Here is a 57,671-nt window from a genome sequence, read left to right as displayed (position 1 = left end):
TTCTTCCTCTGATAAGAAAATAAAGGAATCCGGTTTTGTAGAAAACAATATGGTCATGTACTGGAATGAGAAAACAGCAACCGTTCTTGGTGCGCCCATGACCCAACCTAGCCGCACCCGTTATTTTGCCATTATTCAAATAGCGGTTCATGATGCACTCAATAACATCAAACCAAAGTACGAACGCTTTGCCTTGAATGAAAGAGAAAAATTTGCATCGCCCGACGCTGCCGTTGCCAGTGCAGCCTACTGGACCATTAAGGGGCTGAACCGGCAGGGAATTTTCCCGGTAGACACCTGGTACGCCGAAAGTTTGGCAACTATTCCTGATGGAGAAAGCAAAGAACTAGGCAAGATTCTTGGTAAAAAATCAGCCGATGCTATTATTGCCAATCGAGCCAACGATGGATTTACCCAAGTAATACAAGTATCTCTCACTCCACTTGATGGCGATGAGCCAGGCGAATTTCGTTCTCCTATCATGTACTTGGGCGGGGTTCTTAATTATTTACAACCACCCGTGAAAAGAATTGCAAACTGGGGTATTGTGATGAGAACTTATGTAATTAAAAGCAACCAACAGTTTCGCCCTGCAGGGCCTTATGCCGTTAGCTCAACAGATTACGGCAACGATTACAACGAAGTTAAAGCGAAAGGTGCACGAGTGAATTCTACACGAACTGAAACTGAAACTTCAATGGCGAGATTCTGGTCAGAAAACAGGCCTTCTATTACTTGGAATAATTTTACGCGGGAAGCCATCAAAACTAAAAAAATGGACGCTTGGAAAACAGCGAGACTGTTTGCACTGATGCATGTTTCTTTGGCTGAAAGCGTCAACTCTGGATTGAATGCCATGTATCATTATTACTATTGGAGGCCAGAAACAGCCATTCGCCTAGCTGCAACTGATGGCAATAATAGCACAGATGCCGATTCTGTTTGGCTACCTTTTCTTAACGAAGTGCCGAATACATTTCCCACTCCACCTCAACCAGGATATCCAAGCTCAATTACAGCATACGGTGGTACTGCTGCTGAAGTATTGCGATTATTCTTTGCATCCAATGAAACCGATATTTATCTGACCAGTGCCACACTGCCCGGCAATACGATGCATTTTACCACTTTTGCACAGGTGGCAAGAGATAATTCATTGAGTATGATTTATACCGGTTGGGAATTCAGGAAGTCAGCAATTGATGGAGAAGAGATGGGCAGAAACGTTGGTAACTATGTATTTAATAATCATTTTCGGGAAAATAGTGAGTGAAGCGTTTTAATAACACCAATAGCTACTATATTTTTATCCAATATTTTTTTGTCATATCAAGCGCAGTCGAGAACGATTAATGGTTCCCGACTTCGCTCGATATGATAATTGGACTAAGTTATAAACAAAACTATTATTGTTGCCATTCATAAAATCGCATTCTCAATTTCCTTTCAATAAATTAATGCTAACCGTCGCCAAATCTGAATCGGGAAATCTTTTAAAATAATTGGGATCCGGAAATAGTCCTGCTTCAGCAGCTATTTTATGCAGAACAGGAATTTCGACTATGTATTGATCTGAAAAACCATGGGTCGCATCATAAGCAGTAGCGGCAGTTTTCCCGAGATTAGCAGCTGTCAAATTAGGAGCTATGGTATGCAATTCGATCATCAACAAACCAAATTTTCGAACATATGGAGACCATTTATTGAGGTGTTCCAATAGATTATCTTCTACTAAATTATTATTAACGCGGATTCCTCTATGTGCAAAAGCTCCTGTTGAATGACTCACTCTGTCTTTGGTTATCTGTTTTGGCATTTCCCAAATTCGGTTATGATCTAGAAAGGTTCTCACATTCAGTAAATCTTTCAAATCGATAGCATAATTTTCCATCAAATCATTAGACAATACATCCGGACGACCAATATCCCCCCAAATTACTTTGGCCCAAATATCCGCTTTGATTAAATTCGCACGAGTTACCTTGAGAGCCGCCTCATTATAATCAGCGCCAACGAGAAATAACGGATAATCATCAAGCATTTTTCCACGCAAAGTTTGCCTGTCGATAACCTCAAAAATATGTTGCAGGAAAGCGCCATTTCCACAACCCATGTCCAGAATTCCTTTGGGTTGTTCCTCTATTGGCAAATTGAATAATTTAATGATAATTTCATCCACTACTTTAAAATACGTGTCGTGCGCACCGCCACTTCCCCACACATTCATTTCTCTGTCCACATGAATTTCGTCCTCTCCTTCGGCAACATTTCGCAATACATTTGGATTACCAAAAAGTAACTCGTCCATTTTACTAAAAGTAGGTAAATACGAAACAGTAACTCCATAAGCTGTGGCTCTTTTGGCAAAAAACAGACCTGTTTCCGTAAACTGATAATTTCCATTCTTTTGGGTAAACCAACCTAAATGGGCAAAGAAATCGAGTATGATTTTGAAATTTTCGGGGGATTTATGAAATTCCTCGGGACGGAAGGAAATCTCCATAAAATATTTATGAAACATTCCACTCATGCCTAGACGGACTAACGTTGGTCCCACTAAAGAGCCTTCAATATGCGTTAAAATCTGATGTTGAATGGTATTTGTCTGAGGATCATTCGAGAATGAAATCCCATAATTATTTTTATATTTTTCGAAAATAACTCGCAAACGTTCAAAAGGCGCCTCTTCGAATAATCGAGGATGAAATCGCATCGAGAAATGCAATAAATCAACCACATCTTCGTACAAATGAAACATAGAAAAAGCAGTTTCACTTTTATCGTTAATAGAAAATCTAATCTCGTCTGTAGCGTTATTGGCATGATAATTCAGGAATCCTTGGGAACATAAAACACGCAAACCTACATTTAGATAGCCTTCATTTGCGTTGAACTGAGCAGTGAGATCGGCAAGAGTGGCTTCTTTTTTATCAAAAATATAAGATAGCACTCCACTTTTATGTAAAGCAAAGGCAACTGGCGCCGTAACCAAGCCATCTAAATGTTTAAAAATGGTATTTCTAAGAATAACTTTATCAATCATAAAAGTAAATTTAAAGGTAGAAAAAACACTGCCAAATCAGGGAATGTCTTACTCAAATATATAAAATTTACTTCAAAAAAATCTTCCTACTTGCAATTTAAAATATACAACTTACAGTTTACAAGCTACTTGCCTTCTTGCTTCGCCAATGACAAACGCGACGGAATTAGCGATGTTAAAACTTCTAATGAGTGGTGACATGGGAATGGTTAAATGATTCGGAAACTGATTTAAAACTTCCTCACTCAAACCCTTACTTTCTTTCCCAAAAACCAACCAATCTCCATCTTCAAAATCATTCTCCAAATAGGATTTTGAAGCGTGGGAACTCATTAGAAAAACTCGAGATAAAGCAGGAATCTGTGCTTTCCAATCGGCTACATTTTGATATTCCGTTACATCGAGGTGTACCCAATAATCCAACCCGGAACGCTTCAAATTTTTATCATTGATAACAAATCCAAAAGGATGAATCAAGTGCAAACGACTTTCAGTACCTACACATAATCGACCTATGTTTCCAGTGTTATTTGGTATTTCGGGTTCTACTAAAACGATGTTTAACATTTTTAAAAGATTTTTGATTGCTGATTTACGATTGCTGATTTTTGATTGACGCCGTTGATTAAATAGTTGATTTTGCCATTGAAATTGAAATTGATTTTTTACTGAAAATCTTCCACTTCAATTACTTCTCCGGCCTGCAAATCATTGAGATGGACATTCCCTATCCGGACGCGAACCAATCTCAAAGTAGGAAAACCTACAGCAGCCGACATTTTTCGTACTTGTCGAAACTTGCCTTCATTGACCGTAATCGAAGCCCAGGAAGTTGGACCATGACGTTCATCCCTGATTTTTTTTCCTCTGGCTCCAAAGGCAGGAATTTCATGTATTAAAGATGCTTTGCAGGGTTTGGTAATATACTTGGTTCCATTAAAACCAATTTCCACGCCTTTTTGCATTTCGTCAATAGCTTGTTGATTGATAATCCCATCGACTTGCACATAATATTCTTTGTCAACTTTTTTGCTTCTAATGATTTCACTCATCATACCATCCGTCGTCAACAACAACAATCCCTCTGAATCTTCGTCGAGACGACCTATTGCCATCGTTCCTTTTGGAAAATCATACAATTCACCCAACAGTTTTTTTTTGCGTTTCAGCTCATAAATAAACTGACTTAAATAACCGTAAGGCTTATGAATAATGAAATGATGCTGTTTCATATTGTCATTCTAAAAATAATAATTGGTTACAAATTTACCATTTCCTTTTTGTATTCGTATAAAAAATTACCCCACTACAATACAGAACTTCAACTAAACAAAAAAATTATTCCTTACGTAGCATCTGATTTACTTCTTTAAAATCACCATCCACTTTTTCGATCTGCAGACCTAAAATATGAGCAATCAAAGGATATACACTCACGTTTTGGAAGGTACCGATCTTTTTTCCAATTCTAAAGTTAGGTCCTTTTGCAAAAAAAATAGCGTGCATATCTTTGTTGTTATTATCATATCCATGGGTTCCTCCTTTTATTATTTGGCTCATATTGGTGACCAAACTATAGTTCTTTTTAGCTTCCACAACGAAATCTAAAACCCTTGGATTACTTCCATAATGCAACCTTCTAGGTAAATCCTTAGCTGCCCAAAATTTGATATGAGGTACTTTTGTCAATGCTTGAGCAATAGAATCTTTATATCCCGCTTTGGCTTCAAGACTCATAATTGGATTAATCACCTGCTGATAGCCAACCCAATTAGGTTTTAAATAATTTAAAATAGCCACTTTTTTAGTATCATTTATGTCAGCCATCCCATGATCTGAAACGACGATTAAATTAATTTTATTACCAATAGGCAATGCATCCAACTTATTAGTCAAAACCCCAATAACAGAATCCATCTTGGTTACCATCTTTTTATTTTCTAAAGACAAGGGACCAAAATTATGTCCGGTATGATCTGGCTCATCAAAATAAAGCATAATCAAGTGAGGTCTCTCCTTCTCTGGAAGATTTAGCCAGTCTATCACCGTGTCAATTCGCACAGCATAAGGAACTTTGTCGTCATATTTTTTATAGATACTGGGGCTTTTCTTCCCTGTATCAGAACCTGGCCAGTAAAAAGAAGCCGTTTTTACTCCTTGCTGTTCAGCAACATTCCAGATGGGATTGCCGCCGTAAAACTGAGGATCGGTTTTGGCATCACTGGACAAAGAAAATATTTTTTCCAGCTGTGGATCATAAAAACTATTATTTATTATACCATGATGATCCGGATATAAACCCGTCACTATAGCGTAATGATTGGGAAAAGTTTTAGTGGGGTACGAAGGCTTCATCGATTTGGCTTGTACACCAGCCTGAGCAATATTCGTTAAATTGGGCAGATTAAAATGTTTAACGAAATCCCATCTAAAACCATCTAGGGAAACCATAACCACGTATGGTTTTGTAGAACTTTGTCCTGTAGCCATTCCAAAATAACCCAACATAAAACATAAACAAATGTTTTTGATAAATGATTTATTAGCCTTAATGTGTAGTTTCTTTTTCATTTCATAAATTTAAATCGCAACAAATATATCGTTAACTTTCAACTTTGGGGTTAATATACTGTCAATGATTTAGACCCTAATCTTATCTTTAGTCTTTATATAGTCCAAATTCATTCTTAAAGAATCTAAGATTATAATTTTAAGCGACTCAAAAAAAATCTTCTCCCGAAAAAAAAGCTCTGAATTGTTCCTTGTATTGTTTCTTTATTTTGATTTGATATAAAGTACAGCAACATGACATTGATGTACACAAACCAAAAGCTATGTTAAATGATTGCATTAGCCCATTTAAAAGGCGTAATATTATAAACAATTACTAAGGTAATAACTAAAATTAAATATCATGGAAAGCAAAGATTTAGGTTCAAAAAAGACCAATAATAAGCAAAATATAAATGAAGGATTTAGCAGCGAAAACTTGCCTGAAGACTATAATCCATCCACATCAAATCTTAAAGAAGAAGTAGAAATAGATGCCAATGGCAACGAAAAAATTGTTCAAAGAGCGCGTAATGTTGATGGGACTATTGCTTCTATCCCTGAACCCGAAGAACGAACATGGAATGAAAACGAAAGTTTGAGTCGGGGTGTTTCCACAGAAAAAGAAGTAATGCGAACTGTTGAAAATGAAGACCACAACTCCGATATTACAGCAAATAGATATCCCAACGAACATCCTGACAATAAAGAGGATAGAGGAAATATAAAGCTGGATGAATAACCGTTTATTTTGTTTTTTGAAAAGCCAATAGGAATCTAATTTCTTATTGGCTTTTTTTTGTAAAGTTGATAATTAAGACTGATTTTGGCAAATAAAAAAATATTTAAAACATATCTTTTAAATCCTAAAATTGATATTATTCCTTACTTTTACTTTTTTAACAAAAATATTTTTATGTCTAATATGCTTCCTTTTTTATTGATTTTTATCGTTGCTCTTGCCATTGGCGTTTTCATAGGGAAACTCATTTTCTCTGCCCGATTCCAGTCGGAAAAAATTAGTCTGGAAGAGAAATTAATCGCTTTAAATTCTCAATTCGCTAACTTGAAAGAACAAATTACTGCTGATAAAATAAGTTTTGAAAAGCAATTAGAAACAGCCAATTCTGATAAAGAATTTATTCGTAACGAGAAAGACAGTCTGGCGATTCAGCTTTCGAAAAAAGAAGTTGATTTTGAGAATCTTTGGGAACGCAACAAAGAGCAAAAAGAAGAAGTAGAAAAACTACAGGAAAAGTTTACTAAGGAATTTGAGAATTTAGCCAATAAAATATTAGAGGAAAAATCAAATAAATTTACCGAACAGAACAAAGAAAATATGAAAAATATCTTGACTCCCTTGCAAGATAAAATTCATTTATTCGAAAAGAAAGTCGAAGACACGCACAAAGAAAGTATTGATTATCATGCGGCTTTACGCCAACAAATCCTTGGTTTGAGAGAAATGAATATCCAAATGAGCAAGGAAACCATCAACCTGACCAAAGCTTTGAAAGGCGACAGCAAAATGCAGGGGAATTGGGGCGAATTAGTTTTGGAACGTGTTTTAGAAAAATCAGGTTTGGAGAAAGGACGCGAATACGAAGTGCAAGTCAGTCATACTGCGGAAGATGGAAACCGTGTTTTCCCCGATGTCGTAATTAATTTGCCTGACGGTAAAAAAATGATTGTCGATTCGAAAGTATCGCTTACCGCTTATGAAAAATACATCAACGAAGAAGATGACAATTTAAAAATTAGTTTCTTAAAAGAACACGTAAACTCCATCAAACGCCACGTGGACCAATTAGGTAACAAAAACTATCACGATTTATATCAAATAGAAAGTCCTGATTTCGTGCTGCTGTTTATCCCAATCGAACCGGCATTTGCGATGGCGCTAAACGAAGACACTAGTTTATACAACAAAGCATTCGAGAAAAATATCGTAATTGTCACACCTGCTACTTTGCTGGCCACTTTACGCACAATTGACAGTATGTGGACCAACCAAAAACAACAGGAAAACGCATTGGAAATTGCAAGACAAGCAGGAGCTTTGTATGATAAATTCGAAGGTTTTGTGGCTGATTTAATCAAAATTGGTAAAAAAATTGACGAAAGTAAAATAGAATACAGTGGCGCCATGAATAAATTAGTGGAAGGAAAAGGTAACCTGATTGTAAGCGTGGAGAAATTGAAAAAAATGGGAGCCAAAGCCAAAAAAGCACTTCCCGAGAGCATATTAATTAGAGCTGAAAAAGACGAAAACCAATTATTAAATTAAACAAAAATGAGAAAAATACTTACCATTATTTTAGCGGTTGCTGCTGTAGGCCTTATCAGTTATTTTGCTTTTATCTATTATGTTCCCTTTAGCGAAGGAATCCGTTCCGGGCAACTTACAAAATTAAGCCATAAAGGTGTAGTTTTAAAAACATGGGAAGGAGAATTGAGCCAAGGAATTTCTGGTACCCAAATATTTTCATTTTCGGTTTTAGACAGTGAAAAAAAAGTAATTGAAGACCTAAAAGTATTACAGGGTAATTATGTTAAAGTGACTTATGTGGAACGGTATAAAACGTTTTCATGGTGGGGAGATACGCGCTATTTTATCACCTCAGTAGAAAAGGAAGTTTCACCTTTCAATCAAAAATAAACACCGATGAATACTACTTTTAAAACGGTGGCCTCCTCTAATATTAGCATTTCAGAATTGATGTTGCCATCTCATACTAATTTTAGTGGCAAGATTCATGGTGGTTATATCTTATCATTATTAGATCAAATTGCTTTTGCCTGCGCCTCAAAGTTTTCAGGAAATTATTGCGTAACGGCATCGGTAGATACGGTAAATTTTCTAAAACCGATTGAAGTGGGGGAACTGGTAACTATGAAAGCCAGTGTGAATTATGTGGGTAACAGTTCTATGATTATTGGCATTCGAGTAGAAGCCGAAAATATTCAAACCGGAAAAATAAAACATTGTAATTCCTCGTACTTTACAATGGTATCCAAAGATAAAGAAGGCAAAAGTATGCCTGTCCCAGGTTTAATTATTTCTAATCTAAACGAAGTAAGGCGATTTCATAATTGCTTAAAATTGATAGCATTAAAAAAAGAAAGCGATTATCATGAAGAAGTATTTGATTACAGCTCTAAAGAAAGCTTGGAAAGTTTAGAAAAATACAATGTTTTGCTAGAATTAAAAAAGGCATAATAATTTTTTTTGATCTAAATAGTAAAATTAAAAAGAAAGGAATAAACCAATATACTTTTTTCAAAAATGGGAATAAAATATAGATTTAAATCAAATAATTTCTTCCAATTTAATGAACTTTTTCGCCGTTTTTTTCGTAACTTTAAGATAACTATAACTCATCTAAATCATGAAAAAATCTACCCTCCTTTTCTTGATTTTTGTATCTATTACAACCTTGGCCCAAGAAAAATTAATTTCGGACAAGGGCACTATTAATTTTGAAGCTTCGATACCATTATTTGAAGAAGTAAAAGCCATAAATGATAATACATCTTGCGTTTTGATTACGAAAACGGGCGAGATAACTTGTTTGGCCTACATCAAAAAATTTCAATTTGAAAGAAGTTTGATGCAGGAACACTTCAATAATAATTATATGGAAAGTGCCCGTTATCCAAAAGCTATTTTCAAAGGCCTAATTCAAAGATTTGACTTGAAGAATATCGACTCAAATTCGAAAGAGTACGAGATAAAAGGTAAAATTACTATTCATGGAAAATCAAAAGCAATTGTAGTTTCGGCAACCATTAAAAAAGTAGCCGAAGGAATTGAACTTATTTCTAATTTCCCATTAAATACCGATGATTTCAAAATTGAAATTCCTTATATAGTGCGAAGCAAAATAGCTAAAAATGTTAATACACAAATCCGTTGTGTTTTACAATAATCCTATTTTGCTAAACAATCCTTAATTGCTTCTTCCAGATTTTTAAATTTAAAATGAAAACCGGTTTTTTCAATTTTATCAGATGAAACTCTTCGTCCTGTTAAAACAATTTTTGACATTTCACCCATTGCTGTTTTTAATATAAAAGCAGGTACATTAGGTAACCAAATCTTGTAACCAAAAACTTTCGCTACCGTTTTAGAGAAAATACTATTATTTGTATTGTCATTAATCGCTGCATTAAAAGGACCATTCATAGTTGGATCAATAATAGCTTGAAAATAAATATTGCATAAATCATCAACATGTATCCATGGCATATATTGCTTTCCTGAACCTAATGCTGCGCCAAGTCGCCACTTAAAAATAGGAATTAGTTTTTTTAAAAAACCATCATCTCTGCCCAACACTAAACCGGTACGAATTTTCACAGTTCGAATGTTTAAGTATTCAATAAAATCAAGCCCTTCCTCCCATTTTTGACAGGTGGAACCCAGAAAATCATTGGCCAAAGGTGAGTCCTCAGTACAAATTTCTTCCCCATTTACAGCTCCATAAATTCCTATTGCCGAAGCGGAAATAAAAGCATCCAGTTTTTTATTATGTTTTTTAAGAACCGAATAAATTAGTTGAGTCGATTGTTGCCGACTATTTATTATAGCCTCTTTTCGTTTTTGAGACCATCTTTTCTCTGCGATATTCTCCCCTGCCAGATGTATCACATAATCTGCGTTAAGAACAGCGTCTTCGTCAATGAATTGAGTTGAGACATCCCATTTGAAATAAGAAATTTCCGAAGTATTTTGTCTTTTACTTCTGCTTAAAATTGAAACACTATATCCTCTTTCAATTAGTAATTGTGTCAAATTTTTCCCTATAAATCCAGAACCACCGCTTATTAATACATTTTTTTTCATCATACGGTAAAGCTACTCATTTATATTGATGTAAAAAATATATTAAATTTTGTTTAACATTAACACAATATGATTAAACATTTTGTACTTTTATACTCTAATTAGAAATTTAATAAAAATGGCTACTAAAAAATCAACAATAACAAAGGACAAAATAGTTTCATTGTACATGAATTATGTGCTTGATAATAGTGAAAAACCTAAATCAGTCTATCATTTTGCCAAAACAAATGGTTTTACTGAAACAGAGTTTTATTCATTTTTTGGAACTATTGAAAGTATAGAAAAAGAAATATTCAAAATGTTTTTGGACAAAACAGTAGAATTACTGAACAAAAATAGTGATTACGAGACGTATGATATGAAAAGTAAAATGCTTAGTTTTTACTTTACTTTTTTCGAATTACTAACTGCTAACAGAAGTTATGTAGTAATGATTTTGAAAGACCAAACTAATCAATTGAAAAAACTGATGCAGCTCTCCGGTCTTAGAACTGGCTTCAAAAAATATGTTTCGGAAATTATAACGGATGAAGACCGAACACAAATTGAACGTTTTCAAAATTTTCAGGAAAAAGCGATACAGGAGTCTTTGTGGATTCAACTTTTACTGACGATGAAATTTTGGATAGATGATTCATCTCCGGCTTTTGAAAAAACAGATATTTACATTGAAAAATCTGTTAAAGCATCCTTTGAATTGATGAATATTGCACCTATTGATAGCTTAATTGACTTTGGAAAATTTATTTTCAAAGAAAAAATATACAACAAATAAATGAAAACGATAGATTATATCCCAACGACAAAAATTGAAAGGGCCACTAAACTTATGCAAACTGGTGCAAAAGTAGGCGTAAACTATTTGAAATATTATGGTGAAAAAATGGTGAATTCTGATTTGACTCGCGACAAGTTAAATGAAGATAACGCCGAAGATATTTATGACGGTTTAAAAAGCCTGAAAGGAAGTGCCTTGAAAGTTGCCCAAATGCTAAGCATGGACAAAAGTTTTTTACCACAGGCTTATGTAGAGAAATTTTCATTGTCACAATTTTCAGTTCCGCCACTTTCAGCTCCTTTAGTTTTAAAAACATTCAAAACTAATTTCGGTAAAACACCTTATGAAATCTTTGATGAATTCAATTCTAATTCTGTCAATGCGGCTAGTATTGGACAAGTTCACTTAGCCGTAAAGAACGGAAAAAAATTAGCTGTAAAGATTCAGTATCCAGGTGTTGCCAATAGCATTTCTTCTGATTTAGCCTTGGTAAAACCAATAGCCATTAGGATGTTTAATCTTCAGGGTAAAGACTCGGATAAATATTTTAAAGAAGTAGAAGATAAATTAATTGAGGAAACTAATTATTTATTGGAACTAGAACAAAGTCAAGAAGTCGTTAAAGCCTGCAAGAAAATTAAAAATTTAGTGTTTCCAGAGTATTATCCGGAGTATTCTTCGGATAAGATTATCACCATGGATTGGATGGCAGGCAGACATTTATCTGAATTCACCAAAATAAACACAGATCAAGCAACTGGCGAAAAAATTGGTCAGGCATTATGGGATTTTTATATGTATCAGATTCATGTTTTGAAAAAAGTTCATGCTGATCCACATCCGGGCAATTTTTTGATCAATGAAAAAAATCAGTTAGTCGCGTTAGATTTTGGATGCATGAAAAAAATTCCAAATGATTTTTACATTCCCTATTTTGAATTAATCAGTAAAAAAGTGATAGATAACAAAAAGTTATTCAATCAAAAACTATTCGAATTAGAAATCCTCAGAACTGATGATTCAAAAGAAGAAATAATCTACTTCACTGAGATGTTTTATGATTTGTTATCGCTATTCACCAAACCTTTTCAAGAAGAAACTTTTGATTTTTCAGACGAAGCCTTTTTTGAAAACATAGCCAAATTAGGAGAACGATTTGCAAAAGATACCAATTTGCGAAAAATGAATGGCAATCGTGGATCGAAACATTTCATTTATATGAATAGAACTTTCTTTGGCTTGTATAATTTGATGTTTGACTTGAAAGCCACAATTGTGGTGAATCAATATAAAAAGTACGAATAGCAAAACAATATAAAAAAGGGAATTTGCCTGAAAAAGAATGTATAGTTTGCAACCGCTATATTACTAAGCGGGAAAAGGGAGAGCGATTGTTACGAAAATAAATAGTGTAGCAAAAAATGCCGAAGAAAAATAAGGTGGAAATCAACAATGAGTACAAATAGAAAACATATCAATATAGTTTGGTTTAAAAGAGACCTCCGTTTGCAAGACAACGAAGCATTGCACAATGCCATACAAACTGGTCAACCTACATTATTGATATATGTATTTGAAAAATCTTTGAAAAAAGATACCCATTATAGTGAAAGACATTGGAATTTTATTAAGCAGTCGATTGTTGCACTCAATACCCAGTTGGAAAATTCGAATACTAAAATCCTAAGCATCTCATCAGAAGTAGTTGAAACATTTAATATTATTCAAGAAATTTACAAAATCGAAACTGTTTTTTCACATCAGGAAACCGGTTTAAAAATCACGTACGAAAGAGATAAAAGTTTTAAACGTTTTTGCAAAAACAATCAAATCAACTGGATTGAAAATACTAACAACGGTATTTTTAGAAAGTTAAAAGACCGAAGCAACTGGATTTCAAAATGGGAAAATTACATGAATGAACCTCAATTTATTTTTGATTCGGGTGAGAAGAATTTCTTAGACCTTGAAGCCATAAATACATTGGAAAATATATTGAAAAAGCAGAATCTTGATACCATTCCTGATACCATTTTTCAAAAAGGAGGTTCAACTATGGCCCATAAATATTTACAGTCATTCTTTGATGATCGATATTTCAATTACAGCCAAAATATTTCAAAGCCTTTATTAGCGCGAAAAAGTTGCAGTAGATTATCTCCTTACATTGCTTGGGGGAATATTTCAAGCAGACAAGTATTGCAAAAAGCGGCTACATTCCGATTGACTTGTTCTAATAAAAAACAAATCGATTCCTTTATTTCGAGACTTACCTGGCAAGCTCATTTCATTCAAAAATTTGAAATGGAAGAAACCATGGAATTTGGCAGTGTGAATAAAGGGTTTCATTCTTTGAAAAAGAAAATAAACGAAAACTATATCATTGCATGGAAAACAGGACAAACGGGATTTCCGTTAATTGATGCATCTATGCGCTGTTTGAATGAAACGGGATATTTGAACTTTAGAATGAGAGCCATGCTGGTTTCTTTCTTTACTCATAATTTGTGGCAACCTTGGCAAGAGGCCTCCCAGCATTTATCAAAAATGTTTTTAGATTTCGAGCCTGGAATTCATTTTCCTCAATTGCAAATGCAAGCAGGTGAAACTGGAGTCAATATGTTACGAATTTACAACCCAATTAAAAACAGTTTGGAGCACGATCCAGAATGCGAGTTTATAAAAAAATGGGTTCCCGAATTAAAAAATTTACCAATACAATTCATTCACGACCCATCAAAAATGACTTTTTTAGATCAAAAATTCCACAATTTTGATATTGGAATTGATTATCCAAAACAAATTGTAAATATAGAACGAACGCGCAAATTTGCTAGTGATTATTTATGGGGAATTAAAAAAAATCCCTTAGCAAAAGAAGAAAGTTTTAGAATTTTAAGTTTACATACCATGGCGGATATTGGCGATAGCGATTAATATAAAATGATAAAAAAAGTTAGTTAACTCCTTTAGATATAGTGCGAATAATAGAAATGGTTTCGGGGAGCGCGTACAAGAAAGAAAAACGAAACATCAAAAATAAAGAACTTCTAGCTAAGGAAGATTTAAATGTTCGAAGCAAAGACAGAGTAACAATAATAAAATTTCTACGATAAAATAGACTAAACAAATAAACATGAAAAACATTGTAATCATTGGCGGAAGCAAAGGAATTGGAAATGCCATTTTGCTGCAGCAATTAGAAACTAATTTGGTTCATAATATAAGTAGAAATTCGCCTGAGGTTTCACATCCTAATTTGATTCATCATTCATTAAATGTTTTACAGGATGAGCTTCCTGAAATTGAAAACATTGATACTTTAATTTATTGTCCTGGCTCCATTAATTTGAAACCGATAGCAAGTTTGAGTATCGATGATTTTAGAAATGATTTTGAAATCAATGTTATTGGAGCCGTAAAAACCATCCAGAAATATTTACCAGTTTTAAAAAAAGGGACTAATCCATCTATTATTTTATTCAGCACCGTTGCAGCAAAACTAGGAATGCCATTTCATGCTAGTATTGCTACTGCAAAAGCTGGAGTTGAAGGATTAGTAAAATCGTTGGGAGCAGAATTGGCGTCGGTAGTACGCATCAATGCCATTGCTCCCACGATTACCGAAACGTCACTTTCGGCAAATATTTTAAGGAATGACCGAATGAAAGAAAACATGGTCGAACGTCACCCTATGAAAGGATATTTAAAACCCGAAGAAGTGGCTGAAATGGCAAATTTCCTGATTTCGGAAAAAGCTAAATCAATTTCAGGACAGGTCTTTGAAATGGATTATGGAATTGTAACCTTCAAAATTTAGAAAAAAAACTGATTATTTAAAATTAATAAAAACACAAAATGATATTATCCAAAACAAAAAGCTACGAGAAAATCGAACAATATGATACTGAAGTAACAGCCATATTGGCTGATAATTACAAAACTATCATTGAAAATTTAGGAGAAGATGTCAACCGCGAAGGACTCGAAAAAACACCCGAAAGAGTGGCTAAAGCCATGCAGTATTTGACTCACGGTTATGAACTGGACCCATTGCAAATTTTGAAATCTGCTCTATTTACTGAGGATCATAAACAAATGATTATAGTAAAAGATATAGAAGTATATTCAATGTGTGAACACCATATGTTACCGTTTTTTGGAAAAGCACATGTTGCCTATATTCCAAATGGAAAAATTGTGGGATTAAGCAAAATACCAAGAATTGTGGATGCATTTGCCAGAAGAATGCAAGTACAAGAACGTTTGACAGACCAAATAAAAGATTGTATTCAAGAAGCCTTAAATCCACTTGGAGTCGCAGTTGTGATTGAAGCACAACACATGTGTATGCAAATGCGTGGGATTCAGAAACAAAACTCGGTTACTACCACTTCGTCTTTTACAGGAGCATTCGAAAAAGACAAAACAAGAAAAGAGTTTATTAGCCTTGTTTCCAATAAATTAAGCTAACTTTAATAATTCTAATAACAACATACAATCTACCTATGAAAATTCTCTTAACTGGTGCGACAGGATACATTGGAAAACGACTCTTACCCATTTTAATTGGGCAGGGACATCATGTAATTTGTTGCGTGAGAGATAAAAATAGGTTTTATGTTCCAAAAGAATTTGAAAAGAATGTTGAAGTTATTGAAATTGATTTTCTAAAAAAAGAAACTTTATCAATAATCCCAATCGAAATAGATGCAGCCTATTATCTGATGCACTCTATGTCAAGTTCCTCAAATAATTTTGACGAATTAGAAGGTATTTCAGCTAGAAATTTTGTTGAAAGAATCAATCAGACTAATGCAAAACAAGTACTTTATCTTAGCGGTATCGTCAATGATGATTCTTTGTCCAAACATTTGGCTTCCAGAAAAAATGTCGAAAAAATTTTAAACACCGGTACAGTTCCAACAACCACACTTAGAGCCGGAATTATTGTAGGCTCCGGAAGTGCTTCGTTTGAAATAATTAGGGATTTGGTGAATAAACTTCCTATAATGATTGCGCCCAAATGGCTCAATACCAGATGTCAGCCCATTGCAATTCCTGATGTGCTTGAATTTTTGTCTAAATCGTTGCTGAATCCTGTCACTTACAATCAAAGTTTTGACATTGGTGGACCTGATATTCTCACCTATAGAGAAATGTTGTTGGGTTTTGCCAAAGCAAAAAAATTAAAAAGATGGATTTGGACCGTTCCTGTAATGACTCCTAAATTATCTTCCTATTGGTTGTATTTCATCACCTCCACTTCTTTTAAACTCGCCTCCGCTTTAGTAAGCAGCATGAAAGTCGAGGTTATTTGCAAAGATACTCGAATAAATGACTTATTACATGTAAAACCCATGACGTACGAACAAGCGTTGTCAAGAGCTATAATAAAAGTAGATGAAGATAAAGTAGCTTCAAGCTGGAAAGACTCTCTCGTCAGCGGCAGGTTTAGCAGTAATATTTCCGAATATTTAAAAGTGCCAAAAAAAGACTGTTTTATTGATAGACGTAAAAAAGAAATTGAAAATCGAGAATACACGATTGATAAAATCTGGTCTATTGGTGGAGAATCCGGTTGGTATTATGGAGATTGGCTTTGGGGAATTCGGGGGTTTATTGACAAACTCTTTGGCGGTGTGGGTTCTCGAAGAGGAAGAACAAACCGACATGATATTCATAGCGGTGATGTTTTGGATTTTTGGCGCGTTTTATATGCAAACAAAGAAGAGGGAAAGTTAGTCTTATATGCCGAGATGAAACTCCCCGGACAAGCCTGGCTCGAATTCAAAATTATAAATAATACATTGTATCAAGCCGCCACTTTTAAACCTAAAGGAATTTGGGGAAATTTATATTGGTACTCCGTTTTGCCTTTCCACGGATTTATTTTTAATGGAATGCTGAATAAATTGATAAAGTGATGCTCTCGGTACGCAAATGTCTAAACCATATACGTGTAAGTTCATTTGAGTTAGATTCTTATTCGTATAATTTGTCATTCCGAGGAACGAGGAAACTCACTCGTAACTAATCAAACTTAAGAAAACCCATCCCCGTTGTAGCAATAAAAAAAATTGGTGAAATATTTTGAACCATATAAGAAATGAAAGTTCATTTAAGTTGCGCTTTTTTAGGACTAGACGAATTTGTGATTTTAAGGAATGAGTAATCTCACTTGTAGTTTATTATGCTTAATGAGATTCCTCGTTCCTCGGAATGACAAAACTGAAGCAAAATATTTTCAACCAAATATGAAAATGAAAGTTCATTCACGTTAAACTGGCTAGCATTATATTGTTTATAGTTGTTTTCGAATCAATTAACATTAATAGAGAATTGCAATCTAATTTCGAACTTAAATGAACTTATATCCCTTATATGGTTAATCTATTTTTTTAAATCACTTCAATATTCCAGATTTATAGGTAGCAATGGCTCTGTCTCTTGCGAACGCATGATCTACCATAGGTTCACCATAACCTAAATCAAATTCTTTTATCCACTTCCGAATGTAAATCCCTTTTTCGTCGAATTTTTTAAGTTGGATTTCAGGGTTAAAAACTCTAAAATAAGGCGCTGCGTCACAACCAGTTCCGGCTGCCCACTGCCAGTTTCCAACATTAGAAGACAATTCGTAATCCAATAATTTTTGGGCAAAATAAGCTTCTCCCCATTGCCATTGGACCAGTAAGTGCTTAATTAGAAAACTCGCCACAACCATACGCACTCTATTGTGCATATATCCGGTTTCATTTAATTCTCGCATACCGGCATCCACCATGGGATAACCTGTATTACCAGAACACCAGCGCTTGAAATCTTCTTCGTTGTTGCGCCATTGAATGCCATCATAAGCCGATTTGAAGTTGTGCGTAACCACTTTTGGAAAACTAAAAAGTATTTGCATAAAAAACTCTCTCCAAATCAATTCACTCAAGAAAACGTCATTTTTGTGCACTGCCCAATTAACTAATTTTCGAATGCTAACGGTACCAAAACGCAGATGTGGAGATAGATAAGTTGTTTTATCCAAAGCTGGAAAATCACGTATATCCTGATAATTACCAACGTATTTTAAATTATGAGGTCGCACTTTTATAGTACTTTCTTCAAACCCTATTTCTTCTAAACTAGGGAAAGCAAAATTACTTTTATAGAAATTAGAAAATTTATCTGAAGTTTCATATTCCTGAACCGGAGCAAGTGATTTGTATTTTTCCAGCCATTTATTTTTAAAAGGAGTGTAAACCGTATAAGGCAATCCATCCGCTTTTGTGATTTCTTTTTCTTCGAAAATCACTTGATCTTTGAACAAAAATGAAGCACTGTTATTTGAATTTAATACTTCGCAAATAGCTAAATCTCTTTTGATGGCGTAAGGTTCATAATCTTTATTGAAGAAAACTTCTTTTACATCAAACTCTTGGAGAAGCGATTGCCAAACATCCATTGTTTTTCCTTTTTTTACCAAAAGGGAACTTCCAATTTTTTGTAATTCAGCATTTATATTCGAAAGAGACTCATATATGAAATTCACTCTCGCGTCGTTTTTTGGTAAACTGTCTAAAATGGCCTCATCAAAAATGAATATAGGAACTACGGGATATTTAGAGGTCAAAGCATGGTATAAACCCACATTATCATCCAGTCGCAAATCTCGTCTGAACCAAAATAGCGCTACTTCTTGCTTAATCATTTTTTCGAATTAAACATTTCATCCACTTTAGTTACACGATAAGCAAAAATGGATTTTAATTTATTTTTAACTAGCAGTGTATTCATGATTCGACCCAAGAAGCCAAGTGGTAATCCGTAATGTACCACATCGGTCATTTTGGTTCCGTTTGGTGTTGCTTCAAAGAAATGTTTGTGGTGCCAAAAACTGTAGGGGCCAAATTTTTGCTCGTCAATAAAATAGCTATTTTCTTTAACGCAAGTAATTAGCGTCATCCACGATAATGTAATCCCAAAAAGTGGCGTTACTTTATATTGAATGATTTGACCTGGATACATGGACTTCTGGTCAAAATCAGTGATTTCAAAACCCATTCCTTCCGGTGTGATTTTCTGAAGATTTTTCGGATTGGAAAAGAAAGCCCAACATTCTTCTACAGTTGCATTTACGTGTTGGACAGTTTCTTGTTTGTATATTTTCATGGTTGGTATTTTAGAGATAAATAGTGTCGTATGGATGGGCTCGCGTGAGGGACAGCAGTGGAGCTCTTTTTTGTATCGCCTTTTTTGGCGGTACAAAAAAAGCGGGAACGGATTGCCCGACCCCGCTGTAACGCTAGTGAAAGCGGGGACACGCCCAAACGGAATTACTAGATTTTGTAGTATTTGAATGGTACAAATAGCATTCCGAAACACTCACCGTGTTCCTTGCCTAAATGTTTGTGATGCACTTTGTGCGCTTTACGTAAGCCAATTAAGTACTTGTTATTAGTGTTCTTGAACCACTTGAAACGCTGGTGAATCAATACATCATGAATAGTAAAATAGCAGAAACCATAAAACGTAATTCCTAAACCGATGAAAAATAAATAATTCACGCCACCTTCTACACCAAAGTAAAAAAGGACAATACTTGGCAAGGCAAAAATCACGAAGAAGATGTCATTTCGTTCAAATATATTGGCATACTTAGGCTGATGATGTTCCGCATGAAAATACCACATCAAACCATGCATTAAGTATTTATGGGTTAGCCAAGTAACACATTCCATTATCAGGAAAACTCCAAGAAAAATTAAAAAAGAAATCATTATTATTTTTATTTAAATGTAAAAAAATTTAAACCAATTTAAGTTTGTAGGACACGAATGACTTAGCTAGAAGTCCCGCTTTTGTATAATTAGAAACTCGAATTCTTTCGTTACCAATTTCATGACACGGCGTGTTTTCCAACTTTTTCAATAGCTTTTTATAATAAACAAATGCAGTATACACCCCGAATTTAGCTTCGATAGGCAGTTTCAGAATTCCTTGATAAGCCACATCAAAATCTTCCTGAATTTCCTTTATAATCATTTTTTTAGCCTTTTCATCAAATGAATTTAAATCCACTCCAGGAAAATAATTCCTGTTTAAAATCAAATTATCATCCTTCAAATCGCGCAAAAAATTAACTTTCTGAAAAGCGGAACCTAAACGCATTGCTTCCATTTTTAATTCTTCATATCGATGGTCTTTTCCGGCCACAAAAACTTTAAGACACATTAGTCCTACAACATCAGCCGAGCCATAAATATAATCTTCATATTCTGATTTACTGTTATAATCGGATTTGATTAAATCCAATTTCATACTTTTTAAGAAAGCTTGAATCATATCATCCGTAATATTATATTGCTTAACGGTATGCTGAAACGAGTTCAAAATAGGATTTAAACTTATCCCCAAATTAAAGGACTTATAATATTCTTTTTCGAAATCATTAATTAAGCTCTCTTTGTCGTAACCGTGAAATGAATCTACAATTTCGTCTGCAAAACGCACAAAACCATAGATACTGTAAATCGCATCTCGAATACTTGGCGAAAGCATATAAACTGCCAATGAAAATGAAGTACTATAGTTTTTAGTAACTAACTTACTGCATTTGAAAGATACATCATCAAATAATTTTTTCATATTTATTGATCTAAAAATTGCTTGTTTATCAAATCTGAAACTAATTTTCCTGAGATTAATGCTGGAGGCACTCCAGGACCAGGAACGGTCAATTGACCGGTGAAATATAAATTTTTAACCTTTTTACTTTTAAGCTTTGGTCTCAAGAAAGCAGTTTGTAGTAAAGTATTTGCCATTCCGTAGGCATTTCCTTTGTACGAATTGTATTCTGAAACAAAATCATTTTTACAAAAAGATTCTTTAAATATAATGTTATTTTTTATACTTTGTTGCGTTAGAGCCTCAAAACGATCAATTATTTTATCAAAATATTCCTCCCGTAATGCCTCAGTATCTTCGATTCCAGGAGCAAGCGGAATTAGAAAAAATCCAGATTCCATTCCTTCTGGCGCGGCTGTTTTATCAGTCAGCGAAGGGAAATTAGCATAAAACAGAGGCTCTTTTGGCCATTGTGGTTCATCATAAATATCCTTGGCATGCTGATAAAAATCAACATCAAAAAATAAGGCATGATGTGAAACGTTTTCAATTTTTTTATTAAAGCCAACATAAAATAGTAATGAGGAAGGCGCGAAAACCCTGCTTTCCCAATACTTTTCTGAATAGGCTCGGTGTTGCTCATCTAGTAATGTTTCGGTATGATGATAATCCGCTCCACTCAAAATCAGGTCAGAAGTAATCATTTTACCATCTACTACAATCGCCTTTGCCGTTTTATTTTGGACGATTATTTTTTCGATATTTGAATTTGTGTGAAAAGTCACCCCTAATTCTCTGGCTAAACTTTCCATGGCTCGAACTACGTCAAACATTCCTGTTTTTGGATGCCAAGTTCCCAAACCAAAATCGGCGTAATTCATAAAACTATAAAATGATGGTGTGTCTGATGGTTTGGCTCCCAGAAACAATACCGGAAACTCCAAAATTTGAATTAACCGTTCATTTTTAAATTTCTTTCGAACATCTCTACTGATGTTACTAAAAAACTGTCCTACTTTCATAGTAGTTTCTACCGTTACTAATTCTAAAGGCGAAACTCCCGGACGATAAACCAACTCTTTTATGGCAATGTCATAATTACTTTTGGCTTCAGAGATAAATTTATTCAAAATTTTCCCACTTCCTTTTTCAATTGACTCAAAAGTCGCCTCAATTTCTGCTAGATTATCTGCGATGGCAATAAATTCATTGATTCCAAAATAAACGCTATACGCCGGAGACAATTTTATCAGCTCATAATAATCTGTTGTTTTCTTTCCAAAATCAGCAAAAAAACGATCAAAGACATCTGGCATCCAATACCAACTTGGACCCATGTCAAAAGTGAAACCGTCTCTTTTTAACTGTCGAGCTCTACCACCAATGCTACCATTTTTCTCGTAAACCGTAACCTCATGTCCGCTTTGCGCTAAATAGCACGATGCTGCCATAGCTGAAAATCCGGAACCTATAATTGTAATTGTTTTTTTCATTTGTTTAGCAAATATACGAAAAGATTAAACAAAATAACTAAATATGATTTATTAATTCAGTCATCGAAGTGAAAATTGAAATTTTCTCCGAAAGTTCTTCTCTTTTAATAAATTCAACCATTCTGCCAATGTACCATAATTCGTTAGTATCATCTAATAGTTCGACAGTCATTTTTGCAACATATTCATTTACCACATCTTTTTCAGGCTGAACCGTCAAATAAGAAACAAAAACAATAGAATCAAAATGCTTCTTTAAATCTTTCAAATTTTCAATAGGCATACTTTCGCCAAGATAGATTGCTTTATAACCGTGCAATAAAATTTCGTATTGCAAATACATCAAACCCAACTCATGTATTTCATTTAATGGAAGCGAGAGGACAAAAACTTTATCTAATTTAGTTGGTTTTAAAACTTGCAGTTTTTCCGTATTTACCAGCAGTTTTTGTTTTATCAAGTAGCTAATAAAATGCTCGTGCGCGGGGGATATTGTGTCAGACTGCCATAATAATCCCAGTTCGTTCATCAAAGGAATGAAGACTTCATGAAATATTTCTTTAAATGATTTGTCCGCAATTAACCAATTGTAGGTGGTAAAAAATAATTCCTGGTCAAAGTTCATCATTGCCATTTTGAAAGCACTGATTGCGTGACTTTTGGCTGTTTTGCTTGAAATTATTTCGCGAACAAGCGAAGGTATTTTATCCTGAGGATAGGTTGCAATTTTCGAAATCTTGTATCCATAATCATGCAACAAAGTAATATTCAACAGTTTTTGTAAACTGGCCAAATCATATAATCGAATATTGGTATCTGTTCGCATGGGTTGAAGTATGTCATATCTTTTCTCCCAAATTCGTATTGTATGCGCTTTTATTCCTGAAAGGTTTTCAAGATCTTTTATGCTGAATACGTTTTTTACATTGTTCATCGTTTACCTAAATTTAATAAACAAATGTAAAATAAATTTACTTATAAATCTCAAATAACTTAAAAACTATAGTATTATTCCAAAGTGACGCTTTTAAATGCATTTAATTTATCTAAATTCAGAATAGTCTTAGAATTATCATCACTTCTGCCGTACATGGGTTCAAACTTTGCCCCAAATACTATTTCTGCAAAAGTATAGGAAGTACGAGTTGCCACGGTATTACTAAACATATCGTCGAAGGTTTTAATGTAAACAACTATTTCTCCATTCGTGTTACTAAAATCTTCTTTGGAATAACCAAATAGTGGACTGTCTTCTGTAATGGGATGTACTAAAGTCCAACTTAAAGTTAGTGCATTAATTCTCTCCATTTCTAAAGCTAAAGAGTAGAATTTGTTAATTAATTTTCCATCTTCCTCTACGCTCATTCCTAGCGTTACTTTGGCTTCAGCATCGGTGAAATTAGTATTTTTAAAAGGCGTAGTTCGAATCATCAACCCCGTAATTTCTCCATATGGCGCAATCAATGCGTTGTTTGAAAATTTCAAAAAGGCAGTAGGTTTACTAAATCGACCAAAAAATAAACCCGTAGCAATTGCAAAACTCAATAGTCCAAAAAGTGCTTCAGCCGCAGAAAGCGCACTGGTCAAAAAACCGGAAGGACTAATATGCCCGTAACCAACAGTAGTAAAGGTTTGTGCACTAAAAAAATAAGCTTGCCCGAATTTGACCCATTCACTATCATTATTTGCAATTCCATTTAAATGCTCAATTCCGATTCCATAATAAATCGACGCAAAAATAAAATTAATTCCAACATAGAAACTTAAAATAATAAGCATAAATTTCCATGTAGCCATGTCAATCATTGTGTGATACCAACTGATTCGGTGCAAAATATGCATTCCTCGTTTTTCCACATTTGCTGTACCATTTTTGTTCACATAACGACCACCATAACTGTTTGCGTTAGTTCCGAAACCTGTGTTCTTATCCGCTTTTGCTTTAGCATTTATATTTTTCAAAAGAGATTTGTTTTTTATAATTAGTTCATAGTAAAATTAGTTAAAATCTAATTCAAAAGAAAGACGCTTTTTTTTAAAAAAATTAAACCTGATGAGTCATAATATTCACTTTTTTTGAAGCAACCAACATGAAAAACTCCTGAAGATCTTTCCAAACTTAAATTCAATTTTAAATTACAAAAACATTTATAAAAAAACGTAAAAAATAACCAAACTACTTGAAAATCAGTACCTTTATTATACTGATTTTTAATTATATAAAACCTACAGTTATGTATGACGAGATGTTTGAAGATCGAATTGAGGCTGCTGTACTACTTTCAGAGAGGTTAAAAAAATATAAGAATAGCAATGCCATAGTTCTTGCTGTTCCTCGAGGTGGAGTACCCATTGGATTAATAATTGCCAAAAATTTACATCTCCCATTGGATATTGTACTCTCGAAAAAAATAGGGCATCCGTATAATAAAGAATTTGCTGTTGGAGCCGTATCAATGAACTCCATGATTATAGATAAACATCCTGATGTTCATCAAGCGTATATTGATCAGGAAACAATTAGGCTACGAAAACTATTAAAGGAAAAGTACAAACTTTATATGGGCAATCGTGAACCTCTGGATATCCATGGAAAAAACATCATCTTAGTGGATGATGGAATCGCGACAGGAAACACCCTTTTAGTAAGCATAGCAATGTTGCGAAAAAAGAATCCGGCAAAAATTATCGTGGCCGTGCCTGTTGTTCCTTATGATACCGTGACTAAATTCGAAGACAGCGCAGACGAATTTATTTATATTATTGCCTCAAAACAGTTTAGAGGAGTGGGAGGATTTTATCAAGAGTTCACACAAGTAGAAGATGAGGAAGTGATTCAAATGCTACAGCTACCTAAACCCGCAGAATAAAAATGCAACTATTTAATCTCGCTCATTTCAAAATGTACAATTCATGAATAAATTAGAAATAGACATCGCTTTATCTTCTGTGATTTTAAAGGGTGATTTAGTGATTCCAGAAAACACCATAGGATTGGTTATTTTTTCTCACGGAAGTGGCAGCAGCAGGTTTAGTACCCGAAACAGAATGGTCGCTGAATTGATGCAGCAAAATAAAATAGCCACTTTTTTGTTTGATTTACTTACTGAGAAAGAGGACGAAATCTATGAAAACCGCTTTAATATTGATTTACTGACCAGCCGATTGATAGAAACGACCGAATGGCTGATGGAAAACAAAAATGCAAAAGGGTTACCAATAGGATATTTTGGTGCCAGTACCGGCGCGGCATCTGCATTGAGAGCTGCGGCATATTTTAAAGACAGTATAAAAGCGGTGGTATCAAGAGGTGGACGTCCTGACATGGCGATTACAGAATTGCCTTTGGTGACTGCTCCCACCTTATTGATTGTTGGCGGGCTTGACGTTCCGGTTATTGGAATGAACAAAATGGCCTTTGATAAATTAGAATCGGTAAAAGAAATAAAAATTATCCCAGGAGCTACGCATCTTTTTGAAGAACCAGAAAAATTGCAGGAGGTGGCGGACTTAGCCATTAGCTGGTATAAAAGATATTTGAAAAAAAGGACAATTAACAGCGAGTCTAAATTTAAAATAAATAAATATTAAAAAATAGAGAACAATGGCAACAGTAAATCTAGATTTAGTCTTTGATGGAAATTGTAAGGAAGCTTTTGATTTTTACAAATCAGTGTTTGGCGGCGAGTATTCTTATTTTGGAAAATATAAAGACATGCCTTCGCATGACAGTACCCAAATTTCTACTGAAGATGCTGAAAAAATAATGCATATCTCACTACCCATAAGTAAAGAGACCAGCTTGATGGGCAATCACTATATTGAATATTTTGGACGCACAACTGTTTTCGGGAATAATTTTTCGCTTTCCATTAATACCGAAAATAAAGAAGAAGCTGACCGGCTGTACAATACACTTTCAGTTGACGGAACTTTGGGGATGCCGATGGAAGATACTTTTTGGGACGCTTATTTCGGCATGTTCACCGATAAATTTGGCGTGAATTGGATGGTAAGTTTTGAAGAAAATCAGGCGAAATAAATTTACTTGCTTTTTTATTCAAATAATTTTAAAATATATTAAAAAAACTTTTAATATTTTCATAATTCACAGATATTAACTTGACCTATTAATAATTGATTAGATTTGAATAAACTAACCTTAAAATAAAACAAAAGGTAAAGCATTTAATCTCAATTAAATAAACATTTTATGACAAAGAAACGAATACTCGCATTTTTAATTATTGTACTATCAATTGTAAGTTGTAGTAAAGATGAACCAACATCATCGCCAGCGATTGCATTTACACAATCAGAAGGAAAAGCTGTCAATGGACAATATACGATTACTGGAACTATTACGTCATCAGTTTCGTTATTAAAGGTGATTGTTACAAAAGAAGGGGATACTACTCCATTTATCATTGATGATACAACAGCAAAAAATAAAAACAGCTACCCTTACTCGTATTTAATAACTGGTATCACAAAGGATACCTACATTTTGATTGATATTTATGATCAAAATAATACAAAAACGTCGACAAGATTTTTAATCAGGATTTAGACTGTTAACCAAGAAGTTGAAGAAAAGCCCGAATTTTACATTCGGGCTTTTTTTTGTTATACAAATCATTGACATATATGTGTTTAACAAAAAATAATGTTCCGCGCTCACAATTTAAGCAAAGTAGAGCAAATTTGTTTTAAAGGAAAGTAGGAATAGGTGCGAATTGTGGATCCACTATATGCCACACACAAATCATTCGGAAAACATTACCGCATAAAAAAGCCTCAATCAAGAGGCTTTTTTAATATACAAAATTCAAGTTTTTATTTACTCAAATACATTTTTCTTCTGGAATACAATTCGTAGAATTGGTCGTCTTTCAAGTCATCATTAAATAAGATGCTTTCTCCTGTTGATTTCATTTTTGGTCCTAATGCTTTATTCGCATTATGGAACTTGCTGAAAGAGAAAACTGTAACGCTGCATCTAAAATTTTATTAGCGCTATTGTATTGGCAAAAAAAGTATCTTTAGTAATTGAAAATTTAAAAATTGGCTAAATGAGAATAAAAATAATGTTGATTAGTATTCTATTGACACAGCAAATCATTGCTCAATCATACCAAAAAATCCATGACAGAGCCATTCTTATAGATTCGCACAATGATATCCTAACCAAAACGGTAGATAAAGGTTTTGTTTTTGATACCGACTTGAAAGGAAAGACCCATAGTGATTTGGCACGATGGAGACAAGGCGGACTTGATGTACAGGTGTTTTCTGTATTTTGCGACGGAGACAAAGTAAATCCTTTTGCCTACGCAAATCAACAAATGGATGCTTTGGATGCAGTTGCGAAACGCAATCCCGATAAAATTGTAAAAGTAACCAATACCAGAGCCTTATATAAAGTCGTAAAACAGCACAAAATAGCGGCTATGTTTGGCGTTGAAGGCGGACACATAATTGAAAATGATTTAAATAAATTGGATCTTTTGTATCATCGTGGCGCAAGATACATGACATTGACTTGGAATAATTCGACACCATGGGCAACGAGTGCCTTTGACGAAACTTTCAACAAAGATTTGAATCATAAAGGCTTGACTGACTTTGGCAAACAAGTAATACAGAGAATGAATGCCTTGGGTATGATGGTTGATATTAGTCATGTAGGATTAACCACTTTTTGGGATGTAATGAAAACCACCACAAAACCAGTAATTGCATCGCATAGTTCTGTTTACACCTTATGCCAACACCAACGAAATTTAAACGATGAACAAATAAAAGCTGTTGCCAAAAATGGAGGGGTTATTCAGGTAAATTTTTATTCCGGGTTTTTAGACAACAACTACATGAAAAGTAAAGAGGCCTTTATTGAAAAGCATGCTATCGAAAATGACGCTATGACAAAAAGTGGTATGACAGAAGAGGCAAGAGAAGAACTTCTTTTTATGAAGTATAAAAATGAGGTTGAGCCACTACGAACGCCTTTTTCATCAGTTATGCAACATATAGAATACATCATAAAATTAGTTGGTATCGATTATGTAGGTATCGGTTCTGATTTTGATGGCATTGAATCTCCCCCTCAAGAATTAGATGATGTTACTACCTATCCCCTGATTACAAAAGCTTTGGTAGAAAAAGGCTATAGCCAAAAAGATATCACCAAGATTTTAGGAGGAAATTTTCTGAGAGTTCTAAAAGCAAATGAAGTAAACTAAAAACGATGAAAAAACTAACCAAAGAAGACATCAGTCAAGAAGTATTTGACTTATACGATGACTACGCTCATAATAAACTGGATAGGAGACAGTTCGTACAGAAATTATCGTTGTTTGCGGTGGGAACGCTCACGCTTCCTTCGCTTCTTAGTTTTATGACACCCAATTACGTTGATTCTATATTAATCAAGCCAGAAGACCCAAGGCTGAAATCAGAATACATCACGTACGATTCTCCCAAAGGCGGAGGAAAAATCAAAGGACTTTTATCTCAACCCACGGGAACCAAAAAGAAACTGCCGGGAATCATAGTAGTACATGAAAACCGCGGACTGAACCCTTATATTGAAGATGTAGGACGAAGAGCCGCCGTGGAAGGATTCATTACTTTGGCACCCGATGCGTTATCTCCTTTGGGCGGTTATCCTGGAAATGATGATGCGGGAAGAGAATTACAAAAAAAACGTACCCGTGAAGAAATGCTCGAAGACTTTATTGCAGCTTATGAATACCTAAAATCACACAAAGATTGTAATGGACATATTGGTGTGGTAGGATTTTGTTTTGGCGGTTGGATTGCCAATATGATGGCGGTCAAAATCCCAGATTTGTGTGCCGCAGTTCCTTATTACGGCGGACAACCCACAGCAGCCGAGGCCGAGAAAATAAAAACGCCTATCCTAGCACACTATGCCAGTTTAGACAGCAGAGTAAATGAAGGTTGGCCTGCTTTTGAAGCGATCCTTAAAAAGAACAAAGTAAAACATACTGCTTATTTCTATCCCGGAGTGAATCATGGTTTTCATAACAATACCACGCCGAGATACGATGAAAAAGCCGCCACTTTATCATGGACAAGAACTATTGATTTTTTCAAGGTGAAATTGAAGAAGAAATAAGTTCAGTATTTTGATATGTAAAAGTTCCTAGATTGGGGCATTTTTTATTTCATTAGAGGCTATTTCAAAGAAATAATCTATAAATATTAACTTAGGGAAATTTAATCAGTTTTTTTTATACAAATAGTTTTATAGTTAACTTGAAAAATTATAGGAGTTGATGTAGGAGTTGTTTTTTATGTTAATAATGATTTTAAAATCGAGAAAAATGCAATATCTTATTTGATTAAAAAATGTATATTTACATCTGATCAGTAAACAAAGCCCTATATTAAAGGGTTTCTTATTTGACACTTATTTGACAATATGGAAGAAATCGAATTAAAATCATTAATAAAAGAGCTTGTAACCTTTTCTCAAGAAACCGAATGGGTTGAATTCAAGTTGAACTTTCATTCTAATGAAGAAATAGGAGAAAGAATTTCAGCCTTAGCAAATGGTGCTTGTTTAAATAATAAACAAAATGGGTTTTTAATTTTTGGAGTCGAAGACAAAACCCATACAATTAAGGGAACAACATTTAAAGTAAAATCGGCAACTCAAGGAAAAGAGGAACTTGAAAATTGGATAATTCAACGTCTAGATCCTCGTATTGATTTTAAAACTTATGAATTTTTTTATTCAGAGAATATCAGAATTAGTATGTTTGTTATTCCTGCGTCTATTAATCGTCCCGTCAAGTTCCTTAATCAAGCTTATATCAGGATTGGTAGTTATACTAGGTTACTTAAAGATTTTCCAGAAAAAGAAGCGAAAATTTGGAATAGAAAAACCAAAGATAAATTCGAGTTGCAATTAGCTAAAGAAAATGTTGATGACGATACAATCATTTCTTTACTTGATACTCAAACTTATTTTGATTTACTGAAACTTCCTTATCCATCTAATAGAAAAGGAGTAATCGATAAATTCATTTCAGAAAACTTAATCATTAAGAAAACTACTAAATACTCAATTACAAATTTAGGTGCCATTTTATTCGCTAAAAACTTAGAAGACTTCCCTGATTTAAAAAGAAAAGCAATCAGAGTAATAGTTTACAAAAACAATAATAAGATTGAAACAATTCGTGAGCAAATTGGAGGCAAAGGATATGTATCAGGTTATCAAGGATTAATTGATTGGGTAAATAGTCAACTACCAGCAAATGAAGAAATAGGTAAAGCATTTCGAGATGATAAAAGAATGTATCCAGAAATTGCTGTGAGAGAATTATTAGCTAATGCAATAATCCACCAAGATTTTGAAGAAAAAGGATTTCCTATGGTTGAAATATTCTCAGATAGGATAGAAATTACAAATCCCGGAATTCCGTTAATTACTCCAGAGAGGTTTATTGATGAATACCAGTCTAGAAACGATACCCTTGCAGATTTAATGAGAAGATTAGGAATATGTGAAGAAAAAGGAAGTGGAATTGATAAAGTAATATCTTATAATGAAATTTATCAACTTCCTGCTCCAGAAATACTTATTCAAGAGAAGCATACCAGAGTAATTATGTATTCTTATAAAACTCTAAATCAAATGGATAAAAAAGATAAAGTAAGAGCTTGTTATCAACATTGTTGTTTGAGATATGTTTCAAATGATAAAATGACTAACCAATCACTAAGAGATAGATTTAAAATTGAAGATAAAAATGCTGCGATAGCGTCTAGAATTATAAAAGAAGCTTTACTTGCAAAAATTATCAAAGAAGATGATCCCGAAAGCAATTCAAGAAAATATAAAAAATACGTGCCTTTTTGGGCATAATTCTTATTTGATGGTTATTTGATAATTGATGACTTTAAAAACACAAACAACTGAAATTCAACAATTTTTTATTTGACATATTAAACTATTGCCAAAATCTAGAATTCGTTGAGGCAAATGTCTCCGACTTTGCAATAACAATAACGAGCCATTAACACAAAACACTTTCCCACAAAAAAAGCCCCAAACGGGGCTTTTTCAATATCAATAATTCAAGTTTTTATTTACTCAAATACATTTTTCTTCTAGAGTACAATTCGTAGAATTGATCGTCTTTTAAGTCATCAATAAACAAGATACTTTCTCCTGTTGATTTCATTTCTGGTCCTAATGCTTTGTTCACATTATGGAATTTGCTGAAAGAGAAAACCGGTTGCTTGATGGCAAATCCTTTCAATTGTGGGTTGAAGGTAAAATCAGTTACTTTATTGTGACCTAACATTACTTTAGTCGCATAGTTCACATATGGTTCTCCGTAAGCTTTTGCAATAAATGGAACCGTACGAGACGCTCTAGGATTTGCTTCAATAATATAAACAATATCATCTTTTATCGCAAACTGAATGTTGATTAAACCAACGGTTCTCAAAGCCAACGCAATATTCTTGGTATGGTCTTTTATTTGTTGCATCACAAATTCACCCAAGTTAAATGGTGGTAAAGTCGCGTTACTGTCTCCAGAATGCACTCCGCATGGTTCGATATGTTCCATAATTCCTATGATGTACACATTTTCTCCATCGCAAATCGCATCGGCTTCGGCTTCAATCGCACCATCCAAATAATGGTCTAAAAGCAATTTATTCCCTGGAATCGTTTTCAATAAATTGATCACGTGCTCTTCCAGTTCTTGCTTGTTGATTACAATTTTCATTCCCTGACCACCCAACACATAAGAAGGACGAATCAATAAAGGAAAGTCCAACGTGTCAGCTAAAGCAGAAGCTTCGTCAGCAGTTTCGGCAATTCCAAATTGTGGGAAAGGAATTTTCAATTCGGTTAACAACTCAGAGAAACGTCCTCTGTCTTCGGCTAAATCCAAAGCATCAAAGCTCGTTCCTATAATTTTAATACCGTATTTAGATAGTTTTTCGGCTAACTTCAAGGCTGTTTGTCCTCCTAATTGCACGATAACCCCTTCTGGTTTTTCATGTTGGATAATATCGTAAATATGTTCCCAGAAAACCGGTTCAAAATACAATTTATCAGCTGTATCAAAATCAGTCGAAACCGTTTCTGGATTACAGTTGATCATGATGGTTTCGTAACCACATTCTTTGGCGGCAAGCACACCATGCACACAAGAGTAATCAAATTCGATTCCTTGTCCAATTCTATTTGGGCCTGACCCAAGAACAATTATTTTCTTTTTATCAGTAACAATACTTTCGTTGTCCACGTAACGTGTTCCGTCCGCTTTTTCTATTTCAGCTTCAAAAGTCGAATAGTAATAGGGCGTTTTCGCTTTGAACTCAGCAGCACAAGTATCCACTAATTTGAACACACGATTGATGTTCATTGTAGTTCGCAGCGTATGCACTTGGCTTTCTAAACAACCCATCATGTGCGCAATTTGTCTGTCGGCAAAACCTTTTTGTTTCGCTTCCAATAACAATTCTCTTGGTAAAGAATCTACTTTATAGTTTGAAATTTCTTTTTCTAATGTATAAAGTTCTTCGTATTGTTTTAAGAACCACATATCGATTTTAGTGATTTCATGAATACGGCTCAATGGAATTCCAAGAGCGATTGCATCATAAATCACAAAAACACGATCCCAACTTGCAAAAGTCAGTTTCTCGATAATTTGTTCGTAATTTTTATATCCTTTTCCGTCCGCACCTAAACCATTTCTTTTGATTTCCAATGATTGAGTGGCTTTATGCAAAGCTTCCTGGAACGAACGTCCAATTCCCATTACTTCACCAACGGATTTCATTTGAAGTCCTAACGTTCTGTCAGCTCCTTCAAATTTATCAAAGTTCCAACGTGGAATTTTTACAATCACATAATCCAAAGTTGGTTCGAATAAAGCCGAAGTTGATTTGGTAATTTGATTTTGCAATTCATCTAAGTTGTAACCTAACGCTAATTTTGACGCAATCTTTGCAATAGGATAACCCGTTGCTTTTGATGCCAAGGCTGATGAACGAGAAACACGAGGATTGATTTCAATCGCTACAATATCTTCTTTCTCGTCAGGCGAAACAGCAAACTGCACATTACAACCTCCTGCAAAATTTCCGATGCTGCGCATCATCAAAATGGCATAATCACGCATTCTTTGGAAAGTCGTATCGGATAACGTCATTGCCGGAGCAACCGTAATGGAATCTCCAGTATGAATTCCCATTGGATCCATATTTTCGATAGAACAGATAATCACAACATTATCGTTTTTATCTCTCAAAAGTTCCAACTCATATTCCTTCCAACCCATTAAAGCCTTGTCAATCAACACCTCATGAATAGGTGATGCTTCTAAACCTCTGGTTAAAAGTTCGTCAAAATCTTCCTTTTTATACACAATAGCAGCTCCGGTACCACCAAGCGTAAACGAAGGACGTATTACTAATGGAAAACCAAATTCCTGCGCTATTTCTTTTCCTCTAAGGTAAGAAGTACATATTTCAGCCGGTGCAGATGGAACACCTATCTTTTTTAGCAATTGTTTGAACTGCTCTCTATCTTCGGTAATATTAATTGCGTTTACATCAACCCCGATTAATTTTACTCCAAAATCAGCCCAAATTCCTTTTTCATCTGCTTCAAGACACAAGTTCAGCGCCGTTTGTCCACCCATTGTAGGCAAAACAGCATCGATTTGAGGATGTGCTTTAAGAATTTCAATGATTGATTTAGTAGTTAGGGGTTTCAAGTAAATATGATCGGCCATGGATGGGTCGGTCATAATGGTTGCCGGATTGGAATTGATTAGGATAACTTCAATTCCTTCCTCACGGATAGAACGAGCAGATTGTGATCCCGCATAATCAAATTCACATGCTTGACCAATAACAATAGGACCTGAACCTATTATTAAAACTGATTTTATGGATGTATCTTTTGGCATTGTAGTGTTGTATTGTGTTGTGTAGTTATTTTTTTCAAAGATTAAAGTTACTCAACTTTAAGACTTTAAATCCGAGCCTTAATTTTTTTTTAACGACTAGGTATAAAAAAAGGCGATACTAAAGAAAGTAACGCCTTATTTATGTTTATAAAAACATTATTTTTTGTGTCTTGGTTCACAAGAAACAGTCAATTTATGTCTTCCTTTAGCTCTTCTACGCGCTAGAACTTTTCTTCCATTTGCAGAAGCCATTCTGTCCATAAATCCGTGCTTATTTCTTCTTTTTCTTTTCGATGGTTGAAACGTTCTTTTGCTCATTGCTTTGTATCTTTAAAATCTTATTTATATGTCTTCCTATTTCGAATAACTGTTATTCTAAAACCGAGTGCAAATATACAAAGACTTTTTTTTCTCGCAAGCAGTTTTGTAAAAATATTTTCAATTCATTTTACTATATTTGTGATCTTAAAATAATCACACTATGTTTCACAGAAATATTAAACTTATTATCGCTGGATTAATAATAGCGACAGGGATTTGGCAAATTACAGATGGAAATATCGGCAACGGTATATTCCTTATATTATTGAGTGCAATTCCTATTTTTCTTTACTTCAAAAACGAATTTATCTTACTTGCCTTCTTAAAATTAAGAAAACAGGATTTTGAGGGCGCCAAAAAATGGCTAGCATACATCAAAAATCCCGAAACTGCTTTAGTACAAAAACAACAGGGATACTTTAATTACTTGCACGGAATCATGCTTTCGCAAACAAATATCAATCAAGCAGAAAAATATTTCAAAAAAGCAATTGAATTGGGATTATCAATGGATATGGACTTGGCTGTAGCCAAATTAAATTTAGCCGGAGTTGCCATGACGCGCCGAAGAAAGCTCGAAGCGACTACTCTACTGAATGAAGCCAAAAAATTAGACAAGCAGAATATGTTGAAAGATCAAATCACAATGATGAAAGATCAGATGAAAAAAATATAATTTTTAAAAGGGCCAAATGATATACATTTGGCCCTTTTTTTTAACTTCAAATCAATACCCTTTCGACGGAATTTCTATTTGATATTTTTTACCGGTATCGTTTAGTAATTTATTTTCTCTTAGCCAAGGATTGTGCAATTTCAAAATCTTGTAGTTAATTCCTTGTTCTTTTGCAAAAGCAGCCAAATCCGTTATTGAACTGTCGATTTCAATTTTTTTGGTAGGCAAAATTTCATACATCTCCCCAGGAAGTACTGTGAATCCATATTTTACAGGGTTTTTCATTATTTCTTTCAAAGTAAGAATCCTAAAAACATATCGCGACGTTTCCTCCGTAAGAAGTAAATCATAATAGTTAGTTACTTTTTGAATATCAATTTGCTTTTGCACACCGGTCATTCCTCCGTTATAAGAAGCCGCAGCCATTGTCCAACTTCCAAATTTCGCTTTGGCTTTCAAAAAATAGCTACAAGCTGCTTCTGTCGATTTTTCAAGATGATAGCGCTCATCAACATTATCCGTAACTTCCATTCCTTTCTCTTTGGCTGTTTCTGGCATAAATTGCCACACTCCTCGCGCTCCTGCGGGAGAAACGGCGTTAACCAAACCACTTTCTATAACTGCCAAATATTTAAAATCATCCGGAATACCATTTTTTTTGAGAATCGGTTCAATAACTGGAAAAGCACGATTGGCTCTTTTTATATTCAGAATAGTCGATGCTTGCGAATTGATATTTATCAGCAATTCTCTATCGAGACGCTCTCTAACATCCGACAATTTCAAAGGTGTTTCTTCACCGGCAAAGTCAAGTTTCTCAGGAAAGTAATTAGAAATTCCTTGTTTATTGATTTTATCTTTTGAATCATATGTCGTTGCAAAAATTAATAGTCCACTCGCAAAAATCACAGTGCTAATTATTCCAATTTTTTTTATCAATATCATCTTTTCTTTTTTTATCTTTTTATAACCTTACAATAATCAGTCCGTATACTTTTTTGAATCTAAAATAATAGCAGGTAAATTTTCATTCAACCACTTGTATTTATTCAAAATCATGACATGGGTACCGCCTTTTACAACGATGCAATTCTTAATATATTTTATTGGAAAAACATCATCCATATCGCCATGTATATGAATTACATTCTCATCAACAATGATTCTATCCCAAAGAATAACTTTTTCAACCGCCCATTCCAAATAAACTATATCACGAACCGAAAGAAATTTTTCGTACAACTTCAACCTCTTATTGATTTTTTCACCAAAAGAAAACTTAGCCAAATTCTCTATGTTTAAAAGCAAACTCATCGGAATCAGTTTGTACGCTTTCGTAGTTTTGGCTATTTTCAATCTTCTAGGAAATTCCAAGTTACTTTTTACACTCGAAATAATAATTACTTTTCTGGCCTCAATATAGCGAGCCATTTCCTGGACTAGAATACCGCCAAACGAAACTCCAATTAAAACTGGATTCGGTTGTTTTATTTTCTGTGCAATTCTCTTGGCATAATCGGCTAAAGATTCGTTATTCAACGGAATTTCCCACTCCAACAGATGAACCTCAAAAGTAGCTGACGGAAGAACAATTCGCTCAAAAATTGCAGTACTGGCCGCTAATCCTGGCATTAAATAAACAGGTATTTTACTCATAATAGCTTTTAACGATTTTATAACAGCATTCCAATTTACTATCTAGATTTTTTTATAAAATTAATTTTTTTATTCAAACCTGTTTGAATTTTCACTTTATATTATCAATAATTTATGACTATAAAACTCAGTTAAAACGCAAAACTGATTTTGGTTAACTTAATGCCGCGACTATTGAAATTTACTGACAAAGAAGGAGTTACGTCAAGATACGCCTCAAAATCATTTGATATTGAAAATCAAATCAATACCTTTGTAAAGATTCTTTAAAGAAAGGTTTTAAAAAAATAAATTACTTTGGGCTTATCGCAAAATGTTTTTATTTAAAAATTTTCGAAAGCAACACCAATACTTCATATTAAATATCCAGTACTCACAACAAAGTAAATCTTTTCTTGGCTAAAGACAACTTGATTTTATACCAGGGTTTAAATGCAAAAGATGCCTTACAGATTAAATAATTATGGTAGAAACACCAATAAATCACAATTAATATATGGAAACGGATATGACGATGGAAATTAAAGACAATGCTTTTGCAAGACAATTTGAAACTACAGTAGAAGAAGGATTAGTGTCAGTGGAATATTCTTTTCAGGAAAAAAAGATATTTTTAACAAAAATCAACACTCCTGATTCATTTGAAGACGAAGAATTCATCACCAATTTCCTCAAAAACATTATGGGAATTGCCATTGAACGAAAATTTAAAGTCGTTCCAATTCTTCCTAAAATAGTAGTATTTTTCAAAAAAAACCCTGTTTATAAAGAGCTACTACCTCCTGGAATAAGACTATAAAAAAAGCGACTGTATCCTAAAATACAGTCGCTTTTTTTTAAAATGCATAAAACAAAATCAATAACACATTTTGTTACTTCCTTTTAACCAACGATAAACCTTGCTGCCTAGTCGGCCTGATTGGATATGCAAAAAATTACACAATTATTCAAGAAATATTTATGTACTTAAATTGTTTATTAAATACTTCAAAACTTTTGTAATTGAAATCAGAATACGTAACCATACCTCTTTGAAATAGAATCGTACTGATAAACCACTAGTTACATGAATAACCCTGTTAAAAATTCAGGATGATTCAATGAAATTAGACCTTTAAAGTCTAATTCAGTTGTTCATTTAAAATAAAAAACATAAAACCAACAATTATAAAGAAAATCTCAATACCTTTGTAGTTGTTTAAACAACCTTATTATGGAAACTATTTTTTCTATTGAAAATCTGTATACTATTTTATCAGGAAGAACTCACTCTGCTTTCAATAGAGCATTACTGGCTAATTTTAGAAAAAATAATATCCTATTAACTAGAGAACAATGGACAATTTTGGGCGTTTTATGGAAAAATGACGGTTGTACACAACAAACCTTAGCAAATCAAACCTCCACAGATAAACCTGGGATAACTCGCTTAATTGATAATTTAGAAAAAGAAAACCTAGTAGAACGACATCCTGATACCAATGACAAACGATTGAAATTAATTTTTCTCACACCCAAGGGAAAATCAATTGAAAAAGAAGTATTAACCGTAGTCAATCAAACTCTTAAAGAGGCAGTAAAAGACATTGAACCCGAAAGGCTTCAAATAGTAAAAGAGACTTTTCAACAGATTTATGATAATTTAGAAACAAAAAAATAACATGAAAAAATATTTAGCCCTTTCCATCCTTCTGCTATCTTCAATTGCGACCAGTTATGCTCAAATAGAAGTTTCAAAATCCTTACAAGAAGCAGTTCAAAAAGCAATTGAAAAGAACAGTTCTATCAAGAATAAAGAACTCGAAATCGAAAAACTAAACCTTCAGGAAAAGAGCGTTTGGAATAAATACATCCCAACTGTTGAAGCGAGTGCTATTTATTCTTATTATGATAATAAAACTACGATAGATCTTCCCGCTACGACTGTCCCCATCGTTAATAATCCACTGTTTGAAGGCAAATCAACTTTCGATAACTATGGAAACATTTTTAATGGAAGTTTGATGGCAAAAACCGTTCTATTTAGCGGCATGCAAATTCCTAACGGTGCCAAGGCGCTGAAACAAAAAGCCATAGGAACGGAATACCTCAAAGAATCAGAAAAAGACGTCATCATAAAAGATGTCATTAATGCTTTTGACCAAATTGCTTTATTAAATGAAGTGGAAAAACTTATAAATGACAGTGATAAAAGATTGCAAACGGAAACCAAAAGAGTTTCAAAAGCTATCGAACAAGGTCTTGCTATTCCTTATGACAGAGATAAAATAAAATTAGCTTCATTAGAATTGGGCTCAAAAAGAATTGAGTTGGAAGGAAAACGCAAATTAGTCTATAGAAAAATCCGCTATCTTACCGGCTATACGGATTCTGAAATAAATAATGTTCAATATAATTTGGTTCCTTATTTGATTACGGATGAAAAATTAAGTACGGAAAACAAACAGGAAATCAAAGCCTTAGAATCATTCAAATTGGCGTACGAATATTTGTTAAAGAAAGAAAAAGGTACTTATCTACCCACTTTAGGCGCTTTTGGAGGAGTAACCCACTCCAGTTTATTTAACGCGAATACGACAACTCCTATAATCACCGGCATAAATGCAGCGCTGTATTTAGGGCTAAATGAATTGACAATAAGTCCAAACTGGATGATTGGAGCAGGAATGAAATGGGAAGTATTTGCCGGCTTTGAGAGAAAACACAAAGTGCATGAAGCCAAGATAAATATTGAACAAGTACAAAACCAAATTGATGATACCAAAGAAAAATTACAATTGCTTCTGGAAAACAACCTAGTAAACTATACTGTTTTGAATCAAAAAATAGAAATAGCATCACAACAAGAGAAAATCGCCAGTAACAATTTGAACTTAGCCATAAAACAATATAATGAAGGCCTGATAAATATCTCTGAGCGTTTAGAAGCCGAAAATGATTCTTATAAGGCGTCGTTAAACAAAATAAACACACTAATAGAGCAGCGATTAGCAGCTATTGAAACCATTATAGCAACAGGTGAATTAGCAAAACATATTTCAAATTAAAAGCAAGAAGCTATGAAAAAAATTATCACTTTAGTGGCAATCTCAACTTTATTTATTGGTTGTGGAAAATCAAAAAACGAGGGTCAAATTCAAGGAAAGGTAGAAAAGGAACAAATTGCAGTCGTCAGTAAGATTCCTGGGAAAATTCTAAAAATATTTGTAAAAGAAGGCGATTTGGTAAAAAAAGGAGATACACTTGCCATCCTTGATATTCCGGAAGTTGACGCAAAAAAAAATCAGGCAGAAGGCGCAGTTACTTCTGCAAAAGCACAGTACAATATGGCTGTAAAAGGAGCAACTGTAAACCAGATCAAACAACTTGAAGCCAAAAAACAAGGTCTGAAAGAACAATATGAATTTGCGCAAAAATCTATAAAACGATTAAGTAATATGCTCAAAGATTCCTTGGTTTCACAACAAACCTACGATGAAACATTTGCGAAATATCAAGGAGCACAGGCACAATATTCAGCTGTGCAAGCAGAATTAGACGAAGCAAAAAAAGGCGGACGAATCGAGCAGCAAACGATGGCTCTTGGCCAACAAGACAAGGCTATTGGCGCATTGCAGGAAGTAGAAACTGCTGACAAAGAGCGCTACATTATTGCTCCCCAAGATATGAGTATCGAAACCATTACTCTAAACTTAGGAGAGCTGGCATTACCGGGTTATACCTTATTTAACGGATATATAACTGATAGTATTTACTTCCGTTTTACCGTTGTGGAAAGCCAATTGGATAAAGTAAAAAAAGGGCAGGAAATAACAGTTCATGTTCCCTATAAAAAGAAAGATATAAAAGGAATTGTCACCACCGTAAAACAATTAGGAGCTTACGGAAATATTGCAACTGCTTATCCTGATTATGAAATGCAGGAAAGTTTGTTTGAAATAAAAATAACCCCTTCGAATGGCGAAGAAGCAAAAGACCTGATTACAAAAACCACAGTAACTTTATCCCTATAAATTATGCAAAACTTCCTGTCACTTCTCAAAAGAGAATTCAAACTCTTTTGGCAGAATAAAGTACTACGATTGCTTTTTATTGGAGCACCATTGCTTTATGGTATTTTGTTAGGCTATGTTTATGGCAAGGGAAAAGTAACCGATTTGCCTATTATTGTGGTCGATGAAGATCGCACCGAAATGAGCTCAAAAGCACTGCAAATGTTTGACGATAATGAAGTACTTAATATCACTTCATTACTATACGACCAAAATAATCTTTCCCAAATCGCCATAGAAAAAGAAGCGGCATGCGTGGTGATTATTCCAAAGGGATTCGAAAAAATGGTGTTGACAAAAAAATATCCTGAAATTGTTACGATCGTAAATACCTCAAATGTTTTAACTGCCAATTATGCTTCTACGGCTTTGCAAGTTTGCTTAGGAACATTAAAAGCTGGAGTCCAAATTGAAACACTGCGCAAACAAGGAATACCGGAAAATTTGGTTGCAACACAATACGAACCGTTTAAAACAACATTCATAAAAAAGTACAATCGAAGCACGAACTACATGTATTTTCTTTGGCCTGGCGTATTAGCAGCTGTTTTGCAACAAGTTTTATTACTGGGCTTAGCGTTGGCTTTTGCGTCAGAATATGAGAATGACACCTTCAAAGAATTAGTTGAAAAATGCCCCTCGTTACTAAAATTAATGAGCGTGAAAATTATTCCCTATTTGATTATGAGTTTCGGACTGTGGCTATTATATTGGTTATTTACTTTATGGTTCAGGATTCCTTTCTATGACAATCTGCTTCCGCTTACGTTTGTGGCAGGAATATTTGTAATTTCTGTTTGCTTCATCGGAATTTTAGTCAGCATTCTAGTTCCGAACCAGCTAAAAGCAACCGAGATTTTAATGGTAATTGCTACACCTAGTTTTATTTTAAGTGGTTTTACATGGCCATTAAGTCAAATGCCAGTTTGGGTCCAAGGCATAGCCAATTGCATTCCGTTAACCCATTTCTTGAAAGCTTTCCGGATTTTAATTATCGAAAATGGTACACTTTCACAAACTTATGGATCTATTTGGAATATGATTGTGATAGGTTTAGTTTGTGGTATTTTGGCCTATATCGCTCTATATTTCAAGCGAAAAGACATACTAAAGGAAGTTTAATTATCCTACTTTATGAAACACAAAAGGCATAAGAATTCACTTATGCCTTTTTGTATATCTACAAACGGTTATCAGAAATCTGTTATCTGAACACTATTTCTCGATCTCTTTCATGCTATCCATTTTCTTGTGAGCCAAGAAACCGGTAATATCTTCAAAATGTTCCACTACTCTTTTGTTTCCAAATTCAAAAACTTTTGTAGCCAATCCATCAAGGAAATCTCTATCGTGAGAAACTAGTATTAAAGTTCCGTCAAAATCACGCAAGGCATCTTTGATAATATCTTTGGTTTTCATATCCAAATGATTTGAAGGCTCATCCAAAATCAATAAATTCACGGGTTCCAACAATAATTTTATCATTGCCAAACGTGTTTTTTCTCCACCTGAAAGCACTTTTACTTTTTTAGTCACATCATCACCTTGAAACATAAAAGCTCCCAAAATATCTTTGATTTTTGTTCGAACATCTCCAACAGCAATATCATCAATCGTTTCAAAAATAGTGGCATTTTCATTTAATAGCGAGGCTTGATTTTGGGCAAAATAACCAATTTGTGCATTGTGTCCAATTTCTAAACTACCACCATTAATTTCAATCTCTTTCATGATTGCTTTAATCATCGTCGATTTTCCTTCCCCATTTTTACCTACGAAAGCTACTTTTTCGCCTCTTTCAATAACGATATTGGCATCCTTGAAAACAACATGATCTCCGTATGATTTAGACAAATCTTTAACAATTACAGGGTATTGTCCCGAACGAACAGCAGGAGGAAATTTTAATTTTAATGCCGATGTATCTACTTCGTCAACCTGCACTATAACCAGTTTCTCTAACATCTTAACTCGAGATTGAACGGCATCTGTTTTAGAAAATGTCCCTTTAAAACGGTCTATAAAAGTTCTATTATCGGCAATCATCCGCTGTTGTTCATCGTATGCTTTTTGCTGATGAATACGTCTGTCTTTTCTAAGTTCCAAATAATGAGAATACTTTGCTTTGTAATCGTAGATTCTTCCCATTGTCACTTCAATCGTACGATTGGTAATATTATCGACAAAAGCTCTATCGTGAGAAATAACCACAACCGCTTTGGCTGAATTAATCAAGAAATCCTCTAACCATTGAATACTTTCAATATCCATGTGGTTGGTAGGTTCATCCAGCAAAATCAAATCTGGCTTTTGCAAAAGGATTTTGGCCAGTTCAATTCGCATTCTCCAACCTCCTGAAAATTCCGTAGTTTGACGATTAAAATCTTCCCGTACAAAACCCAAACCAACTAATATTTTCTCAACTTCGGCCTCGTAATTCACTTCCTCAATCGCGTAGAATTTCTCGCTTAAATCGGAAACTCTTTCGATTAACTTCATGTACGCATCACTTTCATAATCCGTACGAATAGTCAATTGTTCATTGATTTCATCAATCTCCGCTTTCATACCAAAAATTTCACCAAAGGCCTTCGAAGTTTCTTCCATCACCGTTGCGCCATCAGTAGTCAATAAATGCTGAGGCAAATAAGCTACAACAGCATCTTTTGGTGCCGAAATATTACCTGTTGAGGGTTTGCTTTGACCTGCAATAATTTTAAGAAGTGTTGATTTCCCTGCTCCATTTTTACCCATAAGGGCAATTTTATCATTCTCATTTATGGCAAAAGAAACATCACTAAAAAGCGTTGTTCCACCAAATTGCACGGATATATCGTTAACTGTAATCATTATTTTTATTTAAAGTTTAAGGTTTAAAAGTTTAAAGTTCTCATTATACAATTAAACCTTTTTTTGAAGTTGCAAAGATAGTTTAAATACATAATTAGACAATTTGCAGATTAGAAAGTTTTTAGGAATCTATAAAACTAAAATTGTCATTTCGACAAAGGAGAAATCCCTAGTTAGATTTCTCCTTTGTCGAAATGACAAAATGGTGCGGATTGTTTAGAAATTCATTTTAAATCCTACTGCTATTCTTTTCTCCATTTTTTTGATTCCTCAAAAACATGTTCCAAAATGGCAGCTTCTCTTTCATCAAAGTCAACGTTTCTGCGGCTCATTACTAATCGAGCCGTTTCAAAAGCTTTTTTAGTTATATATGTCGTAAAACCCGAAGCTCCGCCCCAAGAAAAACTCGGCACAAAATTACGGGGAAATCCACTTCCAAAAATATTCGCGCTCACTCCTACCACTGTTCCGGTATTGAACATCGTGTTGATACCGCATTTACTATGGTCTCCCATCATTAATCCACAAAACTGAAGTCCCGTTTTAGCGAATCCTTCGGTTTCATAACTCCACAATTTCACTTCTTCGTAGTTATTTTTCAAGTTCGAATTATTACTGTCCGCACCAATGTTACACCATTCGCCAAGAACAGAATTACCTAAAAATCCATCATGTCCTTTATTAGAATACCCAAACAGCACTGAATTATTTACTTCACCACCAATTCTGGAATGCGGACCTACAGTTGTTGCTCCGTAAACTTTACTAGCCATTTTTACGACGGCATTGTCGCACAAGGCAAAAGGACCTCGAATTACAGAACCTTCCATGATTTCGGAATCTCTACCTATATATATAGGACCCGCAGAAGCATTTAAAGTAACGAATTCTAATTTTGCTCCTTCTTCAACAAATATATTTTCGGGAGCGATGACGTTGACACTTTTTGGGATGGGCTGTGATCTTCTATCTTCTGTTAAATATTCATAATCTTCTCGAATTGCCGCATCATTCTTGGAAAAAATATCCCAAGTATTTTCTACCTTTAAACATTCGTCTTGATATTCTAAAATTTCATAAGTATCAAAATCTACTTCTTCCTGCTCATCATTGGTATAAAAAGCAATTACTTCATCTCCTTTGAAAATAGCCTGATTCGGTTCCAGATTACTCACCATTTCCACCAAAACATCATTAGGAAGAAAGGAAGCATTTATCATTACATTTTCTTCTAATTCTACCATTGGAAATTTTTCGGATAAATATTCCTCTGTCAATGTAGTTGTAGTAGAACCTAAACGCATTTCCCATTTTTGACGAATCGTCATAATTCCAATTAGAATATCAGCAACAGGACGCGTGAAAGTAAAAGGTAAAAGTGCATTTCTAGAAGGTCCGTCAAAAAGGATATAATTCATAAAATTGTTTATTTGTTGATTCGGTTATTTGTTGAATCGAAATTAATTTAAACTAGTTACCGTTTTAATACTATTGGCAACAAAGTTACAAAGTTTTCAAGTAGATAAAAATAAAAAAGCCTTCATCCCGAAGTTTCGGGAGGAAGGCAATATTTTAAAAAACGAGTTAAAATTATTTAACGTGTTTAGCGTATTTAGTTTTGAATTTATCAATACGTCCTGCAGTATCAATAAGTTTAGATTTACCTGTGTAAAAAGGGTGAGAAGTTCTAGAGATCTCCATTTTCACAACTGGGTATTCAACACCGTCAACTGTTAATGTTTCTCTTGTATCTGCAGTAGATTTAGTAATAAAAACTTCGTCATTTGACATGTCTTTAAATGCAACTAATCTGTAATTTTCTGGGTGAATTCCTTTTTTCATCTTGTTAATCTTTTTTATTTGTTAATTATAACTTGTCTTGAAGCTTTTCCTCTAACAGAAAAGGTATAAACTCATTATAACTTTTTGTTTTACATTATTATTTTGAGTTTGCAAATTTACAATTTTTTTCCAATAATCAAATCTTTGCCTGACTTTTTTTATATAATTGTAAAAAGCGATTTTTATACCGCTATATATTGGGAATTGTTATATTTGTGGATTAATTAATAAAGTCTTTATGGAAAATAATATATCGCCGGCAAAATCCGGAATTTTATATGGAGTTTTGTTTGGTGTAGTTATGATTTTAGAATTCGTGATTATGTATATAATCGGAATGAAATCATTAGTTGGAACAAGTGTAGGATTGATTGTAAATCTTGCTAATTATTTAATATTGCCAATCCTATTTATATATATAGGATGCAATAATTACAAGAAAAATATAAATAATGGTTTTATTTCTTTTAGCGAATGTCTAAAAACTGGGGTTTCAATCACTTTTATAGCTGGAATTATCTATGCGCTCTTCAACGTAATTTTTAATCTTATATTTCCTGATTTTATAAACGAAATGGCAAGTATTACAAAAGAAGCCATGCTACAACAAAACCCATCAATGACTGCCGAGCAATTAGAAAGCGGGATTTCTTTGATGAAAAAATTCATGAACCCTCTATTTGTTTTTCCAGTTACCATAGCGATGTATTCTTTCTTTGGTTTAATTTATTCACTAATTATTGGTGCAATTCTAAAAAACGAAAATCCTCAAAGCTTCTAAATTAATGAATTTATCAATACTCATACCGCTTCTCAACGAAGAGGAATCGCTTAAAGAATTGTACACATGGATCATAAAAGTGATGCAGGTGAATAATTACACTTATGAAATTATCTTCCTAGATGATGGAAGCACGGATGATTCCTGGAATATTATCGAAGGATTTGCTCAAGAAAACCCACAAGTTAAAGGGGTTCGTTTCATGAAAAATTTCGGAAAGTCACAGGCTTTACATGCTGGTTTTGCAAAAGCAAAAGGCGATGTTATCATCACCATGGATGCCGATTTGCAGGATAGTCCGGAAGAGATTCCTGGATTATATGAAATGATTGTCAATGGCAAATTTGATTTGGTTTCCGGATGGAAAAAGAAACGCTACGATTCTGTGGTTGCGAAAAACCTGCCTTCTAAATTGTTCAATTGGGCAGCGAGAAAAACCTCGGGTGTGGAATTGAATGATTTTAATTGCGGACTCAAAGCTTATAAAAATGTTGTGGTAAAAAACATTGAAGTATCGGGTGAAATGCACCGATACATTCCAGTTTTGGCAAAAAATGCTGGTTTTGGAAAAATAGGCGAAAAAGTAGTACAGCACCAAGCGAGAAAATATGGTGAAACTAAATTTGGAATGGAACGTTTCATCAATGGTTTTCTTGATTTAATTACTATTTGGTTTCTTTCCCGTTTTGGAAAAAGACCGATGCACTTATTTGGTGCCATGGGTTCTTTGATGTTTATCATTGGTTTTATGCTTGCAGGATATATTGGCATTTCAAAACTATACCATATGTATAATGATATGCGCTATAATTTAGTAACCAGCAATCCTTGGTTTTATATTGCGCTTACCACTATGGTTTTAGGGACTCAATTATTTTTGGCAGGATTTCTTGGCGAGATAATTTTGCGAACAAAAAACAATGAGGAGCGATACAAAGTTTCTAGTGAGGTGAATTTTTTATAATCCTCAAGAAATAAGGCATATATTTATAGTTCTTGCAGATTGATTCACAAAGATTACTCGGGCAAGAATCGAAATATAAATAAAATATTTTTTCGTTACAACAAATCGCTAGCCCTGATTACTTCACATAGCTTTTATTTCAATAGGAGTTCAGTGAATTTTATTTGCAGTGGAAATCCTTTTTTGAGGTTTTTACCGAGAAAAAGATTGAAACGCAAAGCAGGAAACAGCTCCTAAAAAACATCAAAATTGTTAAACAAGATAACTATTTTGAAATTTTAAAGTAAAAATTTAGAAACTAAAAAAATCTATAAAATGGATATCAAACAAAACATTTTGGACGCAGTAAACGAATGGCTTACACCAACATTTGATAATGAAACTCATATAGCTATCAAAGAATTGATGACCACTTCTCCTGCAGAACTGGAAGAAAGTTTTTATAAAAATCTAGAATTTGGAACCGGCGGAATGCGCGGTGTTATGGGCGTTGGGAACAATCGAATCAATAAATATACGCTTGGAAAAAGCACGCAAGGTCTTTCAAATTACATGCACAAAGTTTTTCCAAATAAAGAATTAAAGGTGGCAATCGCTTACGACTGTCGTCATAATAGTAAATCCTTGGCAAAAGTAGTTGCTGATGTTTTTACTGCAAATGGGATTGCGGTTTATCTGTTTTCGGATTTGAGACCTACGCCCGAGTTGTCATTTGCCGTTAAACATTTAGGTTGTCAAGCCGGAATTGTACTTACTGCTTCTCACAATCCGCCTGAATACAATGGTTACAAAGTGTATTGGGAAGATGGTGGGCAAATTGTTCCTCCGGAAGACGAAGCCATTATTGATACCATTGAACATTTAAATTACAATGAAATCAAGTTTTCTGCCAATGAAGATTTGATACATTATATTGATACCGATATTGACAAAGCGTTTATAAAATCCTCGATTGCAAATGCAAGTTTTGATACTTCGGCTGAAGCCAAAGAAAATCTAAACATTGTTTTCACTTCTTTGCACGGAACTTCTATCACTTTAGTTCCTGATACTTTAGCGCAAGCTGGGTACACGAATGTGCATATTGTTGAAGAACAAAGAGTTCCAAATGGTGATTTCCCAACGGTAAAATCTCCAAACCCTGAAGAACCGGAAGCATTGTCAATGGCAACAGCATTGGCTGACAAAATGAATTCGGATATTGTTATTGGGACAGATCCTGATTGCGATCGTTTGGGTGTTGCTGTTCGAAATAACGAAGGACAAATGACTTTGTTGAACGGAAACCAAACGATGATTTTGATGACTGCTTTTTTACTGGAACAATGGAAAAAAGCGGGAAAAATTAACGGAAAACAATTTGTGGGTTCTACCATCGTTTCTACTCCAATGATGATGGAATTAGCCACGAATTACGACGTAGAATGTAAAGTAGGATTAACCGGGTTTAAATGGATTGCCAAAATGATTAAGGATTTCCCGGAGTTGGAATTCATTGGTGGTGGCGAAGAAAGTTTTGGATATATGGTAGGCGATGCGGTTCGTGATAAAGACGCAGTTGCCGCTACTTTATTGATTTGTGAAGTTGCCGCTCAGGCAAAAGCAAAAGGAAGCACTGTTTATAAAGAATTGCTTAAATTATATGTTGATAACGGATTCTACAAAGAACATTTAGTTTCATTGACCAAAAAAGGAATGGATGGTTTGCAGGAAATCAATCAGATGATGATTGACATGAGAGAAAATCCATTGAAAGAAATTAACGGACAAAGAGTAATTATGCTGGAAGATTATCAATCCTCTGTGGCTAAGAATTTATTGGACGGTTCAGAAACCAAAATGGATATTCCAAAATCGAATGTTTTAATTTATTACACGGAAGATGGTTCTAAAATTTGTGCCAGACCAAGCGGCACCGAGCCAAAAATTAAATTTTACATCAGTGTAAATACCGAATTGGATTCTGTGGAAGATTTCAAGGAAGTGGAAAGCGTTTTGAACGAGAAAATAAAAAATATTATTATTGCAATGCAATTGAACTAATGGACAAAAATTTAATAAAATTAATTCCCTTTACAAAACCGTATAAAACTCACATCATTTGGAATGTGGTATACAACATTTTGTACGCCTTATTTAGTACCATTTCCATGTTAACACTACTGCCTGTACTGCAGGTCCTTTTTGGCAAAACCAAAATAGTAGAGAAAGAGCCTATATACTCGGGAATTGGCAATATAAAAGAATTTGCAACTGATTTTTTGTATTACAAAATTTCAGAATTAACTAAAGACAATAGTCCTCAGTATGCGCTTTTATTAGTGGTTTCTTTGGTTATTATCACTTTTTTGTTCAAAAATTTATTCAATTATCTGGCCTCGCATCATATCATGCACCTCAAAAATGGGGTTTTACGAGATTTACGAAAGTCAATGTATAACAAAATAATTGAATTGCCCATATCCTATTATTCCGAAAAAAGAAAAGGGGATATTATGGCTCGTATGCTTGGCGATGTCAATGAAGTCCAAAACTCTTTTTTTTCCGTTTTGGAACTAGTCGTAAAAGAACCTTTAACTATAGTTTTTGCGATAGTTACCATGTTTTTTATCAGCGTAAAACTAACCTTATTTGTTTTAGTTTTCATTCCGATTTCTGGCTTAATCATTTCAAAAATAGCTAAGAATTTAAGGGAAAAATCTATGGAAGCACAAAGAGAAAGCGGCTTCCTTATTTCCATCGTAGATGAAAGTTTAGGCGGTTTGAAAGTTATAAAAAGTTACAATGCAGAAACTAATTTCAAAGCAAGATTTAACGATTCAGTTACTCGTTTGTTGAATCTATCAAACAGTATAGGCGACAAAAATAATTTGGCAACGCCATTAAGTGAGTTTCTAGGAATTGCGACCATTGCCGCCTTGCTTTGGTATGGAGGGAATTTAGTACTTATAGACAAAACCCTTGAAGGAGCTGCTTTTATCGTTTATCTAACATTGGCTTTCAATATTCTTACCCCTGCCAAAGCCATTTCTAAAGCCTCTTATGCAGTGAAAAATGGTTTAGCCGCTGCGGAACGTGTTTTTGAAGTTTTGGAAGTTGAAAATGAAATCACTTCAAAAGAAAATGCCATTGAAAAAAATACTTTTGACACCAGCATCGTTATCAAAGATATCAACTTTAAATACGAAGATGAGAATGTGTTAAAGCATTTTTCATTGGAAGTTAAAAAAGGACAAACTGTTGCACTTGTAGGTCAATCTGGAAGTGGAAAAAGTACCATTGCCAATTTACTGACTCGTTTTTATGATGTAAATGAAGGAACAATAAGTATCGATGGAATAGATATAAAAGACATGAACCTGCACGCTCTTCGAGATTTGATGGGATTAGTAACACAAGACAGTATTTTATTTAATGACACTATAAAAGCCAACATTTCATTAGGAAAACAAAACTCAACGGATGAGGAAATCATCGAAGCCTTGAAAATTGCCAATGCCTATGAATTCGTTAAAGATTTTCCAAAAGGAATTCATACTAATATTGGCGACAGCGGAAACAAACTTTCCGGAGGACAAAAACAAAGGTTATCGATTGCTCGTGCGGTTTTGAAAAATCCACCAATCATGATTTTGGATGAAGCCACATCAGCATTGGACACTGAAAGCGAAAAATTTGTACAAGTAGCGTTGGAAAACATGATGCAAAACAGAACTTCCATTGTTATTGCGCACCGTCTTTCGACAATTCAAAAAGCAGATTTAATTGTGGTAATGCAAAAAGGAAAAATTGTGGAACAAGGCAAACATGATGAACTAATTGCATTGAATGGTACGTATAATAAATTAGTAACCCTGCAATCTTTTGAATGATGATTTAAGATTGCAGATTTTTGATTTAAGATTTCTCACTCTTTTAATTTTTTAATTAAATAAAATGTTCCTCAATAATCCAAATATAAAGCTACCCGAAGATCCAAATACAATAGTTTGGAAATACCTCGATTTGTCAAAATTTTTGGATTTATTGATGTCTGAGAAATTATTCATGTCGCGCTCTGATAAATTTGAGGATCAATACGAAGGCACTTTTAGCGAACCCACATTCGAAGAAATCAGGAAACTTTCCATTGACAATCCTGACTTTTTGAATTATTATAAAAGTCATCGGGAAAAAGTGGCTATCAGCAGCTGGCACATCAATGAATATGAATCCTTTGCGATGTGGCAGATATTCACTCAAAACAGTGAGGGTTTAGCAATTCAATCTACGATTGGAAGACTTCAAAATGCGCTTAATCCCGAAACAAATTTTGATCAGTACATTGGTGAAGTCAATTATATCGATTACAAAAAGGAGTATATTCCGTTTGATGATATGTTTTTTCCATTCCTATTTAAACGAAAAAGTTTTCAATATGAGCGTGAAGTTCGGATTATTACAGATATCGCCGAAAACAACATCAAAATTAATGAGGGTTTAAAAATCAATATTGACATCAACCAATTAATCGAAAAAATCTATATCCATCCAAAATCTGAAAACTGGTATAAGAATCTTGTTATTCAATTGGTAAAACAACTTGGATTCGATTTTACCATCGAAAAATCAGACTTGGAGAGTGATATCTTAATTTAATATTTGAATTTAAATTATAAAAATTAAACTGGCTCATAACTTATAACTTTCCATTCTTTTTTAGACAAATCGATATAATTGTAATGAACGACATCCATTTTGTCAAATTGTCCATTTTTATTAGTATCCTCAACCGTTCTAAAATACAAACAGTTTTTAGATTCAATCAAATTCCAATCTATTAATTCCTGAAAACTAGGTGATATTTTAGTAAACTTATCTCCACTTATTTGACTAATATACAATGCTTTGATATCACCGGTGTCTAATTTTCCATCTTTATTGGTATCCATATCAACCATTGTGTAGACCATAATTTGGTTTTTGGTTCTATCAGAAACTGATTTTAAATAGGTCGCAGTTTGAATTAAAACCGGTTTATCAGTTAATGCTTTAATGGAATCCGAATCGATTCGTTGAAACTTTAAATTCTGCAAAAACCCGGTAATTTCATTTTCTCCATAATTAGATATGGTAAAACTCAAATCATTCACGCTTGAAGATCCGTATCTTGTTTTAATCCCTTTTTCGCGAATACTTAAATCCCCAACTGGATGAATCAAATAATCGGTTCCTTGCATTTGGATAGGTAAATCAGCAATTGCAATTGAAGCAGCATCGGTTTTCACCGTTGTTTTTTCTTTATTCGAACCATCGTAAGTTACTTTTGGTTTTTCTGAGTCTTCTTTACAACTTGCTAAAAGCAAAACAGTTATTCCCAATAAGGCGATATGTAATTTTTTCATGATGGTATAGTATTAAAAATAAATTCAAATGTAATCATTTTTAAAAATGCTTTTGGTATTCTTTGAATGATTTATAAAACAGAAAAGCTTTAAACTAATATTAAAACTCAGGTATTTCCCCTGATTTATAAGCGCGCGTTCAATTTTACATTAAAAACTCTGGTTGTCATATAATTAGGAATTGCATATTGATTTTTCGAATATACATCGCGAACCCAAGTATTTGTAATTGCGTTCTGATTATTAAAAAGATTAAAAATTTCTAACCCTATTTCTAATTCTTTGAAACTTTTCAACCAACTTCTATTAACATTAGTTTTATCATTAATAAGTACTTTGGAAAATCCGACATCGGCTCTGCGGTAATCCTTTAATCTGTTTTGATACAAATAAGGATCTGCATATGATGGTGAACCTCCTGGCAAACCGGTATTATAAACCAAATTTAGATATATTTTCACACTTGGAATATTCGGCATAAAATCTTGAAACAGAAGTCCAAATTTCAGTCTTTGATCTGTTGGTCTTGCAATATATCCTTTATCAGCGCTATTCTCTTCTGTTTTTAGATAGCCAAAACTTAACCAAGACTCGGTTCCCGGAACAAACTCCCCATTCAATCGCACGTCTAATCCCTGCGCATAGGCTTTCGCATTATTGGTAGCAGCATATCGTATGCGAACATTATCAATTGTATAGGTATTCACATCCGTCAACGATTTATAATATAGTTCAGAGACCAATTTAAAAGGACGATTCCACATTTTGAAACTGTAATCATTACTCAAAACAATATGTACAGACTGCTGTGCTTTAACATCGGGCTGCACTACTCCATCGGCATCTCGCAATTCCCGATAAAATGGTGGTTGATGATACAATCCACCCGAAAGCCTAAAAACCATGTCCTTCTTCCAGTCCGGCTTTATGGCAAATTGTGCTCTTGGACTAAAAGTCACTTGAGATTTTCCGTTTAAGTTATCTCCCAAAACCTCCCAATTATGCATTCGTATTCCAGCATTATACCAAACTTCACTGGCACCATTTTTATCTTTACGACTCCACTGCGCATAACCTGAAAATCTATTAATTGTATTAAAATTGGTAGCTCTCACATTTTGATATGGAACAAGAGGCCCTGTATAAGAAGAATACGGCTGGTCATTTTTTGGCAAAATTTTAATTGGAGGGTTGACAGAAAAACCTGCTGAATCAATCACTTCCCACTCTACAACTCGATCTCTAATGGATTCTCGTGTATATTTGATTCCCCACTCCAATTGGTTTTGTTTCCAATCATAAATCCCTTTCACCTCGGTATTCACTATCAGTGCATCTAAATCATTTCGGGCATGATTAAGTTGTGACCCAATTCCTTTAGAATAATTAACATTACCATAGGTTTCCGATCCAATATTCGAATCAACATCCCCTAATCGATATTGTGCAAAAATATCAAAATGTTCCTGTTCCAAGGTATGAAAAACGGATCCGATAAATTTTAATGAAAAGCTGTCATTTACTTTAAAAACAGACTTTATTGCTCCAAAATAAGTATCGTATTTATCATTCTCCTTCCCTTCATAATAAACTAAAAGTGCCATAGGTTTATCCAGTGTTCCAAAATTAGTTTGACGAGTCAAAGGCTGATATTGGTATTTATTTTGCGAAATATTACCAAGAAAACTCCATTGCCATTTATCTGACGCCTGATAGTTTACATTGGTTTGAATATCAACAAACGAAGGAGTAAAATTAGTTTGCGTCTCCTGACTTTTAACCAAAAGACTATTGTTACGATACCTAACTCCAGTAATAGCAGTCCATTTTTTATTTTTGGAAGCAGCATCTATTGCAAGGCTTCCGCCAAGAAGACTAGCCTCAAGAGTAGCACCAAATTTTGTCGGTTTCCTGTAGGTAATATCCAAAACTGACGATAGTTTGTCTCCAAATTTTGCTTGAAAACCACCTGCTGAAAAATCAATATTTTGTACCAAGTCGGTATTTGTAAAACTTAATCCTTCTTGTTGTCCGGAACGTATAAGAAAGGTCCGATACACTTCAATCTCGTTTACATATACTAAGTTTTCGTCGTAATTTCCACCACGAACCGCATATTGCGTACTCAGCTCATTATTAGAATTTACACCCGGCAAGGTTTTTAAAATATTTTCAATTCCTGCATTTGCTCCAGGTATTCTCCTGATAACTTCTGGTTCTATAGTAGTAATTCCCTGAACTCTTTTCTTGTTTTTAGAAACCACGATAACTTCTCCCATTTGTTCTTCGCGATCATTCATGACCAAGTTGAACACGTAGTCTTCATTTGGTTTTAATTGAACTGAAAGAGTCGTCTTCTTCAACGAAATATGAGTAAAAATGACAATCAATTTCTGATTAGCGGGAACTGCTAAAGCAAAGAATCCATTCGTATTGGATTGTGTTGCTTTGCTTAGACAAACAACATTTACGTTATCAATTGGTTTATTATTGGAATCCAAAATAATTCCTTTTATTCGAGCAGTTTGTGCAGTCAGGGAAAACCCCACACAGATAAAAAGCAAAACAAGTATTAATCTATTCGTACTCAAATGATATGGGATTTATTTTTTTTGACTTCTAAAAAAACGAGTTGTAAAGGTAGTCGAATTTCCTACATTATCAATTACAACCACTTTTAAATCATTGGACCCTTCAGCCACAATTCCATCTTTAAAATTATGGGTTATTTTTTTTGTTTTATTATCATACTCCAATAATATCCAGTTTCCATTCAAGTAACCATTATAGGATTTTATGCCAGATAAACTATCACTAATAATCAGTTGAAGCGACTTTTGATCACTTACCCATTTTCCCTCAATTGATTTAGTGATCGAGATTTTTGGCGCAATCGTATCTAGAACCAATGCATACTGACCTAATGTTTTGGATTTTGCGGTAAACAAACTATCCTTTCGAAAGGTAGGGAAATAGCTTATTTTTTTTCCTTCAATCATACCAATAAATAGTTTGCTTCTCTGAGCCTCTGTGTATTTTTTATCTTCAATCGAAATGGTAAAATTACTATGAGCCGGAACAATATCTTCATGAAGAAATAACGTATCCTTTTTTACATCAAAATTTAAATTGAAATCATCATAAAAAGTTCCAGCAGGAAAGTAAACTGATATATTATCTTTAGCAAAATTGCTGTCTTTATTTGCCTTCACAAAATAATTTGAAACAATTGGTTCTTCCTCAATAATGGTTGTTAAAAGATCATATTGAATAGGGATAGAAATAGTACTTTTATTTCCATAAAAATCAGAAACTTCAATGCGACAAACGGACTTTAAATTTGGAAGCACTGTAACTATTCCATTATTTTCGTCGGTTTTGATGACACTAAGTCCAAATTTATTTTTCATGAATAATTTCTGAACCCTCTGGTCTGTTTTTTTATACTTTGAATAATCAATGAGCGCATTTACATAACGCATTTCATCAAAAGAATAGCTTTCAAATTGATAGCCGAAATTTGGTTTCCCATTTAAAAAAGACTGTACCTTATATACTCCATTTTTATTGAACGAAACATCGTCATAATCAAAAGTTGCAATCCCCAACCCTATTTTCCCATTAGAAACTACCTTCTCAGACAAATAAGTTCCGTCTTTTTGCAACGATAAATTCAGTAACACTGGACGCTTTGAATGATTAACCGTAGTTTTATTGTCTACTGGATAAACATAAAGATTTGAAATAACAGGCTTTTTAGTGTCTTTGAAATTTTTATCAAAACCAAAAAACATGGGATTTACAACTTTTTCCGTTTTAGTATCTCGAATTTCAAAATGCAAATGTGGTCCTTCAGAACCACCCGTATTACCAGAAAAAGCAATCACCTGGCCTTTCTTGACAGGCAAATCATCCGGTTTCAGAAACATTTCAATTTCAAATGCGCGTTCCTTGTAATGGGTTTTCTTTATATAACTTTCTATCGCTTCATTGGCTCTTTGTAAATGTCCATAAACAGAAGTATAACCATTAGGATGCGTGATATAAATTGCTTTTCCATTCCCGAAAGTTGATATTTTAATTCGAGAAATATACCCATCTGCAATAGCGTGAACAGTTAACCCTTCCTTTTGCATTGTTTTTAAATCAAAACCTGCATGAAAATGATTGGGTCTCAATTCCCCAAAATTACCTGAAAGTTGCATGGGAATATCTAGAGGTGGACTGAAATAGTCTTTTGGGTAATCTGTTTGAGCAAAAAGAGCGCTGCTGAAGAAAAATAAATAAATAAAAAATTTCATTGAATAGATTTTTGCTAAGGTAAAAAAAAGCAGTTAATAAAAATCAGAAAAAAATCAAATCACAACATACTGAATTACATATAATTGATTTTTTTAACGTAAAAAAATCAATAAAATATTGCAAAAATAAAAAGGAATACTAACTTTGTAAGATTAAGTAATGAATTAGGAATATAATGAGTGTAATTGCAGAAATAATTGATACTCTTGAAAATAAGGTTGAAAAACTTTTCATAAAAATGAAAAGTTTAGAGAAAAACAGTCAAGATTTAAAAGTTGAATTAACAAAAGCTGCACAGTTCATACAAACACAATCACAAGAGATTGAAGCGCTAAAAACGCAGTGTGAAACACTCAAAATGGCCAACGCATTACTAGGCAGTGACGAAAACAAAAGAGATACAAAGCTTAAAATAAATTCATTAATTCGCGAAATCGACTACTGTATAGCACAGCTATCAGATTAATAAAAGATATGGACGAAAAGCTTAAAATTAAAATATCAATTGCAGACAGAGTCTATCCATTGACGGTTGATTTG

54 protein-coding genes (2 of these 54 cut by a window edge) are annotated in these 57,671 nt (G+C 34.0%); 32 read left to right on the top strand and 22 right to left on the bottom strand.

Annotation, left to right across the window (positions count from 1 at the left end; genetic code table 11):
- Positions 1–1,273, top strand: partial view of a vanadium-dependent haloperoxidase gene (locus IWX84_RS08040; RefSeq protein ID WP_196850220.1) — the 3' portion only. It extends 101 nt beyond the left edge of the window; only the last 1,273 of its 1,374 coding nucleotides appear in the window; the start codon falls outside the window, past its left edge; its stop codon occupies positions 1,271–1,273.
- A 162-nt stretch (positions 1,274–1,435) separates the two neighbouring features.
- On the opposite strand, the gene IWX84_RS08035 is transcribed toward IWX84_RS08040, so the two are convergent.
- From IWX84_RS08035 to IWX84_RS08020, 4 genes are all read right to left on the bottom strand, one after another.
- A complete protein-coding gene (locus tag IWX84_RS08035) occupies positions 1,436–3,043 on the bottom strand; it encodes a class I SAM-dependent methyltransferase (RefSeq protein WP_196850219.1) in 1,608 nt (535 codons plus the stop codon).
- Positions 3,044–3,154: 111 nt separating this feature from the next.
- Positions 3,155–3,610, bottom strand: coding sequence for a tRNA (cytidine(34)-2'-O)-methyltransferase (locus tag IWX84_RS08030; protein WP_196850218.1), 456 nt, complete (start codon positions 3,608–3,610; stop codon positions 3,155–3,157).
- A 98-nt stretch (positions 3,611–3,708) separates the two neighbouring features.
- A complete protein-coding gene (locus IWX84_RS08025) occupies positions 3,709–4,275 on the bottom strand; it encodes a pseudouridine synthase (protein ID WP_196850217.1) in 567 nt (188 codons plus the stop codon).
- A 106-nt stretch (positions 4,276–4,381) separates the two neighbouring features.
- A complete protein-coding gene (locus IWX84_RS08020) occupies positions 4,382–5,614 on the bottom strand; it encodes an ectonucleotide pyrophosphatase/phosphodiesterase (RefSeq protein WP_231385445.1) in 1,233 nt (410 codons plus the stop codon).
- A 343-nt stretch (positions 5,615–5,957) separates the two neighbouring features.
- Between IWX84_RS08020 and IWX84_RS08015 the strand changes: the two genes are divergently transcribed.
- The 5 genes from IWX84_RS08015 (at position 5,958) to IWX84_RS07995 (ending at position 9,522) form a co-directional block, all read left to right on the top strand.
- Entirely contained in the window at positions 5,958–6,335 is a 378-nt protein-coding gene (locus tag IWX84_RS08015) for a hypothetical protein (protein WP_196850216.1), read from the top strand.
- Positions 6,336–6,509: 174 nt separating this feature from the next.
- Positions 6,510–7,880 (top strand): DNA recombination protein RmuC, encoded by a 1,371-nt coding sequence (gene rmuC, locus IWX84_RS08010; RefSeq protein ID WP_196850215.1) that lies wholly within the window; start codon positions 6,510–6,512, stop codon positions 7,878–7,880.
- Between the two features lie 6 nt (positions 7,881–7,886).
- A complete protein-coding gene (locus tag IWX84_RS08005) occupies positions 7,887–8,252 on the top strand; it encodes a 6-phosphogluconate dehydrogenase (RefSeq protein WP_196850214.1) in 366 nt (121 codons plus the stop codon).
- Positions 8,253–8,258: 6 nt separating this feature from the next.
- Positions 8,259–8,813 carry an acyl-CoA thioesterase gene (locus IWX84_RS08000; RefSeq protein ID WP_196850213.1) on the top strand — a complete coding sequence of 185 codons (555 nt, stop codon included), beginning with the start codon at positions 8,259–8,261 and terminating at the stop codon, positions 8,811–8,813.
- A gap of 169 nt (positions 8,814–8,982) precedes the next feature.
- On the top strand, positions 8,983–9,522 hold the full coding sequence (locus tag IWX84_RS07995) for a YceI family protein (protein WP_196850212.1): 540 nt from the start codon (positions 8,983–8,985) through the stop codon (positions 9,520–9,522).
- A 2-nt stretch (positions 9,523–9,524) separates the two neighbouring features.
- On the opposite strand, the gene IWX84_RS07990 is transcribed toward IWX84_RS07995, so the two are convergent.
- Positions 9,525–10,442, bottom strand: a complete 918-nt coding sequence (locus tag IWX84_RS07990; RefSeq protein ID WP_231385444.1) for a TIGR01777 family oxidoreductase — start codon at positions 10,440–10,442, stop codon at positions 9,525–9,527.
- Positions 10,443–10,557: 115 nt separating this feature from the next.
- Here IWX84_RS07990 and IWX84_RS07985 point away from each other — a divergent pair, with 115 nt between their 5' ends.
- The 6 genes from IWX84_RS07985 to IWX84_RS07955 all read left to right on the top strand — a co-directional run bounded on the left by IWX84_RS07985 (position 10,558) and on the right by IWX84_RS07955 (position 17,147).
- Positions 10,558–11,217: a TetR family transcriptional regulator C-terminal domain-containing protein gene (locus tag IWX84_RS07985; RefSeq protein WP_196850211.1), complete on the top strand. Its 660-nt coding sequence runs from the start codon at positions 10,558–10,560 to the stop codon at positions 11,215–11,217.
- Positions 11,218–12,525 (top strand): ABC1 kinase family protein, encoded by a 1,308-nt coding sequence (locus IWX84_RS07980; protein ID WP_196850210.1) that lies wholly within the window; start codon positions 11,218–11,220, stop codon positions 12,523–12,525. It abuts the gene before it with no gap.
- A gap of 147 nt (positions 12,526–12,672) precedes the next feature.
- Positions 12,673–14,157: a cryptochrome/deoxyribodipyrimidine photo-lyase family protein gene (locus tag IWX84_RS07970; protein ID WP_196850209.1), complete on the top strand. Its 1,485-nt coding sequence runs from the start codon at positions 12,673–12,675 to the stop codon at positions 14,155–14,157.
- A gap of 199 nt (positions 14,158–14,356) precedes the next feature.
- Positions 14,357–15,040, top strand: a complete 684-nt coding sequence (locus tag IWX84_RS07965) for an SDR family NAD(P)-dependent oxidoreductase (protein ID WP_196850208.1) — start codon at positions 14,357–14,359, stop codon at positions 15,038–15,040.
- Positions 15,041–15,078: 38 nt separating this feature from the next.
- On the top strand, positions 15,079–15,693 hold the full coding sequence (folE, locus tag IWX84_RS07960; protein ID WP_196850207.1) for a GTP cyclohydrolase I FolE: 615 nt from the start codon (positions 15,079–15,081) through the stop codon (positions 15,691–15,693).
- A gap of 35 nt (positions 15,694–15,728) precedes the next feature.
- Complete coding sequence (locus tag IWX84_RS07955) at positions 15,729–17,147, top strand: SDR family oxidoreductase (RefSeq protein WP_196850206.1); 1,419 nt, start codon at positions 15,729–15,731, stop codon at positions 17,145–17,147.
- A 479-nt stretch (positions 17,148–17,626) separates the two neighbouring features.
- Here IWX84_RS07955 and IWX84_RS07950 read toward each other — a convergent pair whose 3' ends face one another.
- The 7 genes from IWX84_RS07950 to IWX84_RS07920 form a co-directional block, all read right to left on the bottom strand.
- Complete coding sequence (locus tag IWX84_RS07950; RefSeq protein ID WP_196850205.1) at positions 17,627–18,922, bottom strand: cryptochrome/photolyase family protein; 1,296 nt, start codon at positions 18,920–18,922, stop codon at positions 17,627–17,629.
- Complete coding sequence (locus IWX84_RS07945) at positions 18,919–19,383, bottom strand: SRPBCC family protein (protein ID WP_196850204.1); 465 nt, start codon at positions 19,381–19,383, stop codon at positions 18,919–18,921. The genes IWX84_RS07950 and IWX84_RS07945 overlap by 4 nt, the downstream gene beginning before the upstream one ends.
- Before the next feature lie 167 nt (positions 19,384–19,550).
- Positions 19,551–19,991 (bottom strand): sterol desaturase family protein, encoded by a 441-nt coding sequence (locus IWX84_RS07940; RefSeq protein ID WP_196850203.1) that lies wholly within the window; start codon positions 19,989–19,991, stop codon positions 19,551–19,553.
- Positions 19,992–20,019: 28 nt separating this feature from the next.
- Positions 20,020–20,859, bottom strand: a complete 840-nt coding sequence (locus tag IWX84_RS07935) for a phytoene/squalene synthase family protein (protein WP_196850202.1) — start codon at positions 20,857–20,859, stop codon at positions 20,020–20,022.
- A gap of 2 nt (positions 20,860–20,861) precedes the next feature.
- The gene (locus IWX84_RS07930) at positions 20,862–22,331 is read right to left on the bottom strand and encodes a phytoene desaturase family protein (protein WP_196850201.1); all 1,470 of its coding nucleotides are present in this window, start codon (positions 22,329–22,331) and stop codon (positions 20,862–20,864) included.
- Between the two features lie 37 nt (positions 22,332–22,368).
- Entirely contained in the window at positions 22,369–23,265 is an 897-nt protein-coding gene (locus IWX84_RS07925) for a MerR family transcriptional regulator (RefSeq protein WP_196850200.1), read from the bottom strand.
- A gap of 74 nt (positions 23,266–23,339) precedes the next feature.
- Entirely contained in the window at positions 23,340–24,293 is a 954-nt protein-coding gene (locus IWX84_RS07920) for an ion channel (protein WP_231385443.1), read from the bottom strand.
- A gap of 272 nt (positions 24,294–24,565) precedes the next feature.
- Between IWX84_RS07920 and IWX84_RS07915 the strand changes: the two genes are divergently transcribed.
- The 7 genes from IWX84_RS07915 to IWX84_RS07885 all read left to right on the top strand — a co-directional run bounded on the left by IWX84_RS07915 (position 24,566) and on the right by IWX84_RS07885 (position 31,230).
- Positions 24,566–25,201: a phosphoribosyltransferase gene (locus IWX84_RS07915; RefSeq protein ID WP_196850199.1), complete on the top strand. Its 636-nt coding sequence runs from the start codon at positions 24,566–24,568 to the stop codon at positions 25,199–25,201.
- 43 nt (positions 25,202–25,244) lie between these two features.
- Entirely contained in the window at positions 25,245–25,922 is a 678-nt protein-coding gene (locus IWX84_RS07910; protein ID WP_196850198.1) for a dienelactone hydrolase family protein, read from the top strand.
- Between the two features lie 13 nt (positions 25,923–25,935).
- Positions 25,936–26,373: a VOC family protein gene (locus IWX84_RS07905; protein ID WP_196850197.1), complete on the top strand. Its 438-nt coding sequence runs from the start codon at positions 25,936–25,938 to the stop codon at positions 26,371–26,373.
- A gap of 171 nt (positions 26,374–26,544) precedes the next feature.
- Positions 26,545–26,901 (top strand): hypothetical protein, encoded by a 357-nt coding sequence (locus IWX84_RS07900; RefSeq protein ID WP_196850196.1) that lies wholly within the window; start codon positions 26,545–26,547, stop codon positions 26,899–26,901.
- Between the two features lie 502 nt (positions 26,902–27,403).
- Positions 27,404–28,573, top strand: coding sequence for a dipeptidase (locus IWX84_RS07895; protein WP_196850195.1), 1,170 nt, complete (start codon positions 27,404–27,406; stop codon positions 28,571–28,573).
- Between the two features lie 5 nt (positions 28,574–28,578).
- Positions 28,579–29,472, top strand: coding sequence for a dienelactone hydrolase family protein (locus tag IWX84_RS07890; RefSeq protein ID WP_196850194.1), 894 nt, complete (start codon positions 28,579–28,581; stop codon positions 29,470–29,472).
- A 306-nt stretch (positions 29,473–29,778) separates the two neighbouring features.
- Positions 29,779–31,230, top strand: coding sequence for an ATP-binding protein (locus IWX84_RS07885; protein WP_196850193.1), 1,452 nt, complete (start codon positions 29,779–29,781; stop codon positions 31,228–31,230).
- A gap of 220 nt (positions 31,231–31,450) precedes the next feature.
- Here IWX84_RS07885 and carB read toward each other — a convergent pair whose 3' ends face one another.
- Positions 31,451–34,303, bottom strand: a complete 2,853-nt coding sequence (gene carB, locus IWX84_RS07880; protein ID WP_196850192.1) for a carbamoyl-phosphate synthase large subunit — start codon at positions 34,301–34,303, stop codon at positions 31,451–31,453.
- A 156-nt stretch (positions 34,304–34,459) separates the two neighbouring features.
- Positions 34,460–34,621: a 50S ribosomal protein L34 gene (rpmH, locus tag IWX84_RS07875; RefSeq protein WP_007136275.1), complete on the bottom strand. Its 162-nt coding sequence runs from the start codon at positions 34,619–34,621 to the stop codon at positions 34,460–34,462.
- A 163-nt stretch (positions 34,622–34,784) separates the two neighbouring features.
- Between rpmH and IWX84_RS07870 the strand changes: the two genes are divergently transcribed.
- Positions 34,785–35,300: a DUF2892 domain-containing protein gene (locus tag IWX84_RS07870; RefSeq protein ID WP_196850191.1), complete on the top strand. Its 516-nt coding sequence runs from the start codon at positions 34,785–34,787 to the stop codon at positions 35,298–35,300.
- A 51-nt stretch (positions 35,301–35,351) separates the two neighbouring features.
- Here the strand turns inward: IWX84_RS07870 and IWX84_RS07865 are convergent, their stop codons facing one another.
- Together IWX84_RS07865 and IWX84_RS07860 are read right to left on the bottom strand one after the other, a co-directional pair.
- Positions 35,352–36,245: a lytic transglycosylase domain-containing protein gene (locus tag IWX84_RS07865; protein ID WP_196850190.1), complete on the bottom strand. Its 894-nt coding sequence runs from the start codon at positions 36,243–36,245 to the stop codon at positions 35,352–35,354.
- A 36-nt stretch (positions 36,246–36,281) separates the two neighbouring features.
- A complete protein-coding gene (locus IWX84_RS07860; protein ID WP_196850189.1) occupies positions 36,282–36,956 on the bottom strand; it encodes an alpha/beta hydrolase in 675 nt (224 codons plus the stop codon).
- A gap of 514 nt (positions 36,957–37,470) precedes the next feature.
- Here IWX84_RS07860 and IWX84_RS07855 point away from each other — a divergent pair.
- From IWX84_RS07855 to IWX84_RS07835, 5 genes are all read left to right on the top strand, one after another.
- A complete protein-coding gene (locus IWX84_RS07855) occupies positions 37,471–37,755 on the top strand; it encodes a GNAT family N-acetyltransferase (protein WP_196850252.1) in 285 nt (94 codons plus the stop codon).
- Positions 37,756–38,169: 414 nt separating this feature from the next.
- Positions 38,170–38,616 carry a MarR family winged helix-turn-helix transcriptional regulator gene (locus IWX84_RS07850; protein WP_231385442.1) on the top strand — a complete coding sequence of 149 codons (447 nt, stop codon included), beginning with the start codon at positions 38,170–38,172 and terminating at the stop codon, positions 38,614–38,616.
- A 1-nt stretch (position 38,617) separates the two neighbouring features.
- Positions 38,618–40,003: a TolC family protein gene (locus IWX84_RS07845; RefSeq protein WP_196850188.1), complete on the top strand. Its 1,386-nt coding sequence runs from the start codon at positions 38,618–38,620 to the stop codon at positions 40,001–40,003.
- Between the two features lie 12 nt (positions 40,004–40,015).
- Entirely contained in the window at positions 40,016–40,969 is a 954-nt protein-coding gene (locus tag IWX84_RS07840) for an HlyD family secretion protein (RefSeq protein ID WP_196850187.1), read from the top strand.
- 3 nt (positions 40,970–40,972) lie between these two features.
- Entirely contained in the window at positions 40,973–42,130 is a 1,158-nt protein-coding gene (locus tag IWX84_RS07835) for an ABC transporter permease (RefSeq protein ID WP_196850186.1), read from the top strand.
- Between the two features lie 93 nt (positions 42,131–42,223).
- Here IWX84_RS07835 and IWX84_RS07830 read toward each other — a convergent pair whose 3' ends face one another.
- The 3 genes from IWX84_RS07830 to IWX84_RS07820 all read right to left on the bottom strand — a co-directional run bounded on the left by IWX84_RS07830 (position 42,224) and on the right by IWX84_RS07820 (position 45,700).
- Entirely contained in the window at positions 42,224–43,858 is a 1,635-nt protein-coding gene (locus IWX84_RS07830) for an ABC-F family ATP-binding cassette domain-containing protein (protein WP_196850185.1), read from the bottom strand.
- Positions 43,859–44,100: 242 nt separating this feature from the next.
- Entirely contained in the window at positions 44,101–45,276 is a 1,176-nt protein-coding gene (locus IWX84_RS07825; RefSeq protein ID WP_196850184.1) for a GlmU family protein, read from the bottom strand.
- Positions 45,277–45,448: 172 nt separating this feature from the next.
- Positions 45,449–45,700 (bottom strand): type B 50S ribosomal protein L31, encoded by a 252-nt coding sequence (locus IWX84_RS07820; protein WP_039109118.1) that lies wholly within the window; start codon positions 45,698–45,700, stop codon positions 45,449–45,451.
- A 238-nt stretch (positions 45,701–45,938) separates the two neighbouring features.
- On the opposite strand from IWX84_RS07820, the gene IWX84_RS07815 reads away from it, so the two are divergent.
- From IWX84_RS07815 to IWX84_RS07795, 5 genes are all read left to right on the top strand, one after another.
- Positions 45,939–46,481, top strand: coding sequence for a DUF4199 domain-containing protein (locus IWX84_RS07815; RefSeq protein WP_196850183.1), 543 nt, complete (start codon positions 45,939–45,941; stop codon positions 46,479–46,481).
- Between the two features lie 4 nt (positions 46,482–46,485).
- Positions 46,486–47,445, top strand: coding sequence for a glycosyltransferase family 2 protein (locus IWX84_RS07810; RefSeq protein ID WP_196850182.1), 960 nt, complete (start codon positions 46,486–46,488; stop codon positions 47,443–47,445).
- Between the two features lie 315 nt (positions 47,446–47,760).
- Positions 47,761–49,488 carry a phospho-sugar mutase gene (locus tag IWX84_RS07805; protein WP_196850181.1) on the top strand — a complete coding sequence of 576 codons (1,728 nt, stop codon included), beginning with the start codon at positions 47,761–47,763 and terminating at the stop codon, positions 49,486–49,488.
- A complete protein-coding gene (locus IWX84_RS07800; protein ID WP_196850180.1) occupies positions 49,488–51,317 on the top strand; it encodes an ABC transporter ATP-binding protein in 1,830 nt (609 codons plus the stop codon). The genes IWX84_RS07805 and IWX84_RS07800 overlap by 1 nt, the downstream gene beginning before the upstream one ends.
- A 64-nt stretch (positions 51,318–51,381) precedes the next feature.
- The gene (locus IWX84_RS07795; protein WP_196850179.1) at positions 51,382–52,083 is read left to right on the top strand and encodes a hypothetical protein; all 702 of its coding nucleotides are present in this window, start codon (positions 51,382–51,384) and stop codon (positions 52,081–52,083) included.
- Between the two features lie 23 nt (positions 52,084–52,106).
- Here IWX84_RS07795 and IWX84_RS07790 read toward each other — a convergent pair whose 3' ends face one another.
- From IWX84_RS07790 to IWX84_RS07780, 3 genes are all read right to left on the bottom strand, one after another.
- Positions 52,107–52,829 (bottom strand): hypothetical protein, encoded by a 723-nt coding sequence (locus IWX84_RS07790; RefSeq protein ID WP_196850178.1) that lies wholly within the window; start codon positions 52,827–52,829, stop codon positions 52,107–52,109.
- Positions 52,830–52,954: 125 nt separating this feature from the next.
- Complete coding sequence (locus IWX84_RS07785; protein ID WP_196850177.1) at positions 52,955–55,420, bottom strand: TonB-dependent receptor plug domain-containing protein; 2,466 nt, start codon at positions 55,418–55,420, stop codon at positions 52,955–52,957.
- A 12-nt stretch (positions 55,421–55,432) separates the two neighbouring features.
- On the bottom strand, positions 55,433–57,130 hold the full coding sequence (locus IWX84_RS07780; RefSeq protein ID WP_196850176.1) for a M23 family metallopeptidase: 1,698 nt from the start codon (positions 57,128–57,130) through the stop codon (positions 55,433–55,435).
- A 176-nt stretch (positions 57,131–57,306) separates the two neighbouring features.
- Here IWX84_RS07780 and IWX84_RS07775 point away from each other — a divergent pair, with 176 nt between their 5' ends.
- Both IWX84_RS07775 and IWX84_RS07770 read left to right on the top strand, forming a co-directional pair.
- Positions 57,307–57,597 carry a hypothetical protein gene (locus tag IWX84_RS07775; RefSeq protein ID WP_196850175.1) on the top strand — a complete coding sequence of 97 codons (291 nt, stop codon included), beginning with the start codon at positions 57,307–57,309 and terminating at the stop codon, positions 57,595–57,597.
- Between the two features lie 8 nt (positions 57,598–57,605).
- Positions 57,606–57,671: the 5' end (the start) of a cell division protein ZapA gene (locus tag IWX84_RS07770; RefSeq protein WP_196850174.1), read on the top strand. It continues 228 nt past the right edge of the window; the window shows 66 of its 294 coding nt (coding positions 1–66); it begins with the start codon at positions 57,606–57,608; its stop codon lies beyond the right edge, outside the window.

The organism is Flavobacterium sp. CG_9.10 (assembly GCF_015752245.1).
Classification (GTDB): Bacteria; Bacteroidota; Bacteroidia; order Flavobacteriales; family Flavobacteriaceae; genus Flavobacterium.
Note: the sequence above shows the minus strand (reverse complement) of the source record. Positions and strands in the feature narration are given on the sequence as shown.

Bases quoted from the DNA above. Each gene is read 5' to 3' on its own strand.
- IWX84_RS08035 (WP_196850219.1), bottom strand. From the start codon at position 3,043: ATGATTGATAAAGTTATTCTTAGAAATACCATTTTTAAACATTTAGAT.
- IWX84_RS08030 (WP_196850218.1), bottom strand. From the start codon at position 3,610: ATGTTAAACATCGTTTTAGTAGAACCCGAAATACCAAATAACACTGGA.
- IWX84_RS08025 (WP_196850217.1), bottom strand. From the start codon at position 4,275: ATGAAACAGCATCATTTCATTATTCATAAGCCTTACGGTTATTTAAGT.
- IWX84_RS08020 (WP_231385445.1), bottom strand. From the start codon at position 5,614: ATGAAAAAGAAACTACACATTAAGGCTAATAAATCATTTATCAAAAAC.
- IWX84_RS08015 (WP_196850216.1), top strand. From the start codon at position 5,958: ATGGAAAGCAAAGATTTAGGTTCAAAAAAGACCAATAATAAGCAAAAT.
- rmuC (WP_196850215.1), top strand. From the start codon at position 6,510: ATGTCTAATATGCTTCCTTTTTTATTGATTTTTATCGTTGCTCTTGCC.
- IWX84_RS08005 (WP_196850214.1), top strand. From the start codon at position 7,887: ATGAGAAAAATACTTACCATTATTTTAGCGGTTGCTGCTGTAGGCCTT.
- IWX84_RS08000 (WP_196850213.1), top strand. From the start codon at position 8,259: ATGAATACTACTTTTAAAACGGTGGCCTCCTCTAATATTAGCATTTCA.
- IWX84_RS07995 (WP_196850212.1), top strand. From the start codon at position 8,983: ATGAAAAAATCTACCCTCCTTTTCTTGATTTTTGTATCTATTACAACC.
- IWX84_RS07990 (WP_231385444.1), bottom strand. From the start codon at position 10,442: ATGATGAAAAAAAATGTATTAATAAGCGGTGGTTCTGGATTTATAGGG.
- IWX84_RS07985 (WP_196850211.1), top strand. From the start codon at position 10,558: ATGGCTACTAAAAAATCAACAATAACAAAGGACAAAATAGTTTCATTG.
- IWX84_RS07980 (WP_196850210.1), top strand. From the start codon at position 11,218: ATGAAAACGATAGATTATATCCCAACGACAAAAATTGAAAGGGCCACT.
- IWX84_RS07970 (WP_196850209.1), top strand. From the start codon at position 12,673: ATGAGTACAAATAGAAAACATATCAATATAGTTTGGTTTAAAAGAGAC.
- IWX84_RS07965 (WP_196850208.1), top strand. From the start codon at position 14,357: ATGAAAAACATTGTAATCATTGGCGGAAGCAAAGGAATTGGAAATGCC.
- folE (WP_196850207.1), top strand. From the start codon at position 15,079: ATGATATTATCCAAAACAAAAAGCTACGAGAAAATCGAACAATATGAT.
- IWX84_RS07955 (WP_196850206.1), top strand. From the start codon at position 15,729: ATGAAAATTCTCTTAACTGGTGCGACAGGATACATTGGAAAACGACTC.
- IWX84_RS07950 (WP_196850205.1), bottom strand. From the start codon at position 18,922: ATGATTAAGCAAGAAGTAGCGCTATTTTGGTTCAGACGAGATTTGCGA.
- IWX84_RS07945 (WP_196850204.1), bottom strand. From the start codon at position 19,383: ATGAAAATATACAAACAAGAAACTGTCCAACACGTAAATGCAACTGTA.
- IWX84_RS07940 (WP_196850203.1), bottom strand. From the start codon at position 19,991: ATGATTTCTTTTTTAATTTTTCTTGGAGTTTTCCTGATAATGGAATGT.
- IWX84_RS07935 (WP_196850202.1), bottom strand. From the start codon at position 20,859: ATGAAAAAATTATTTGATGATGTATCTTTCAAATGCAGTAAGTTAGTT.
- IWX84_RS07930 (WP_196850201.1), bottom strand. From the start codon at position 22,331: ATGAAAAAAACAATTACAATTATAGGTTCCGGATTTTCAGCTATGGCA.
- IWX84_RS07925 (WP_196850200.1), bottom strand. From the start codon at position 23,265: ATGAACAATGTAAAAAACGTATTCAGCATAAAAGATCTTGAAAACCTT.
- IWX84_RS07915 (WP_196850199.1), top strand. From the start codon at position 24,566: ATGTATGACGAGATGTTTGAAGATCGAATTGAGGCTGCTGTACTACTT.
- IWX84_RS07910 (WP_196850198.1), top strand. From the start codon at position 25,245: ATGAATAAATTAGAAATAGACATCGCTTTATCTTCTGTGATTTTAAAG.
- IWX84_RS07905 (WP_196850197.1), top strand. From the start codon at position 25,936: ATGGCAACAGTAAATCTAGATTTAGTCTTTGATGGAAATTGTAAGGAA.
- IWX84_RS07900 (WP_196850196.1), top strand. From the start codon at position 26,545: ATGACAAAGAAACGAATACTCGCATTTTTAATTATTGTACTATCAATT.
- IWX84_RS07895 (WP_196850195.1), top strand. From the start codon at position 27,404: ATGAGAATAAAAATAATGTTGATTAGTATTCTATTGACACAGCAAATC.
- IWX84_RS07890 (WP_196850194.1), top strand. From the start codon at position 28,579: ATGAAAAAACTAACCAAAGAAGACATCAGTCAAGAAGTATTTGACTTA.
- IWX84_RS07885 (WP_196850193.1), top strand. From the start codon at position 29,779: ATGGAAGAAATCGAATTAAAATCATTAATAAAAGAGCTTGTAACCTTT.
- carB (WP_196850192.1), bottom strand. From the start codon at position 34,303: ATGCCAAAAGATACATCCATAAAATCAGTTTTAATAATAGGTTCAGGT.
- rpmH (WP_007136275.1), bottom strand. From the start codon at position 34,621: ATGAGCAAAAGAACGTTTCAACCATCGAAAAGAAAAAGAAGAAATAAG.
- IWX84_RS07870 (WP_196850191.1), top strand. From the start codon at position 34,785: ATGTTTCACAGAAATATTAAACTTATTATCGCTGGATTAATAATAGCG.
- IWX84_RS07865 (WP_196850190.1), bottom strand. From the start codon at position 36,245: ATGATATTGATAAAAAAAATTGGAATAATTAGCACTGTGATTTTTGCG.
- IWX84_RS07860 (WP_196850189.1), bottom strand. From the start codon at position 36,956: ATGAGTAAAATACCTGTTTATTTAATGCCAGGATTAGCGGCCAGTACT.
- IWX84_RS07855 (WP_196850252.1), top strand. From the start codon at position 37,471: ATGGAAATTAAAGACAATGCTTTTGCAAGACAATTTGAAACTACAGTA.
- IWX84_RS07850 (WP_231385442.1), top strand. From the start codon at position 38,170: ATGGAAACTATTTTTTCTATTGAAAATCTGTATACTATTTTATCAGGA.
- IWX84_RS07845 (WP_196850188.1), top strand. From the start codon at position 38,618: ATGAAAAAATATTTAGCCCTTTCCATCCTTCTGCTATCTTCAATTGCG.
- IWX84_RS07840 (WP_196850187.1), top strand. From the start codon at position 40,016: ATGAAAAAAATTATCACTTTAGTGGCAATCTCAACTTTATTTATTGGT.
- IWX84_RS07835 (WP_196850186.1), top strand. From the start codon at position 40,973: ATGCAAAACTTCCTGTCACTTCTCAAAAGAGAATTCAAACTCTTTTGG.
- IWX84_RS07830 (WP_196850185.1), bottom strand. From the start codon at position 43,858: ATGATTACAGTTAACGATATATCCGTGCAATTTGGTGGAACAACGCTT.
- IWX84_RS07825 (WP_196850184.1), bottom strand. From the start codon at position 45,276: ATGAATTATATCCTTTTTGACGGACCTTCTAGAAATGCACTTTTACCT.
- IWX84_RS07820 (WP_039109118.1), bottom strand. From the start codon at position 45,700: ATGAAAAAAGGAATTCACCCAGAAAATTACAGATTAGTTGCATTTAAA.
- IWX84_RS07815 (WP_196850183.1), top strand. From the start codon at position 45,939: ATGGAAAATAATATATCGCCGGCAAAATCCGGAATTTTATATGGAGTT.
- IWX84_RS07810 (WP_196850182.1), top strand. From the start codon at position 46,486: ATGAATTTATCAATACTCATACCGCTTCTCAACGAAGAGGAATCGCTT.
- IWX84_RS07805 (WP_196850181.1), top strand. From the start codon at position 47,761: ATGGATATCAAACAAAACATTTTGGACGCAGTAAACGAATGGCTTACA.
- IWX84_RS07800 (WP_196850180.1), top strand. From the start codon at position 49,488: ATGGACAAAAATTTAATAAAATTAATTCCCTTTACAAAACCGTATAAA.
- IWX84_RS07795 (WP_196850179.1), top strand. From the start codon at position 51,382: ATGTTCCTCAATAATCCAAATATAAAGCTACCCGAAGATCCAAATACA.
- IWX84_RS07790 (WP_196850178.1), bottom strand. From the start codon at position 52,829: ATGAAAAAATTACATATCGCCTTATTGGGAATAACTGTTTTGCTTTTA.
- IWX84_RS07780 (WP_196850176.1), bottom strand. From the start codon at position 57,130: ATGAAATTTTTTATTTATTTATTTTTCTTCAGCAGCGCTCTTTTTGCT.
- IWX84_RS07775 (WP_196850175.1), top strand. From the start codon at position 57,307: ATGAGTGTAATTGCAGAAATAATTGATACTCTTGAAAATAAGGTTGAA.